Annotated in this window: 54 protein-coding genes, 1 tRNA gene and 1 pseudogene; 44 read left to right on the forward strand and 12 right to left on the reverse strand. The window is 47.4% G+C overall.

Annotated elements, in window-relative coordinates:
• The coding region (locus tag OXH00_08755; protein MCY3741095.1) for a hypothetical protein at nucleotides 1–343 on the forward strand (343 nt) is incomplete at its 5' end.
• Nucleotides 344–459: 116 nt separating this feature from the next.
• Nucleotides 460–1,521 (forward strand): ABC transporter ATP-binding protein, encoded by a 1,062-nt coding sequence (locus OXH00_08760; protein MCY3741096.1) that lies wholly within the window; start codon nucleotides 460–462, stop codon nucleotides 1,519–1,521.
• A gap of 145 nt (nucleotides 1,522–1,666) precedes the next feature.
• Here the strand turns inward: OXH00_08760 and OXH00_08765 are convergent, their stop codons facing one another.
• A complete protein-coding gene (locus OXH00_08765; protein MCY3741097.1) occupies nucleotides 1,667–3,682 on the reverse strand; it encodes a M28 family metallopeptidase in 2,016 nt (671 codons plus the stop codon).
• Nucleotides 3,683–3,967: 285 nt separating this feature from the next.
• On the opposite strand from OXH00_08765, the gene OXH00_08770 reads away from it, so the two are divergent.
• Nucleotides 3,968–4,660 carry a response regulator gene (locus OXH00_08770; protein MCY3741098.1) on the forward strand — a complete coding sequence of 231 codons (693 nt, stop codon included), beginning with the start codon at nucleotides 3,968–3,970 and terminating at the stop codon, nucleotides 4,658–4,660.
• A gap of 197 nt (nucleotides 4,661–4,857) precedes the next feature.
• Here OXH00_08770 and OXH00_08775 read toward each other — a convergent pair whose 3' ends face one another.
• From OXH00_08775 to infA, 7 genes are all read right to left on the reverse strand, one after another.
• Nucleotides 4,858–5,232: a hypothetical protein gene (locus OXH00_08775; GenBank protein MCY3741099.1), complete on the reverse strand. Its 375-nt coding sequence runs from the start codon at nucleotides 5,230–5,232 to the stop codon at nucleotides 4,858–4,860.
• A gap of 788 nt (nucleotides 5,233–6,020) precedes the next feature.
• On the reverse strand, nucleotides 6,021–7,430 hold the full coding sequence (locus OXH00_08780) for an ABC transporter permease subunit (GenBank protein MCY3741100.1): 1,410 nt from the start codon (nucleotides 7,428–7,430) through the stop codon (nucleotides 6,021–6,023).
• A 176-nt stretch (nucleotides 7,431–7,606) separates the two neighbouring features.
• Nucleotides 7,607–9,112 carry an ABC transporter permease subunit gene (locus OXH00_08785; protein MCY3741101.1) on the reverse strand — a complete coding sequence of 502 codons (1,506 nt, stop codon included), beginning with the start codon at nucleotides 9,110–9,112 and terminating at the stop codon, nucleotides 7,607–7,609.
• A 208-nt stretch (nucleotides 9,113–9,320) separates the two neighbouring features.
• Nucleotides 9,321–9,458, reverse strand: a complete 138-nt coding sequence (locus tag OXH00_08790) for a hypothetical protein (GenBank protein MCY3741102.1) — start codon at nucleotides 9,456–9,458, stop codon at nucleotides 9,321–9,323.
• 199 nt (nucleotides 9,459–9,657) lie between these two features.
• The gene (locus tag OXH00_08795; protein MCY3741103.1) at nucleotides 9,658–10,488 is read right to left on the reverse strand and encodes a GNAT family N-acetyltransferase; all 831 of its coding nucleotides are present in this window, start codon (nucleotides 10,486–10,488) and stop codon (nucleotides 9,658–9,660) included.
• Complete coding sequence (rsgA, locus tag OXH00_08800) at nucleotides 10,430–11,419, reverse strand: ribosome small subunit-dependent GTPase A (GenBank protein ID MCY3741104.1); 990 nt, start codon at nucleotides 11,417–11,419, stop codon at nucleotides 10,430–10,432. Before rsgA ends, OXH00_08795 begins: the two co-directional genes overlap by 59 nt.
• 122 nt (nucleotides 11,420–11,541) lie before the next feature.
• Nucleotides 11,542–11,820: a translation initiation factor IF-1 gene (gene infA, locus OXH00_08805; protein MCY3741105.1), complete on the reverse strand. Its 279-nt coding sequence runs from the start codon at nucleotides 11,818–11,820 to the stop codon at nucleotides 11,542–11,544.
• A 169-nt stretch (nucleotides 11,821–11,989) separates the two neighbouring features.
• Here infA and OXH00_08810 point away from each other — a divergent pair, with 169 nt between their 5' ends.
• Nucleotides 11,990–12,793, forward strand: a complete 804-nt coding sequence (locus tag OXH00_08810) for a phytanoyl-CoA dioxygenase family protein (GenBank protein ID MCY3741106.1) — start codon at nucleotides 11,990–11,992, stop codon at nucleotides 12,791–12,793.
• Between the two features lie 44 nt (nucleotides 12,794–12,837).
• Nucleotides 12,838–13,764, forward strand: a complete 927-nt coding sequence (locus OXH00_08815) for a DMT family transporter (GenBank protein ID MCY3741107.1) — start codon at nucleotides 12,838–12,840, stop codon at nucleotides 13,762–13,764.
• 39 nt (nucleotides 13,765–13,803) lie between these two features.
• On the opposite strand, the gene OXH00_08820 is transcribed toward OXH00_08815, so the two are convergent.
• The 4 genes from OXH00_08820 to OXH00_08835 form a co-directional block, all read right to left on the reverse strand.
• Entirely contained in the window at nucleotides 13,804–14,349 is a 546-nt protein-coding gene (locus tag OXH00_08820) for a type II toxin-antitoxin system VapC family toxin (GenBank protein ID MCY3741108.1), read from the reverse strand.
• Complete coding sequence (locus OXH00_08825; GenBank protein MCY3741109.1) at nucleotides 14,321–14,638, reverse strand: hypothetical protein; 318 nt, start codon at nucleotides 14,636–14,638, stop codon at nucleotides 14,321–14,323. The genes OXH00_08820 and OXH00_08825 overlap by 29 nt, the downstream gene beginning before the upstream one ends.
• Before the next feature lie 517 nt (nucleotides 14,639–15,155).
• Complete coding sequence (locus OXH00_08830; GenBank protein ID MCY3741110.1) at nucleotides 15,156–15,779, reverse strand: hypothetical protein; 624 nt, start codon at nucleotides 15,777–15,779, stop codon at nucleotides 15,156–15,158.
• 8 nt (nucleotides 15,780–15,787) lie between these two features.
• The gene (locus tag OXH00_08835; GenBank protein MCY3741111.1) at nucleotides 15,788–16,882 is read right to left on the reverse strand and encodes a hypothetical protein; all 1,095 of its coding nucleotides are present in this window, start codon (nucleotides 16,880–16,882) and stop codon (nucleotides 15,788–15,790) included.
• 117 nt (nucleotides 16,883–16,999) lie between these two features.
• Here OXH00_08835 and OXH00_08840 point away from each other — a divergent pair.
• The 39 genes and pseudogenes from OXH00_08840 to rpsD all read left to right on the forward strand — a co-directional run bounded on the left by OXH00_08840 (nucleotide 17,000) and on the right by rpsD (nucleotide 42,415).
• Nucleotides 17,000–17,073 (forward strand) — tRNA-Arg (locus tag OXH00_08840).
• Nucleotides 17,074–17,358: 285 nt separating this feature from the next.
• A complete protein-coding gene (locus tag OXH00_08845; protein ID MCY3741112.1) occupies nucleotides 17,359–17,784 on the forward strand; it encodes a hypothetical protein in 426 nt (141 codons plus the stop codon).
• A 122-nt stretch (nucleotides 17,785–17,906) separates the two neighbouring features.
• Entirely contained in the window at nucleotides 17,907–18,791 is an 885-nt protein-coding gene (locus OXH00_08850; GenBank protein ID MCY3741113.1) for an SMP-30/gluconolactonase/LRE family protein, read from the forward strand.
• Nucleotides 18,791–19,228: a dUTP diphosphatase gene (dut, locus tag OXH00_08855; GenBank protein ID MCY3741114.1), complete on the forward strand. Its 438-nt coding sequence runs from the start codon at nucleotides 18,791–18,793 to the stop codon at nucleotides 19,226–19,228. The genes OXH00_08850 and dut overlap by 1 nt, the downstream gene beginning before the upstream one ends.
• A gap of 63 nt (nucleotides 19,229–19,291) precedes the next feature.
• Nucleotides 19,292–20,089, forward strand: a complete 798-nt coding sequence (locus OXH00_08860; GenBank protein MCY3741115.1) for a thymidylate synthase — start codon at nucleotides 19,292–19,294, stop codon at nucleotides 20,087–20,089.
• Between the two features lie 13 nt (nucleotides 20,090–20,102).
• Nucleotides 20,103–20,774, forward strand: coding sequence for a hypothetical protein (locus OXH00_08865; protein MCY3741116.1), 672 nt, complete (start codon nucleotides 20,103–20,105; stop codon nucleotides 20,772–20,774).
• 72 nt (nucleotides 20,775–20,846) lie between these two features.
• Entirely contained in the window at nucleotides 20,847–21,350 is a 504-nt protein-coding gene (locus OXH00_08870; protein MCY3741117.1) for a hypothetical protein, read from the forward strand.
• 1 nt (nucleotide 21,351) lies between these two features.
• Nucleotides 21,352–21,846: a dihydrofolate reductase gene (locus OXH00_08875; GenBank protein MCY3741118.1), complete on the forward strand. Its 495-nt coding sequence runs from the start codon at nucleotides 21,352–21,354 to the stop codon at nucleotides 21,844–21,846.
• Nucleotides 21,847–21,860: 14 nt separating this feature from the next.
• Complete coding sequence (locus tag OXH00_08880; protein ID MCY3741119.1) at nucleotides 21,861–22,493, forward strand: ThuA domain-containing protein; 633 nt, start codon at nucleotides 21,861–21,863, stop codon at nucleotides 22,491–22,493.
• A 175-nt stretch (nucleotides 22,494–22,668) separates the two neighbouring features.
• The gene (locus OXH00_08885) at nucleotides 22,669–23,928 is read left to right on the forward strand and encodes an amidohydrolase family protein (protein MCY3741120.1); all 1,260 of its coding nucleotides are present in this window, start codon (nucleotides 22,669–22,671) and stop codon (nucleotides 23,926–23,928) included.
• Nucleotides 23,929–24,176: 248 nt separating this feature from the next.
• The gene (rpsL, locus tag OXH00_08890; GenBank protein MCY3741121.1) at nucleotides 24,177–24,548 is read left to right on the forward strand and encodes a 30S ribosomal protein S12; all 372 of its coding nucleotides are present in this window, start codon (nucleotides 24,177–24,179) and stop codon (nucleotides 24,546–24,548) included.
• Between the two features lie 18 nt (nucleotides 24,549–24,566).
• On the forward strand, nucleotides 24,567–25,037 hold the full coding sequence (gene rpsG, locus OXH00_08895; protein ID MCY3741122.1) for a 30S ribosomal protein S7: 471 nt from the start codon (nucleotides 24,567–24,569) through the stop codon (nucleotides 25,035–25,037).
• A 55-nt stretch (nucleotides 25,038–25,092) separates the two neighbouring features.
• Nucleotides 25,093–27,216 carry an elongation factor G gene (fusA, locus tag OXH00_08900; GenBank protein ID MCY3741123.1) on the forward strand — a complete coding sequence of 708 codons (2,124 nt, stop codon included), beginning with the start codon at nucleotides 25,093–25,095 and terminating at the stop codon, nucleotides 27,214–27,216.
• A gap of 195 nt (nucleotides 27,217–27,411) precedes the next feature.
• Complete coding sequence (gene tuf, locus OXH00_08905) at nucleotides 27,412–28,611, forward strand: elongation factor Tu (protein MCY3741124.1); 1,200 nt, start codon at nucleotides 27,412–27,414, stop codon at nucleotides 28,609–28,611.
• A 120-nt stretch (nucleotides 28,612–28,731) separates the two neighbouring features.
• Nucleotides 28,732–29,043: a 30S ribosomal protein S10 gene (gene rpsJ / locus OXH00_08910; GenBank protein MCY3741125.1), complete on the forward strand. Its 312-nt coding sequence runs from the start codon at nucleotides 28,732–28,734 to the stop codon at nucleotides 29,041–29,043.
• A 184-nt stretch (nucleotides 29,044–29,227) separates the two neighbouring features.
• A complete protein-coding gene (gene rplC / locus OXH00_08915) occupies nucleotides 29,228–29,869 on the forward strand; it encodes a 50S ribosomal protein L3 (GenBank protein MCY3741126.1) in 642 nt (213 codons plus the stop codon).
• 49 nt (nucleotides 29,870–29,918) lie between these two features.
• Nucleotides 29,919–30,572, forward strand: a complete 654-nt coding sequence (gene rplD, locus OXH00_08920) for a 50S ribosomal protein L4 (protein MCY3741127.1) — start codon at nucleotides 29,919–29,921, stop codon at nucleotides 30,570–30,572.
• Nucleotides 30,572–30,871: a 50S ribosomal protein L23 gene (gene rplW, locus OXH00_08925; protein ID MCY3741128.1), complete on the forward strand. Its 300-nt coding sequence runs from the start codon at nucleotides 30,572–30,574 to the stop codon at nucleotides 30,869–30,871. Before rplD ends, rplW begins: the two co-directional genes overlap by 1 nt.
• A 142-nt stretch (nucleotides 30,872–31,013) precedes the next feature.
• Entirely contained in the window at nucleotides 31,014–31,829 is an 816-nt protein-coding gene (gene rplB / locus OXH00_08930; GenBank protein ID MCY3741129.1) for a 50S ribosomal protein L2, read from the forward strand.
• A 65-nt stretch (nucleotides 31,830–31,894) separates the two neighbouring features.
• A complete protein-coding gene (gene rpsS / locus OXH00_08935; GenBank protein ID MCY3741130.1) occupies nucleotides 31,895–32,170 on the forward strand; it encodes a 30S ribosomal protein S19 in 276 nt (91 codons plus the stop codon).
• 119 nt (nucleotides 32,171–32,289) lie between these two features.
• A complete protein-coding gene (gene rplV / locus OXH00_08940) occupies nucleotides 32,290–32,646 on the forward strand; it encodes a 50S ribosomal protein L22 (GenBank protein MCY3741131.1) in 357 nt (118 codons plus the stop codon).
• A 73-nt stretch (nucleotides 32,647–32,719) separates the two neighbouring features.
• Nucleotides 32,720–33,550, forward strand: coding sequence for a 30S ribosomal protein S3 (gene rpsC / locus OXH00_08945; GenBank protein ID MCY3741132.1), 831 nt, complete (start codon nucleotides 32,720–32,722; stop codon nucleotides 33,548–33,550).
• A gap of 36 nt (nucleotides 33,551–33,586) precedes the next feature.
• On the forward strand, nucleotides 33,587–34,000 hold the full coding sequence (gene rplP / locus OXH00_08950; GenBank protein MCY3741133.1) for a 50S ribosomal protein L16: 414 nt from the start codon (nucleotides 33,587–33,589) through the stop codon (nucleotides 33,998–34,000).
• Between the two features lie 85 nt (nucleotides 34,001–34,085).
• Complete coding sequence (gene rpmC / locus OXH00_08955) at nucleotides 34,086–34,274, forward strand: 50S ribosomal protein L29 (protein ID MCY3741134.1); 189 nt, start codon at nucleotides 34,086–34,088, stop codon at nucleotides 34,272–34,274.
• Between the two features lie 97 nt (nucleotides 34,275–34,371).
• Nucleotides 34,372–34,647: a 30S ribosomal protein S17 gene (gene rpsQ / locus OXH00_08960; protein ID MCY3741135.1), complete on the forward strand. Its 276-nt coding sequence runs from the start codon at nucleotides 34,372–34,374 to the stop codon at nucleotides 34,645–34,647.
• A gap of 156 nt (nucleotides 34,648–34,803) precedes the next feature.
• On the forward strand, nucleotides 34,804–35,187 hold the full coding sequence (gene rplN / locus OXH00_08965) for a 50S ribosomal protein L14 (protein MCY3741136.1): 384 nt from the start codon (nucleotides 34,804–34,806) through the stop codon (nucleotides 35,185–35,187).
• A gap of 25 nt (nucleotides 35,188–35,212) precedes the next feature.
• Nucleotides 35,213–35,425 (forward strand): annotated as a pseudogene (locus OXH00_08970) (50S ribosomal protein L24).
• Nucleotides 35,426–35,516: 91 nt separating this feature from the next.
• A complete protein-coding gene (gene rplE / locus OXH00_08975) occupies nucleotides 35,517–36,056 on the forward strand; it encodes a 50S ribosomal protein L5 (GenBank protein MCY3741137.1) in 540 nt (179 codons plus the stop codon).
• A 135-nt stretch (nucleotides 36,057–36,191) separates the two neighbouring features.
• Entirely contained in the window at nucleotides 36,192–36,377 is a 186-nt protein-coding gene (locus OXH00_08980) for a type Z 30S ribosomal protein S14 (GenBank protein ID MCY3741138.1), read from the forward strand.
• A gap of 86 nt (nucleotides 36,378–36,463) precedes the next feature.
• Entirely contained in the window at nucleotides 36,464–36,865 is a 402-nt protein-coding gene (rpsH, locus tag OXH00_08985) for a 30S ribosomal protein S8 (GenBank protein ID MCY3741139.1), read from the forward strand.
• 39 nt (nucleotides 36,866–36,904) lie between these two features.
• On the forward strand, nucleotides 36,905–37,477 hold the full coding sequence (gene rplF, locus OXH00_08990; protein ID MCY3741140.1) for a 50S ribosomal protein L6: 573 nt from the start codon (nucleotides 36,905–36,907) through the stop codon (nucleotides 37,475–37,477).
• A 107-nt stretch (nucleotides 37,478–37,584) separates the two neighbouring features.
• Entirely contained in the window at nucleotides 37,585–37,929 is a 345-nt protein-coding gene (gene rplR, locus OXH00_08995; GenBank protein MCY3741141.1) for a 50S ribosomal protein L18, read from the forward strand.
• Nucleotides 37,930–38,002: 73 nt separating this feature from the next.
• Entirely contained in the window at nucleotides 38,003–38,512 is a 510-nt protein-coding gene (rpsE, locus tag OXH00_09000; protein MCY3741142.1) for a 30S ribosomal protein S5, read from the forward strand.
• 105 nt (nucleotides 38,513–38,617) lie between these two features.
• Entirely contained in the window at nucleotides 38,618–39,094 is a 477-nt protein-coding gene (gene rplO, locus OXH00_09005) for a 50S ribosomal protein L15 (protein ID MCY3741143.1), read from the forward strand.
• Between the two features lie 29 nt (nucleotides 39,095–39,123).
• The gene (gene secY / locus OXH00_09010) at nucleotides 39,124–40,455 is read left to right on the forward strand and encodes a preprotein translocase subunit SecY (protein MCY3741144.1); all 1,332 of its coding nucleotides are present in this window, start codon (nucleotides 39,124–39,126) and stop codon (nucleotides 40,453–40,455) included.
• Nucleotides 40,456–40,479: 24 nt separating this feature from the next.
• Nucleotides 40,480–40,596, forward strand: coding sequence for a 50S ribosomal protein L36 (gene rpmJ, locus OXH00_09015; protein MCY3741145.1), 117 nt, complete (start codon nucleotides 40,480–40,482; stop codon nucleotides 40,594–40,596).
• A gap of 174 nt (nucleotides 40,597–40,770) precedes the next feature.
• On the forward strand, nucleotides 40,771–41,163 hold the full coding sequence (gene rpsM, locus OXH00_09020) for a 30S ribosomal protein S13 (GenBank protein MCY3741146.1): 393 nt from the start codon (nucleotides 40,771–40,773) through the stop codon (nucleotides 41,161–41,163).
• 230 nt (nucleotides 41,164–41,393) lie between these two features.
• Nucleotides 41,394–41,765, forward strand: coding sequence for a 30S ribosomal protein S11 (rpsK, locus tag OXH00_09025; GenBank protein ID MCY3741147.1), 372 nt, complete (start codon nucleotides 41,394–41,396; stop codon nucleotides 41,763–41,765).
• A 17-nt stretch (nucleotides 41,766–41,782) separates the two neighbouring features.
• Entirely contained in the window at nucleotides 41,783–42,415 is a 633-nt protein-coding gene (gene rpsD / locus OXH00_09030) for a 30S ribosomal protein S4 (GenBank protein MCY3741148.1), read from the forward strand.
• The last annotated feature ends 274 nt before the right edge of the window (nucleotides 42,416–42,689 follow it).

Here is a 42,689-nt window from a genome sequence, read left to right on the forward strand (position 1 = left end):
ACCCGATATCAGCGCAGTCGCTTTTATGTCTGGCGGGTTCGCTTTCGTATTCCTTCTTAACTTTCTGCGGACGCGCTTATTATGGTGGACACTTCACCCATCGGGGTATGTACTCTCAGGTGCCTCATGGGGTGGACTTATCTATTTCTGGTTCCCTGTAATGGTGAGTTGGCTCATTAAATTTCTAATCCTCCGCTTTTCAGGCTGGCAGACGTACCGTAAAGCGATACCTTTTTTCCTCGGACTCGTTTTAGGTGATTACATCCCGCGGAGCATCTTGAGTCTCATCAGTTTCGCTTTGAACCTCTATATGCCATCATCTGGCGCGGGACACACACTTTAGGAACCCATAACTGACAATCGAAAACACCTAATTTGACAAAACGGATATTTAATCATATACTTGTAATAATTGAACAGCACCATAGCCATCAACAGCCAAGATAAGACAGAAACCTAATGCCAACGCAACTACTCACGGTAAACACAATTACAAAAGGCTTCACAGCCAACCAAGCCCCTATCGTTAAAAACATTAGTTTCAGCGTCTATCCGGGCGAAATTTTCGCGCTTTTGGGACCCAGTGGTTGTGGAAAGACCACCACCCTGCGTCTCATCGCCGGCTTTGAGAAGGCAGACGCTGGCACAATCGCTATGGAAAAGCGAATCCTCACGAGCAACGAAATCCATCTGCCCCCCGAATCGCGTGGTATCGGGTTCGTTTTTCAAGACTATGCCCTCTTCCCACACAAAAATGTCCTTGAGAACGTCGCCTTCGGCCTCCGAAAAGCCACCAAAAGAGCGAGACGTGAGAGAGCATTAAATGTACTTCGTATGGTCGGTTTGACGCAACTACAGACACGGATGCCACACCACCTCTCCGGTGGTGAGCAGCAGCGCGTCGCACTTGCACGCGCGATTATCGGACGGCCGAAACTCCTCCTTTTAGACGAACCCTTCTCAAGTCTTGACCCAGGATTAAGACAGTCAACCCGTGAAGAAGTCCGTACCCTCCTGAAAGCCGAAGGCATTTCTGCGATACTCGTCACACACGCGCAAGAGGAAGCATTCAGTTTCGCTGAACGGTTGGGCGTGATGAAAGATGGATCGCTTGAACAGATTGACACACCTGAAGCCGTGTATCGTTATCCGAAAACGGCTTACGTCGCTTCTTTTATTGGACAAACGAACTTCATCCACGCACACGTGAAAAACGGAGTTGCCCAAACCCAATTTGGACGCGTAAAGGTGGACGGTGAAGCCGCTGGCGATGTGCTTCTCTCAATCCGCCCGGAGTGCCTAAAGATGATCGCACCTGATGCTTGGCGGAGCGGGGCAAAAAGCGGACGGATCGTGGGGCAGGCGTTTAAAGGACACGATCTCACTTATCGTGTTGAAATAGATGAACAGGATTACTTCGTTCAGACCGATTACAACAGTCCTTTTCAAGTTGGCGATATTGTCATGTTGCAAGCAATATCTGCCGTAGCTGTCACACCCTCAAGCCGCGAGGAACTATAACAGCGCGTCTCATAAATAGTTTGAGCGTATTGTTGGATGAAGATTTCCGATGGAAGAAACCCCCTAAATCCCCCTTATCAGGGGACTTTCAATCTCCTGCGAAACCTTCTTTACTGACGGCTGATGGCTGACGGCTGACGGCTAATCACAACATCTCTCGGATTTCATTAATCCCCTGAATCATCCGGGTGAATGCCGCAACCAACTTATCAATTTCTGCATGTACCGCGGCATCATCTCCCCGCTCGATAGCATCTAAGACCCCAGGGAAAACAACCGCTGCATAACCCGTATTAAAACCCGGGGCATAGATAAGATGTTTAAACCACGGACGCAGGGGTAAACCCGCCTCACTCGTCAAACGCCGCTCTAACTGATACAACCGCAGGTTTATTTCTGCAATCTGAGACAGGTCGTCGGAAGCAAGATAACGCACAAATCCTTGGTTCAACAAACCTGCCACCTGTTGCCATTCTGTGAGGAGATCATCTAAAATTTTAACGTCCTTAGCAATTTTGTTTTCTGAACCGGAATTTTGCAACACTTTCAGGGGGGGCATCAGATCCGTCGCGTAAGTCTCATAGTCAAAGGGCAAAATGTCGGCGTTGGCGAGCTGCAGGGCAAGGATCCCCCAAATTTGCGACATCGCCGCTTGATACTGAAACGTCGGATCACCAAAATGTTCCATCCAGTAAAAGTTATCTTGCATCGCATGATAGACCCCGTAAGCACCACTGAATCCCATACTGACTGCCGGGATCCCTGCATGCCCAACAAATGGCGAATGATCTGAACCACTTCCGAGATTACCGACCTGCGGTACCTCTCTGTCCTGTGCTACTTTCCAACTCTCGTAAACCGATTTCAACGTCCTTGGATCAACGACAGTTCGTGCCACTTCGCGCATCAATTCTCGTAGCGAGGGGATCGCACTCACATAGAACCGTCCACCCGTCGCGGCAATATCCACATTAAGGTAGGCGATAGTCTTCTGCTGCAGGGTCGATTTCAAATCCTCAACCCATTCCGTTGAACCGAGGATGCCAAACTCTTCTGCATCCCATGCCGCGAAAACGATCGTCCGCTTCGGACGTACGCCTTTCTCGGCGAGTTCACCCAAGCATTCCGCAACTTCTAAGAGAGCAGTTGTACCGCTGCCAGGATCCGCTGCACCGTAAACCCAAGCATCGTGATGGTTCCCTAAAATTACCCACTGGTCTGGATATTCCGTTCCCTCCAACGTCGCAATGACGTTGTAAATCGGACGGATGCTGTGTTCGCAACGCACCTTAATGCGACCCTTTGCCGGTCCCGGTCCGATGTGATAAGCAAAAGGCAAACCGCCCTGCCATTCTCGAGGAACATTCGGGCCCGCAAGAGCCTTTAGAAACATCTCAGCATCTCTATAAGCAAGCGGAACTACAGGAATCTTCGGGAGATCTGTCGCTTCATCAATCGAAAGTCTTTCGGCATCTTGAGTCGCTGCCCAGCCGGGTGTTAGCGGATCGCTGGCGTGCTGAAAGATATATTTCACTGTTCCACGCTGTATCGCATCCTCCGAACGCCACGGACCACGCGGGTAGACATCCCCACGCACATATCCATCATCAGCAGGATCTGAATACAGGATTAACCCCACAGCGCCATTATCACCCGCGACTTTCGCTTTCACACCGCGGTAACTTCCACCATATCGGGCAATACAGATTTTCCCTTCCACCGAAACACCGCGTTCCTGGAGAATTTGGTAATCTTCAGGCAAACCTCTGTTGACATAGATCAGTTCCGCTGTTACATCTCCATCAGGTGAATAGGCGTTGTACCCCGGCACTATCTCCGTCTCATAAGAATCTTTATCCCACTCCCAACCCGCTTCTTTGCTAACAGCGAGATGTTGCACAGGCGATACAAGTTCGACATGCACCTCAAGCGGATGCGGAAGATAGACATGATACTCATACACCTGAACCTGTAAACCGTAACTTTCAAATTCCGTGCGAAGGTATTCCGCCACCTTGCGGCTATTCTCTGTCCCAGCAAGGTGTGGCTCTTCAGTTAGGTGCCGTAATCGATGCTTACACCTTTCCGCTGAAACGAGTGCTTTAAAATCAGTCTCATATCGTTTTTGTGTAATAGCATTTTCTGCTGTGAATCCGCGCATACTGAAGCCATCGCGCGAAGAGAAAGTGAATACCGCAAGCAAACAGGCAAAACAAAAATTCAGTCGCCAAGTCAGTCTTGACCAACAAAGCATATCTATTAACGTTTTAATGAATCATCACCGCCTTTTGGTTTTTTATTACATAATAGCATATCTCCTGCTCGTTTTCACCATTTTTTTTTAATCTATCGTTTGGCGGGTAAAACGTCTCTTAAAATTGACATTGTCTGCTTCATTTGTTAAAATATATTGCGCTGTTAAAAATTGACCGCGAGGGGGATTTAAATGGATGCAAAAATTTTAATTGTTGAAGATGAACGTGATATAGCGGATTTATTACGATATAATCTACAAGAAGCGGGTTTTGAAACAGATTACGTCCGGAACGGTGCAGATGCACTGCATCGGGCGGTCGAAAAAACACCGGATCTTATCTTACTCGATTTAATGTTGCCAGAAGTAGATGGTATGATCGTCTGTCGTTTACTAAAGAACGACCCACGGACCAAAAATATTCCTATCGTGATGGTAACAGCGAAAGATGAAGAAAAAGATAGGGTCGCCGGGTTAGAACTCGGGGCAGATGATTACATCACAAAGCCCTTTAGCCCCAGGGAAGTAGTTCTACGAGTATCTGCCGTCCTACGCCGTATCCAAGTCGGCAAACAGACAGAAGATACCAATCAGATCGAAACACACGGGATAACGATTGATCTGGACAAACATCAGGTACTAACCGAGAACGGTCCAATCGACCTGACAGCGACTGAATTTAAACTCATTACGCTATTCGCACGATCCCCCGGACGCGTCTTTACGCGCGATATCCTAATGGACGTGATATGGGGTCAGGATTATTACGGCATCGATCGAACAGTGGATACGCATGTGAGCCGTCTTCGACGCAAACTCGGCGAATTCGGTACGCATATCGAAACGGTGCATGGGGTGGGCTATCGGTTTAAAGAAGCCAGTTAAACACTGAACTCCAAACTATATTTGGAATACTTTTTCGGGTTGGTATGATAACGGTTGAAAACGCCTCGTTTGATGTGCACGCAGCGTTTCCAAATTTGTGGAAGTGATGAAGTGCTTTCAAGCGAGAGGGTGCCTTCAAGGTCTCCTCTCGCATTGAATTGCACTCATAAGATTAATTACAGATTCTACCGTGACACCTATGGAAATTCTATTCCCAGTTTTCGACACACCTTTCGGATTTTGTTAATTGCACCGCCTATCTGCTTTCCATTGCGTGTAACACCAAAAAGATGTTGACTCACAACACGGCGCGAAATGCCGAGGATATTCCCAATCTCTTCCTGCGTTTTACCTTTATAGAAGTAGAGTTGGACGCACTCGGTTTGACGTGTGGTTAACTCCTTCGCGATAATGCGACGAACCTGTTCTAAAACCGCCTGCCGCTTCGCACGACGTGCCTCCGTATATTCGTCATCAGGTGATTGATACCAGAAATAGTCTTCGGTGGTGAACTGGTCAAAAAAATCCGGCGGGACCGGAATCTCCCAAAAATCTGGATTAAATCTTGGCATAGATAGAGCAACTCCCTCAGTATGAGGCGACTGCGCCTATGCCATTTCCATCAATATGTCAATGGACAGAGGCACCATCGCCTTGAACTAAATCTGTTCAAATAAAATGTAGCGTGGCTCGAACTTATTCTTAATAACATGAGTAGGTACCTCCTCCTCCTTCTTATTTATGTCTATGTTTGTAATTTGAAACGGTACAAGAGGGGCAAAACGACCACCTCTCGCAAACGACTCCGAATAGTATACTAAAAAACACAAAAATATGCCATAAAAATCTGGTTTAATGCAAGGGGTATTTAGTTCCCCGATAAACGTAAACGCTAAATCGTCCCATCTCCTTGTAGGAGCGAGCTGTGCTCGCGATCTTCGTAGGAGCGAGCTGTGCTCGCGATCTTCCGATCAAAATCGGGAAGACTAAATGGTCCTGCGTTTAATGCGTGTCGCACATCCTGACCCGAAAATAGCATACTTTGCGAAATATGTCAAAATAGGGGACAGAGGGAGTTCAACCCTCCGTCCCTTTCCAAAGAGTGCGACACTTAGTGTCACACCGCAAGGGCGCAACACTAAGTGTCACACCTCCTCTGGTTTGCTAACATAACAAATTCCTCCTTTTTCTCTCTACCGCGATAAAGCGGTATTAAGATACCATCGCCATTAAAAAATGACAATGATTCGCTTAAACACATTTTCGGATGCACTTTTGCATGTTTTTGGAAAAAAAAACGGAAAAAAGTATGCTTTGGGGTCAAAAAACAACCTAATTTCCAATGTGAGTTCGAGTTGTATTATACCTCAACGCGCACAAACGCGAGATATACTCCCGATAGCAGAACTATAACAAACAGTGTTAACAACAATAAATCAACTGCTGCAGTATTAAAATCTTTACTAAAGTTGAGTGTGTCTTCAAATATGGGAACCGCTTCTGGACTGACAGGCTTCTGCGACATCCCCTCGCGAACCCCAATGACATTGAGGCTTTCCGGATCCGCTTTATCAGTGTCAACAACGAACTCTCGGTATTCACGGGCGTAAACTTTCACATTTTCTAAGAATTGCAGGTGCCGCTCGAAACCCGTTCCAGCAAAGGATTCAAACATATGCTGAACAATTGTGACAGGAGACATTCGGGTGATGGCGCGTGCGCGGATCACTTGTGAAATCTGTTGTTTTAAGCGTGCCTTCTGCAAGTGTTCCTGCTGTTCAGCGTCTTTAGAGACGTACGCACCATCCACCTCTATTTTTTTTCTTGAATCTCCACGCGCTTTCCGCCAACGAGACCTGTATTGATCCCGAAGTTCATTATGCAGTTGCCAAGAACGTTCATAAAATCCGTGAGTCGCCCTGGGCGATGCGGCATCCCCCGCAATCGCAGCGAGCGTACCCGGCATAAAAACGACAAGAGAGACCCAAACCAATAGGAGGATCACCAGACTCACCGCGCTCCGTTGCACACGTGCCGAAACGAGCAGCCCTAACGCCAGAAAAAGACACGTGTAAAGCAGCGCAATAAAAAAGATGATGCCCAACCGTCCCCATGCTTCAGCATTGAGGTGGATATCGCTTGATGTCGAAATCACCAAAAGGTTCATCAATATCGCAAGTGTAAATGGGATGTTAAGACTGATCAATGCGCCCAAAAACTTGCCAATCAGGACGGTGTGACGCGGAATTGCATTTGCCAATATCAACCGCAGGGTGCCACGTTCACGTTCACCAGAGATTGAATCAAAGGTAAACAACAGTGCTATCAGACTCAAAACGTAACCGACGATAAAACTCCAATCCACCAAGGTAACGTCTGGACGTAAATTCCCCAGACTGGTATCAACTGACGGATATGCAAGTATCCAAGAACTTTCTAATCTGTCAGTGCTCCAACGCAAGGTACCCCCTATTGCTTGCCCCGGCAAGTCAGTTTCACTACCTTCTGCACAGAAACGGAGTGCCGACGGCTTTTTGTAAAGATCTCCAGGTCCCTTTTGTGCGAGTCTATACAAACTCTCATCCGCAGAAGCCGCTAAATGATTCTGGTATTCGGTAACCCCATCGCTATATGCCTGTACCCGCTTCGGGTGTTCATAGAGATGCACAACAGCGTTGGTCAGCATCAAGCCGATGAGCAACACGATCGCGAGTGCAAACCGAAGACTGTTGAGATTATCATAGAGTTCACGTTTTGCGATATGCCACATTTTATTATAATTATCGGTTTTCAGTTCTCAGTTTTCAGTTAAGAGGTTATCGTTTAGATTTCAGTTTTCAGTGGAATGGTTTACCGTTACCAGTCATCGGTATCCGTTAGAAGAGAGTTTTGACTTAAGCAAATGTCTTTCAACTGACAACTGACAACTGATAACTGACGACTACTCTACACTTCACTCTTGACGAAAATCAGAAATATTATGATGAACAGGACTCCATTGATCATGAGCAGTAAAGATACATCCGGCAGTGCTCGTTTGGCATTTATATGGGTATCGACTCTTTGAAAAGAGAATTGTGGAAAGCTTCCCCAATCCGGCGCACCCTTGTCCGCAGAAAACCACTCACGAGATCCAAATACATCTTTATCGTAGAGGTAGTTAATCACTTGACGTCTGTATTGTCTCACGGCATCGAAAAAATCTCTGGCACCCAGCATATCCGTGCCTGCCCATGCTTGAGTTGCAGCATCATATAATCCAATAGGCGAGAGTTTCAACCAGGCCCTCTCCACTTTCGCGGGTTTAACAAAAATATCCTCCAATGCAGGCTTTCGGATAAGCCACGTTTGGTCTGCTGTATCCGTAACCAGCCGACCGAGGAAACGGAAATGATGCTGCGCGTGAGGGATCTTGGGTTCATCTTCCCCACCAAGTGTTTCAAAATTCATGACACTTTCATAGGTGTAAAATAGCGTCCGAGGGTCGTCCCAAAGGTAAGCATGGCGGGATCCGCCTCCCCTGAGTTCAAGCCCCCAATCTTCACCTGGGAAAGCGTCAGTGGCAAGGAAGTGTTTCCGTTCTCTGTCAAATTCTTCCCAAATCTGTTCAATTTGGTTGAAGGTGGACGCCGTGCGCGCTTGTGGTGCCTCAAAACGGCGGATCACAGCAAGCGTCACGTTTGGATAGACCAGCACTAAAAACCCCCAGATGAACATAGAGAGCATCAATGCGCTACTTGTTCGACGCATCGCCGCCGAAATCAGCATGCCAATGAGGTAAAACACTGACAGATACGCAACAGATGCGAAAATAATGCCGCCGATGCGCAGGAAATCATGCATATTTAGGGAAATAGCAGCGGAATTCGTTAGTAAAATCACAGCAAGGAGAAGGCTCATCAGCAATGGCACCAGCAGGCAGAGCATCGCACTGATGTATTTCGCAAGCAGGATATGTCCGCGACGAACGGGGTTAGTCAAGACTAAACGTAATGTCCCTCGCTCGTGCTCTCCAGCGAGGGCATCGTAGGCGAAAACCAGTGCCAACAAACTCAACACAACCTCAAAAATAAAGACAATATCCATGGATGTAAAAATGTTCATAAACGGATTATCTGAACCGTGCCTGTCAGCATCCCACAGCGACGGGACATATCCGTGTGTTACCTTAACTTCGTTTCCGGGTCGCTTGTCGAATCCGACATTGAAAATGCTCAAGGGGTTCGGTGGACGGTCAACATACACTTCACCTGCTGAATAGGTATTTGTCTCTTGGAGTTGGCGTTGATGCATTTTAACGGCATCGTTGTAGCCTGCCAAGCGTCGTTCATAGTCCTTAATAAGCACAACGGTATTTGTAACCACAAGCAACAGTGTAATGAAAACGGCTGCAGCGAAGCGAAACGTCATCAGGTTGTCAAGTAGTTCTCTACGGATGAGTGTTGTCAACATCAAGTTTACCCTACTACCAATTCTTCTCTTTTTTAGAAAATGCAAAACGCTTTACTGGCGTAGTCTCAAACCTTGTGAATAAGTCTTACAGTGCCTATGTAACGTTTCATCAGTGAATTTCCAATTTTGCGTCCGCCCTAATAGTGCGGAACAACAGAAACACGTGCCAGAAAAGCATTGGCTTTTTGAGCATCGGTACTCGTAGCGATTAAGGGGACAGATTAAACATCTCAGCGAGTTCTGGTGAATCGTTGTGCATATTAAATGTAGCATCCGCAATCGGTTCCCAATGCGCATGCACCCGCACACTCGATGAACTATTTAACACGTTACAAAAATTTATCACTGTTTTCTCCATTGCCATGGATATTTCGTTTTATTATTAATGCAAGTTATGCAGCCTTACTATTTTACACATTTTTGGATGCACTTTTGGCAGCTAACAGAATTACATCATAGTCATCTAAAAAAAAATCGGGACAGAGAAATATCATCCTCTGTCCCGTTCACCAAATACGCTTTGCCCATCTATAAAAACATGAAAATCATTCCTCAGGATCAAAAAACACTTTGAGTGGAGCACTCAACTGTGGCGCAACATCCTCTTCATCTATGACTTTATCGCCTGCCCACTCGCTGTGCTCAATCCCCATGGTGTAAGTCTGCTGCGTCATGTCGGTGTAACTAAGGTACTGGAAGCCAGCATTCTCAAAACAGGTGAGCGCGGGACCGTTGTCGGGTGACACCTGTAGCGTAACATGCTCAGCGCCGAGCATCTCAAACGCGTATCGGACGGTTTCAATGAGTGTGTCAGTGCCGTACCCGCGAGCGCGATAATCGGGTCGAATGATGACGAATTTGACTGTAACCGTGTCAGCATTACACTCAAGGAGCATAAATCCGATGAGGAGGCGTGTGGTGCAGACTTCAATAGCCAGCGTATATATATCTTTATCTGCCGTCCAACGGTGCCAATCCTCCAGAAATGTCTCAAACGAAACCCGCGCTGTATAAAGAAGATTCCTGATGCCGGGGCGGTTGATCCATCCCCAAATTTGACGAAGCTCATTCTCTGTGGTATTCCGGAGGGAAATACCGCCACTGTAAAGGCGTTCCAGCTGCCGCAATTCGTTACGCAACCCCTCTAATTGGGCAGAGTGCACGCCTATTTGAGCACCCGCAGTCCGAATCTTACGCTGATTCGGTTGATCCATGAATTTCGCCTGTTTTACTCTGTTCTGGAAATATCCAAGTTTCCGTTCGCTCCTTTCAATAATGCGTAACAAGTTGTTAATCGCATCCGCCCACTTCTCAAGGTCAGCGTTTGCGTCGTCTCGGGTTTCGCTCCGCTCTTCTCTTATCTGTGTTTCGTTCATATCTCCCCTCCTTGAATCCAGAGACCCGGAGATAACTCTCATACCGGAGTGGACTAATATTGCCAGTTTCAACCGCCTGTTTAACAGCACATGCGGGTTCATGCTGGTGCGTACATGCCGCAAATTTGCACTCCGGGATATAAGGACGCATCTCAGGAAAATGGATATCTAATCCCTGTTCGTCATCAATCTCAAGCAAACCAAGCGTCCGGATACCGGGGGTATCCGCCACAAATCCGCCAAAAGCAAGCGGCATTAACATGACTTCTGTCGTTGTATGCCGTCCTTTGTGGATACGTTGGTCCACCTCACCCGTGCGCAATTGGAGTCCCGGTTGTAACGCATTCAGGAGAGAAGACTTCCCAACCCCTGACGATCCTACAATCGCTGAAATCTTATCCCGCATCGCTTCGCGCAATTCATCAACACCGAGACCCGTCATGATACTTGTATAAACCACTTTATAACCTAATTCTTCATATAATTTCAATTCGCCCTGTACATTCTCCAATTTTGCCAAATCCATTTTGTTGATACAGATCACCGGTTCCACATCAGATGCCTCAGCTGTAACGAGGAACCGATCCAGCATCCGCAACTTGAGTGTCGGATGCCGAGCAGCAAAGATGATAAGCAGTATCTCTAAATTAGCGACGATCACCTGGCGCCAACCGTCCATACGTGTACGTCCAAATTGGGTTTCGCGAGGGAGACATTCCTCAATGTACCCATTTTCCTCTGTACTCGCAGGAACTGAAATGCGAACTCGATCGCCAACTGCGACCAAATCGACGTACGGCATCTCTTTCGTCTCGGCGAGCCGCTTCTTCTCATCTTCAATGAGGTGGTGACGCACGGCACAAGTATAACACTGTTTGTCTACTTGTACCTCGTACGCACCACCCCTCGCTTTTATGACTATTCCTTCCATAGTTAGGTTCACCTGCAGAAACGTGTAACTACACGCATTGAAAATTAATCTGCATAACAGAAGGCGCGCGATTAGACGCAGCTAACGCTCGCCATGAAACCGCGCACCTCTCAAGGCATTTTCTAATTGCCGGGATTCCGCCAGACAATGCGTCCACGCGTCAGGTCATACGGAGAAAGTTCAACGGTAACCTGATCACCGGGAAGCACCCAGATTTTGTGCTGCATCAACTTACCGGCGAGGTACGCCACAACTTTGTGGTCGTTCTCCTCTAACTTCACATGGAACAGATTACCCGGTAAGGATTCCAGTACAACCCCCAGTACACGGATACCAGTATCTTTAGTATTAACATTTTTTACAGATTCATGAACTTCGGGCGTTACGTTTTCGTTTCTCATTTTTATTTTCTCCTTTTTGTGATAACTATTATTCTTCTTTACACTATATTGGATGCACTTTGTTAACGAATTGTTCAGAAAAAAAGTTGACATCAACGCTCGAAAGTTGTAAAATACACAAGTGGGAGATTCCATGTTCAGTTTATTTTTCTAAAAGGAGAAGCAGATAATGAGCCAAGCCTTACCTCTCGTAGCCTACCCTGATCTCGAAAACCAAGTCAAGGCGATGGAAGAAGACGGGTATGCCTATCTTCCAAAGGTTATTGACGAGGCACAACTCGCGGAACTTCGCGATGCAATGGATCGACTCACCGCGATCCCTGAAAGTTTTGATCGGCACAACCTGCCTGAGAACGGCAGCGGTTTCCTTAACAAACACATCAATAACGCCTTCAATCGCGACCCAGTGTTTCTGCATTACCTCGACAAATCTCCGGTCATTGAATTAGCAGAAGCCGTTCACGGTGACGATTGTCACGTCATCGGCATGACCGCTTGGGTAACAGGTCCAGGGCGCCCCGATCAAGGACTGCATATAGATTGGCTGCCTATCCCGCTGCCAGCAGACCTCTTGGAAGACCCGCGCGTCAAGGTGCCAATTTTCATCACAACCGCTCACTACTATCTCGATGACCTCTACGAAGATCTCGGTCCAACAAAGTTCGTTCCAGGTAGCCATCTTTCCGGACGACGACCCGATGGTGAAGCCGAATGGAAAGGTGCAAAGGAACAGAGTATCCTTTGTAATGGTGGTGATGTCGTGATTTTCCGGAGTGAGGTCTGGCACCGAGGCACTGCGAATCGGAGCGATCAGACCCGATACCTATTACAAGTGCATTACGCGAATCGGATGATCACGCAGAAATTCCCGCCCTACCTGAATCGGTTTCAGTTCAATGATGCGATCTTGGAGCAAGCAACAGACCGTCAACAGCGTTTAATGGGTAACCATCGCCCCGGTGCCTACGATTGATTTAAATTTTCTCAGAGCACAATAATTGCCACCGAGGACAACAGTTGCCTTCAAACAGAAAAGAGACTATCGGGACACCCCCCAAATCCAACGTTATCAGCGAGGAGCCGCACGGGAAAATTATTGCTCTCAGTCTGCTCCTCGCGTTTCTTTGGGGTGGGAATTCGCCCGCAATAAAAGTCGGTTTGCAAGATTTCCCACCGATGGCGTTGGCGTTCTTCCGCTTTGTGATAGGTCTTGTTGTTGTCGGCGGTTGGTCGCTCTTTCGCCGTGTCTCACTCGGTTTGCGCCGTGGCGAATTTCTACGATTGTTGCTACTCACAACGATTTTCATACTTCAAATTATCTGCTTGAATACCGGAACCGAACTCACAACAGCATCTCGCTCTACTATTTTTATTAACGTCTACCCATTTTTCACAGCACTCTTCGCGCATTTCTGGATTCCCGGCGAACGCCTCTCTATTACAAAGACATTAGGGATCATCGTCGCCTTCAGCGGTGTTTTCGTAACCGTCGCCCCGCACCTCGGTGAAGGTGAAACGAGCATCCTCGGCGACATCCTTGTCCTCATCAGCGGATGTTTCTTAGGGTTACGCGTCGTTGTAACAAAACTACTCGTTCAAGCCATTCACCCGTACCGGCTCTTGGTCTGGTATCTAAGTTTGAGTCTACCGTGTTATGCCGCAATGAGTTTCCTACTCGAACGCGGTGAACCGATGCAGCTGACACTTTCAAGTGCTGTTGCGCTTCTTTATCAAGGTGGTGTTATTGCTGGCTACTGTTTCTTGGCGTGGACTGCAATACTTGAGAGATATAGTGCGAGTAAATTGGTGGTACTTTTCTTTGCTACACCGCTTTCGGGTGTTTTGTTCAGCTATCTGGTCTTAGGTGACGAACTCACACTGAGTCTGCTCGTCGGCGCCCTTCTCGTGGCAGGTGGGATCTATCTCGTAAACATGCGGCGTTGATATGCTTAGATCCCCCATCGGGAAAAGAAAATCTGGTTTTTATGGTGGATCAATCAGGACATCTAAGGCGGTTTGACCATCGGTTTCAGGATTGAACGTGAGCAACCCTTCGTTTTGTGCGGCTCGTAGGAGGCGTTTATCGGAACTGACCAGAACCAGATTATCTCCTTCTATCCGTAGTTCATTAGTTCTATCAAGCGCACATTGTAGGAGGATAGCGTCGGTACTGTTGATCGAATGGTTTTCAATAAGATCCCACGAATCGGTTATTTGATCCTCGGTTTGGAATACTTGCTCCACCTCATCGCGATCAACAAATTCAGTTTCAAAGTGCTCTCGGAGCTGATTGAAATGCGTTGTGGTAATTTTACCTTCATTTCTCCGGCGCACGAAGACGAAAATGACCTCGCCTCCACCGTCAAACAAACAGATCATACGTTCTAAAGGAACACGTGTGAAGAGGTAGTTAACCAATTGTGTCCCTTTTTCTTCTACGTACCGTTTGGTTCTTCTACGTACCGTTTGGCGTATGCACTTGCGTCTAACCAGAAGAAATTCACTCTCTTCGTTTCTCCCGTTCTTCAATGATAGCACTACTCAAAAGATTGTCCTCTGGGTCTATGCCCTCCTCTATCGAAAGCTGCTGAAGTTCCTCTGCTGTGAGGGTTTTAGCTTCGGGATCACGTTTTTTGCGTAAAGAACGCCGTCTTTCATTTTGTGCCCAGACTCTTGCAGACCGTGCAGCTAAACGTTCCTCAGGTGTAAGAGACTTCATGAAGGGGGCTTGAAGTTTTTCTAACTCCTTCTTTACCTCTGCTAAATCCCATTCAAGTTGCTCTATTTTTATGAGCAGTTTTGTGATTGGCGGTATCATAAGTTTTCTCCATAACTGTCAATTTTAAAAAAAATAATCGTCTCGGTAACAGGACCGGTAGGTTCGGTTTTGCGGCGTACACGCCCATATGCGACCTGCATCCTAACCGAACCGGGTTTTGCCCGGAAACCCTAAAAACTTCACAAACCTCTTTAGTCCCATAGGGACGCTATGTTTATAGCAGCGGTTCAAACAAGCCGATGAGCCCTGTAAGGGCGGCATGTGTATAAGCACTTGAACACCATGAAAATCGCTAATTTGATGTCATCCTTGTGTGGTTTACAGATTCCGAGAAACCGTGTTGTTCCATCAAGCCTGAGGTGCTTTATGGGTGTTCGGAGCCCCAGTTTATAAATCTCCCTTTCGCTCATTTTCAATAGATCCATTCTCAGTGCACTCCTGTAGCCATGTATGTGGATTTTCGACGCGGGCGCGAAGTTGCGAATGGAAAAGGATGTTGGGTTGCCGTGAGGCAAGGCACAAAAACCTTGCCTCACAGATAGATAGAGGATGAAATTTATTTACTGCCAGACTGCGCTTCCATCGCTGGATAGATTTCTATATCAGAACGCGTGATGAGTACACCGGTATAGAACGTTAGCCAATCCCCGCAAAGTTCGATAGACATAAACTCATCATCTCCGCTCGCGTATTCGTGGAGTTCAACATCGAACCTCTCTTGTCCCTGAGCATCTGTAACGGTAAGGGTTGCAGGCACAATATCCTGTCGGCTGTATTCAAGGGCGATGTCTTCGTCTTCATTATCCGGGTCTGGAAAATAGAGCGTCATGAATTCAGGCAGCGGATCAGCGAGTTCACATTCATCATCAACAATCCATCGGGAAATCTCATACTCGTCCGTGGTTCCTGCAACATGGTCAACGCCGAGTACAACTTCTTCCTCCGCGTCGCGAACATGATACATATAGCGACGCAGACTGGCACCCTCATACTTCTTTCGTGTGACAAGCTTGAAGGCGTGTGAAGTATCTCCAGTCTCCTCATAAGTGATGATGTCGGAGAGTTCAATCATGCTGTCAATCGGAATGTCAACCAACTCATGCCGTTCCGGCTTTTTAGGTTCGGTATCTTTCTTTTTCCCGAATAGGGATCTTCCATTTTTTCTACCAAATAGTGCCATATCACCACCTAAAAATAACCTTTGTTATACATCACCAATACGACTACACCGACAATAAGGAGGCTTCCAAAAATAAGGACGAACCAAGTTGCACCAGATGTCTTTTTCTCTACATAAACAGTCCGCGTGGTCGGTGGTGCCCGCGTTTGGGTTGTTGATGCGCTGGGTGTCGTTACTGTTGGTGTCTCTCCAGCAGCCGCGAGGAGTTCCTGTTTGATTGCCGCCTCATCTGGGAGCTCGTCAACAGTGTAAACCTCTGCACCATCCCCGTAAAATTTATCTGGATTTTCTTCAACATAACTTGCCACATAGTTTTCATCCGCATTCGTCCCCGGATCTACGTAATTCGCGTTCGGTTCAACACCTTGGCTCTCGTAGTAATCCTTATAGTACTCGTACTCCGCCTGTTTTTCGGCACTCCAATGCGACCGATCATAATCTCGATGGTGATAATGCCACAGGTAACTATGACGAATCGCGTGGTTGTAGTAGTCATGGAAATGGATATCGAACATCAGATTGTTAAACGCCATAGATGCGCTCATGCTGTACATCGAATACCCCATCATAGGATAATATCCACCATAGTTGTTGATGTTAATAGTGGAGCGTTGATCCCGGCGTGCGCGGGCAGTCTGACGATTCGCTGTTCTGACTTGGCGTTTCAAAGTGCGGTTTTGTGATTTGAGTTGTCGAACCTGTTTTCGGTTCTGAGCAGTCGTTGCGCGTTGTTGGCTGCGTGTAGCAGTTGTGCTTCGGTTTGTTGCGGTCGTCGCTTTCGCACGGCTCGTTGCCGTCTGCCGCTGACGTGCTGTTGTGCTCGCACGCGTGCTCGTTGATCTTGAGGCACTACTGCTGCTATAGGTACTTCTTGCACTGCGCGTCGTCCGTGTTGATGAACGCGTACTGCTGCGTGTGCTACTCGTGGATCGCTTCGGTGCACTGTAACTCCGCCGGGTTGAGCTGCGACTAAAACTCCGGCTACGACTGAAACTCCGTCCGCCCCCAAAGCCGCGGCGGCTCTCTACTATATCCGGGGCAAAACTGAATAGAAAGACAACCAAGACCGTGAGAATTGAAAATTGTTTGAATTTGCGTTTCACCCTACTACGCCTCCTTAGATCTTTTCTTGCTGAAAAACTTGACAAAAGATATTGAATCTGTTAAAATAATTAGAAATGTCTATAAGTGAGTATCGGTTTCGTTCTTGAAACCTCTATGTGCCTGTAGCTCAGCTGGATAGAGCGTCAGCCTCCGGAGCTGAAGGTCGGGCGTTCGAATCGCCCCAGGCACTTCCTTTACTTTAAATGGATGGTGTGCAAAGCACACGATCACCACGTGAAACCCCATATCTACACTTTAAGAGTATGTTAACATTAAAAAGGATAGTTGTCAAAGATATTTTCAGCGAATATTTAGGTTTCCAACGAGCGTTGACCCTCTTCCGCGAAAACTTACCTGAATAACAGACAAATTGTCCAAACTTTAGTGAATCATTACAGATGCCTGTATATGATTGAATCGGTTGTTTCGCTTAGGTAGCAACTTAGGTTCTTGTTATATATTGAAAGGGAAATAGATGAAAATAGATTCCGCATTCCATTTTTTTGTTCTTTTGATGGCACTCCTAACCTTCGGAATGCCTTTTGTGACGTTAGCTCAACAACTTTCGGTTCAGGCTGAAGCCTTGAACGCTGCCCAAAGAGATGCGGTAGCTCGCACGAATCAGAATATATGGCGTGCTTTCGGCTGTTTTGGCGGTCTTTTCGGAGTCGCTGGAGGCTATCTGTATGAACCCGCTCCACCTGCCAGTGCGCTCCTTGGAAAATCACCTGAATATGTCGCCTTTTACACCGATGCCTACACGTTAAAAGCCAAAAATATTCAGACACGTGGAGCTATCGAGGGGTGTATTGCCGGCACCTGTGTAACTGCTGCATTGTATGGCATTCTCATTATCTCCGTAGCAGAAGAGTCTACATCTTCCAGTTATTACTTTTATTAACGTGAGTTCCTAAGGTTTCCGAGAGGCGGCAATCCGCCCTTGATCTCATTAGGCACTTGCAGTTCCAGCGATTGTCCAAACTTTAGTTAATGTTACAGTGGTATAACATTTGAAAGGGAAATATGGCACTTGACGTACGCAACACACAATTATTAGATTTGGTTGATGCCGGGGCAGACATTGAACAAATAGCAACAGGCTGCCAATTCACCGAGGGACCGCTCTGGCACGCAACTGGACAGTTCCTACTTTTCAGCGACATCCCTGCTAACAAGATGCGGAAATGGGATGACGATGCCGGGATGACGATTTTCCGAGATCCCTCTGGAAAATCAAACGGATTGACCTACGACAAAGGTGGACATCTCATCGCCTGTGAACACGCAAACCGACGAGTATCACTCACAACCGCTGATGGCGATGTTATCACTATTGCCTCGCACTATCAGGGCAAACGCTTGAACAGTCCCAACGATATTGTCGTCAAATCCGATGGAAGTCTCTATTTCACAGACCCACCTTACGGGTTAAGTGCAGCATACGGGGTGGAATCCGAAAAAGAACTCGACTTTCAAGGGGTCTACCGCTTGTCTTCCGACTATGAAACGTTGACACTTCTCGTTGACGACTTTGACAGACCTAACGGCATCTGCTTTTCACCAGACGAATCCATCCTCTATATTAACGATACCGAACGGATGCATGTCCGCGCCTTTGACATACAACCCGACGGCACCCTCACAAACGATCGCGTATTCGGTGAAGAAGAGGGGGATAACGGTAAACCTGACGGCATGAAAGCTGATGTCCAAGGAAATGTCTACCTAACCGGTCCAGACGGGATCTGGGTCTTCGCGCCAGACGGAACGCACCTCGGCATTATTCTTGTCCCTGAGCGCGCGGCGAACTTGGCATGGGGCGGTGATGACTGGAAAACCCTATTTATCACAGCAAGCACCTCAGTTTATCGTATCGAATGCAAAATAGCAGGAGTCCCTGTACCCTAATGTCGATGAAAATTAATATCAAACGCATAGATAAGACACTCCCGTTGCCGAAATATGAAACGTCAGGGTCTGTAGGCTTCGATTTTATCTGCCGAGAATCCGCAGAAATCGCGCCACAATCCATCGTACTCATCCCTGCTAATGTGGTCGTCGAAACCCCGCCCGGTTATATGCTAATGGTTTGTCTACGCAGCAGCACACCGCGCAAATTCGGGCTGCTGATGCCACAAGGGGTCGGCATCGTTGATAACGACTACTGTGGCGAAGAGGATGAACTGAAAATCCAAGTCTATAATTTTACCGACGAGGTTGTGAAGGTCGAAAGAGGCAGTCGGATTGCGCAAGGGATTTTTGTCCGTGTAGATACGGCAGAATGGAATGAGGTTGAACAGATGGCAGCCGCTTCAAGAGGCGGGTTTGGCAGCACAGATCGATAGTCTTGTGCTTATAGAGTGTGTTCATAGGAGGGTGCCAGCCATAAATGCTGGAAATCAGTAGCGATGAAACAATACCTTGAAGGACTGCAACAAGTATTAAACACGGGCGTTGACCGAGAGGGCAGAAATGGGAAAACCCGAGCCATCTTCGGCATGCAAATGCGATATAATCTCGAAGACGGATTTCCTGCCGTAACCACGAAAAAACTCGCATTCCGGTCCGTAAAAGCGGAACTCTTAGGGTTCTTGCGCGGCTATGATCACGCTGAGCAGTTTGAGAAACTCGGGACACAGATATGGAACGCAAACGCTGATGCTTGGGGGCGTGATGGGTACCTTGGACGGATATACGGCGTTCAGTGGCGAAAATGGCAAACTGAAGATGGAACGATTGATCAGTTAGCCAAGGTAATTGAACAAATCCGGACAAATCCGCATAGTCGTAAACATATTGTCACGGCGTGGAACCCGGCGGAATTAGAGGAGATGGCATTGACACCCTGCCACATGTGCTTTCAATTCTTTATCGCAGACGGCAAGCTGTCGCTGCAGATGTATCAGCCGAGTTGTGATATGTTCTTAGGTGTGCCCTTTAATATTGCCTCCTACGCGCTGCTTCTGCACATGGTGGCGCAAGTAACAGATTTAACACCGTATGAATTCGTCCACACTTTAGGGGATGCCCACATCTACCACGCACACTTTGAAGCCGTCGAAATGCAACTCAAACGGGAATCTTACCCACTGCCGAAACTCGTTTTGAATCCGAAAATCAAGTCAATTGATGCTTTCAAGATGCAGCACATTCAGTTAGAGAGCTATCAACACCACGACGCAATTCGCGCACCTATGATTGTCTAAGAGGAGAATCAAGATGCTCAAAATAAAAGGGCTGATGCTGCTCACTATAAGCTTCCTAATATGGCTATCAGGTTGTGGAGATTCCTACGAGCATGCTATTTTCCGCTCCGGGGACATGATTACGATTTATTGGGTTTTGGAGGAAGATAATGCAGAGATTGCCAACTTTGAACTCAAGGACAATATCTTGGAATTCGACATTAATGCTGGAGACTTGCACGAGCAACAGAGGCTTCCTATCAATCTTGCCAAAAGCCATGAAACCCTCGAAATTAAGGGGATGAGCCGACTCAATGAGTTAGCAGTTTTCCATATTGTGGTTAACCCTCTGCGGCAATCATACCACGAATTTCCGGGAATCGAAAAATCTTATATGACATTTCGCGGGCGCGAACACCGTGAGAACACCAAGCCGGGGGACTTTACAAATGCTGAAACCTTCCGAGCTGGCGACAGGATCACAGTGTTTTGGCACAGACCCGAGAAATCTGAAAAAAATTGGCACAACTGGACAAGGGGATCCGGATATAGTAGCACAATGGATAAAGGTGGACTTCCAGATAATTGGGTGGATAGACTTTCTATTAAAGAAATAAAACCGTATGAAAAGGTAACATTAATAGGGGTCGGTATGACTCCTGAGATTTACATTGCATATTTCCACGTTTCCGCTACCGACGAATAGCTGACAATTTGAGTCGCCTAACACCAAAAACTTCACACATCCGAACTCGCTATACCCTATTTTAAGAAAATAATGGAACAAAAAAAGCAAAACCGGAATAACTTCGGTGATCCCGGACAGAATGGCAACCCTCTGGATATCGGTGAATTAACATTATCAGAAGAAGCAGCCTTCCTCATTCAGCTGATTTTTGAGGAGTTTGAGGAACTGCTAAATGACTATCCACACCACGCCGCTTACTGTTTCGCATCAATCATCCATCTGTCGGACACTGCGGAGGACCTCTCGCGTTTCGCACGGCGGTTAGGCATGTGGTTGTGGATTGAAGTACTCTCTTTTCAAACCGAGGAGCCTTTAAGCCTCCGTAAACTCGCTGATCACTTTGAAACTGATGTCAAAACTGTTCAAAAAGGGATTGATGAACTCGTAAAGACAGGCCAATTTGAAATGGAGTGGAAACATCGAAACAAGATTAAACTGGTCCCTCGTATGCTAAAAGAGACGGTCCTCCGTTTTGCTGAACAGGTCGTGACCGGGATAGAAATGGGAGAACGAGAGGAAGGAGCAGCACCCTAAAATGTTAATTTCAATGATCGCCGCAATGGACAGAAACAGGCTGATCGGCAACGGACCAGACATCCCATGGCAGATGCCTGCTGACCAGCGACATTTTCGCGATATGACCCTCGGCAAACCCGTCGTTATGGGACGTAAGACTTTTGAAACCCTCAAAAATCCTTTACCAAAGCGGCTCAACATTATTCTCACGCGAAATACAGATTACAAGGCACCAGAAGGCTGTATTGTCGCACACGCAGTAGACGATATTATCAGCCACTGCAAGAAAGCAGAAACAGAAGAACTCATGATATGCGGTGGTGCCCCTATCTACCAAGCATTTCTTCCGCATGCCGACAGGCTCTATATCACGCAGATTCATGCTACCTTTGAAGGCGATGTCTATTTCCCAGCATTTGATATAACAGCATGGCAGGAAGTGAAACGCATCGACGGTGAACCCGACGAGAAAAACCCTTACGCTTACAGTTTTCTGTTTTTAGAACGAAAATAGAAAGGAACAAATCTGTGCTTAACCTCTGCATGCTCTCAGGTTCTTTTGAATACGACTCCGAAGCATCTTTGCTCACTTTCAAGGCATTTGTTGAAAAACACTATCCAATCAACACAAATCTAATCGTCTACAGATCAGAAGACGACGATCCATCTTTGGCGGCATTGGATGAGGCAGATGCTTTGTTAGTTTTCACGCGGCGTCTCAATACAGACGGAGCATCACTCAGGCAATTTCAAGATTACTCTGAACAAGGTAGACCGCTTGTTGGTGTCAGGACAGCCAGCCACGCGTATCAAAACTATCTTGCGTTTGATAAAGATGTTCTCGGTGGCGACTATCAAGGGCATTACGGTCATGGACCCATTACGCGTGTGGAATTAGTTGAGGCAGAACACCCGATCTTGAAGGGGATTCCAGCGTTTGATAGCTATGGGAGTCTCTACAAAAATCCATCACTTCGTGACGATACATCTTTATTACTGATGGGACACACCGACGAACACGCCGAACCGGTAGCATGGACACGTTTGCATAATGGCGGTCGCGTCTGTTATACCTCACTCGGACATCAACAGGACTTTGAAGTAGAACCCTTTCTACGATTTCTCGCGCAAAGCGTTTTGTGGGTATCTGAACAGATCTAACGAAATAGTGCTTACGCATTTCCTTTTAAAGTCCCTACCCCCCTGATAAGGGGGGATATGCGGGGTGTTTTTGCTGGGATGTTTCTTCTAGGGGATTTAGGGGGTGTTTTTTAAAAATACTGACCCTTACTGCTTTTTGCGTAAGTCCTACGAAATTTAAGGCACACTCGGAGATATGGAAACACTGACAATTCTGAATGGCGATATCTACACCCCAAAACATTACGGACAAGGGAATATCCTCATTCAAGACGACACAATTTCAGAAATAACAAAAGATACGCTTCAACCGCTGGGGAAGGTCATCGACGCATCTAACTGCCTTGTAATTCCGGGGCTGATTGATGGATTAGTACATGGCGGTGGCGGCTATGATACAATGACAGGTGAAGTCGAAGATATAGTAGCAATCGCGCGTGCCCATGCCCGCAGTGGTGTCACCTCATTGGTGTTAGGTATCTCCTCCGGCAGTATGGCACAAATCAACGGTGCCTTAACCGCTATTGCACACGTCGTTGACGAGCCAGTTGCCGATGGTTCACAGATTATCGGTTCGTATGTTGAAGGGAAATTCGGGAGTCTCGCTAAAAACGGTGCCCAGAATGCGAAGTATATTACACCCCCGAACTTTGAAGAATTTCATGCAATGTGGGCAGCCTCCGACGGGACCTTGAAAGTGATTTCTCTTGCCCCGGAAAACGATGAAAACTTCCAATTTATCAAGCACCTCGCAGCCTTTAGGACGGACGCTTACAACGACATCGTCATCGCAATGGGACACACCAATGCCACATACCAACAAGCGATGGCAGCGATTGACGCAGGTATAACGCGTGCGACACATACCTACAACGGTATGAGCGGGATGCATCACCGCACACTCGGTGCAATTGAAGCGGTACTTTCCCACCCAAATATCCACGCAGAACTCATCATCGACGAACACCATGTCCACCCCTTTTGGGGGCATCACCTGATTCAGCAGAAAGGAATTGACGCAGTCGGGTTGATTACGGACTGTACAGAACTCGCTGGGGTCCCTACTGAAGAATGGCAGGCCTCAGCCACTTATGTGCCTCAATTTGATGCCTATCGCCTCAATGAAGATGCGATCTCCGAACGCGATACAGCTTTTGAAACCGGCACCACCGAGAAGTACGTCCGCAACGGCGCGATGTGGCTCGATGTCGGCAAACCGACCGAACGCCTCGCAGGTGCGAATATAACGCTTATCGATGGGATTCGCAATGTCATCAATTGGGGAAATTCACTCGAAGATGCATTAACAATGGCAACATCAACACCGGCAGAAAATTTAGGGGTCGCGGCAGCCGTAGGTTCAATTGCGACAGGTAAAATAGCAGATATTGTCATTGTCGACCAAAATTTAAGTGTCCAGACGGTTATTTTACGTGGAAAATCGCTAAAAAACTAAGAAATTCATAGAGTTTCCGTGTTTTTTACTTTTTTTTTCAAAAAAATTTGACAAACGATTTTTCAGCGGGTATAATATTTACTTTGGAAACCCTATTAAATCTTTTTGGGAGAAAGGGGCAATTATCCGGAAACATACTAACGTCGTACCCAAATTCCACGTTAATTTGTTCTGTTGAAGTTGTGATGCCCCGCGCGGGCTTTTTTTAATGCCAGAAGCCCCCACAGATTTTATCTCGGAGGTATGAAATGCCAACGATTAACCAGTTAATTAAAAAACCGCGTAAGAAGTCCCGGAAGAAAACGAAATCGCCGGTGCTTGAGCAATGTCCCCAGCGGCGCGGTATCTGTCTACAGGTGAAAACAATAACGCCGAAAAAACCGAATTCGGCACTGCGTAAAGTAGCCCGGGTGCGTTTCACCACCGGTTACGAAGCCACCTGTTATATTCCGGGGATCGATCACAATTTGCAAGAACACTCAGTCGTTTTGGTTCGGGGTGGGCGAGTGAAAGACCTTTCTAACGTGCGTTACCACATCGTCCGTGGGCAGTTGGATACCGCTGGTGTCGAAAATCGTCGCCAGGGACGTTCAAAGTACGGTGCTCGGAAACCCGACTAAACAACGGAGGAATATTAGATGCCGAGACGTGGAAATATCAGTAAACGCGATGTCAGTCCTGACTCAATCTATAACAGTAAGCTCGTATCAAAGTTTATTAATAGTCTCATGTTGGACGGGAAGAAAAGCACTGCCCAATCAATCCTATATGAGAGTTTCAAAATTATCGAAGAGCGGACAAATGAAGAAGGCTTCGCTGTGTTCCGTCAAGCGATCAATAACGTCAAGCCGGTCCTCGAAATTCGGCCCCGCCGTGTAGGCAGCCAAACCTACCAGGTCCCGGTTGATGTCAAAGCTGAGCGCAAACAACGATTGGCTTTCAGTTGGATTATCCAATCTGCTCGCGCCCGTGGCGAAAGACGCATGGCAGAACGTCTCGCTGGTGAAATACTTGAAGCGTCGCAGAACGAAGGCGGCGCAATCCGTAGGAAACAGGATCAGCATCGAATGGCAGAAGCCAACCGAGCTTTCGCACATTATCGATGGTAGAGATGTTAGCACGGCTTATAGCCGAAATGGAAAATATAAAAGGAGTGGCGCAACCGTGGCAGATACAAAAAATAGCACTCCACAGCGCTTAGAATTACCTCACATGCGGAATATCGGCATCATGGCACACATTGATGCTGGCAAAACTACCGTAACCGAACGTATCCTATATTATACCGGTAGAGTCTATCGAATCGGTGATGTCGACGATGGTACCACTGCTATGGACTGGATGGTCCAAGAGCAAGAACGCGGTATCACGATTACTGCCGCCGCAACGACCTGCCACTGGAAAAAACACCATATTAATATTATTGATACACCCGGGCATATTGACTTTACTGTTGAAGTCGAACGTTCACTTCGCGTACTCGACGGGGCAGTTGCGGTTTTCTGCGCAGTCGGTGGTGTTGAACCACAATCCGAAACTGTTTGGAGACAAGCCGATAAATATAATATACCCCGAATCGCATTCGTCAACAAAATGGATCGCACCGGTGCTGATTTCTTCCGCACCGTTGAGATGATGGAAGAACGTCTCGGTGCCACGGCAATTCCGGTGCAACTGCCTATCGGTTCAGCAGAACAATATACAGGCATCGTTGATCTCATCTCCATGAAAGGTCAGATTTGGAACGTCGGGACAGATGCCGGTAACGACGGTACCGTTATTCAAGAAACAGACATCCCCAAAGAAATGGAAGAGATGGCAAACGAATATCGCGATCGGATGTTAGAGGCTATCGCCGATTGCGATGAAGAACTCCTCCACAAATACTTAGACGGTATCGAAATTTCACCTGAAGAAATTAAAGCCGGGATCCGTAACGCTGTAATCGCTGGCAAAATTGTCCCTGTCCTTTGCGGAACCGCTCTAAAAAATAAAGGTGTACAGCCGCTCTTAGACGCAATCGTCTCTTACTTACCAGCACCAACTGACGTGCCACCGATAGTAGGCTTTGATCCGAAAACCGAAGAAGATGAGACACGGCACCCGAAGAACGATGAACCGTTCTGTGGGCTGGCATTCAAAATTATGACTGACCCGCACGTTGGCAAACTCACGTATCTACGTGTCTACTCTGGTGTCCTTAAAAAAGGTGATACGCTTTATAACAGTAAGACCAGAAAACACGAACGGATTGGACGGTTGATGCAGATGCATGCCAACAAACGGGAAGAGTTGCAGGCGGTTTACGCAGGCGACATCGCCGCAGCAATCGGCTTAAAGGACCTTTCAACAGGGGACACACTTTGTGATCCGAAAGCACATATCACCTTAGAAACTATGGTGTTCCCGCTCCCGGTAATGTCCATCGCAGTTGAACCTCGCACACAATCTGATATTGACAAACTCAACCTCGCCCTCTCTAAACTCGCTGAAGAAGACCCCACCTTTAAAGTCCATCAAGATTCAGAAACTGGACAGACACTCTTGTCTGGTATGGGTGAACTTCACCTCGAAATCATTGTTGATAGGCTCGTCCGAGAGTTTAACGTCTCAGCGAATGTTGGTAACCCAGAAGTCGCCTATCGCGAAACGATCCGCAAGGCGGTCAAGTCTGAGGGTAGATTTGTACGCCAATCCGGGGGTAGAGGTCAATTCGGTCATGTCGTCATTGAAGTTGAGCCTCTCGCAAAAGGCACCGGTTTTGAATTCATTGACGAGACCAAAGGCGGCGTTATTCCACAGGAATACATTCCAGCTGTCCAGAAAGGCATTGAGAACGCCATGAATACGGGTGTTCTTGCTGGCTATCCAGTTGTTGATGTATCCGTAAAACTCATTGATGGTTATCACCACGCGGTAGATTCATCAGAAATGGCGTTCTCTATTGCGGGTTCAATGGCGTTTAAAGATGCCTTGAAGCGTGGAACTCCAACACTCCTTGAACCAATCATGGATGTTGAGGTCATCGCACCAGACGAATATCTCGGAAAAGTTATAGGCGATTTGAACGCACGTCGTGCACAGATACGCGAGACGGAACTGCAATCGAAATCCCGTATCCAAGTTATCAAGGTTGATGTCCCCCTCTCAGAAATGTTTGGGTACGTCAAAACCCTCAGGTCACTCACACAAGGTAGAGCTAACTACTCTATGGAATTTGCACACTATAACGAAGTTCCGACAAGTGTGATGGAGGACCTAGTTTCATCAACGAATCGTGATTCGTAATTGTTAAATAGTTGTGAAGTGTCCGAACTATAGGAGTTTCTCGCTTCCTATAAGCGGACATAAGATTTAGTTAAACGGTGTTCCCACACGACAACAAAGCGTTTGGACACCCCATAGAAACGGGACTGCGCAGTTTTGTGGAAACAGCGCTTACAACACCCGCAACAATAAACTTTTAGTGGAGCTTGGACAAAAATGGCTAAGGAAACGTTTGAAAGGAATAAACCACACGTTAATATTGGAACAATCGGTCACGTTGACCACGGTAAAACGACGCTGACAGCAGCGATTACCATGGTCCTCTCGAAACTTGCCGATGCAGATTACGTCCAGAAGTATGAAGATATTGACAAGGCACCGGAAGAAAAAGAGCGTGGCATTACGATTAATACAGCACATGTTGAATATGAGACCGAGAATCGGCACTATGCCCACGTCGATTGCCCCGGACACGCCGACTATATCAAGAATATGATTACCGGCGCAGCACAGATGGACGGCGCGATCCTTGTGGTATCCGCCGCTGATGGTCCCATGCCCCAGACGCGCGAGCACGTACTTCTCGCACGGCAGGTGAATGTGCCTTCTCTCGTCGTCTTCCTTAACAAGGCAGACATGGTCGATGACGAAGAATTGCTTGAACTCGTTGAACTGGAAGTCCGAGAATTGCTCAGTGATTACGACTTCCCCGGTGATGATATTCCCATCGTCACAGGTTCTGCTCTTGAAGCTATGGAATCCGACGGAGACCCATCAAACGACTCGTGTAAACCGATTCTGGAACTTATGGAAGCCGTTGATAGTTACATTCCAGAACCCGTCCGTGATACCGACAAACCGTTCCTGATGTCAATCGAAGATACTTTCACCATCAGTGGACGCGGTACCGTTGTTACCGGACGCGTTGAACGCGGCGTTATTGAAATCGGAAACCCAGTCGAAATCGTTGGACTCCGAGAAACACAAGACACCGTTATCACAGGCGTTGAGATGTTTAACAAGAGCCTTGACGAAGGTCGTGCAGGTGATAATCTCGGCGCGCTGCTACGCGGTGTTGAGCGAGATGCCGTTGAACGCGGACAAGTTTTGGCAGTCCCCGGAACCGTTACACCGCATACCAAATTTGAAGCCGAAGCCTACATTCTCACAAAAGATGAGGGTGGACGCTGGAACCCCTTCTTTACCGGATACAGACCACAGTTCTATTTCAGAACAACCGACGTAACCGGAAAGATGGATCTTCCTGAAGGCATCGAAATGATTATGCCCGGTGATAACGCAAAAATTACCGTTGAATTGTCCAAACCCATCGCGATGGAAGAACAACTTCGATTCGCAATTCGTGAAGGTGGACAAACAATTGGTGCTGGTGTTGTCTCGAAGATTCTTGAATAAGAAATTAGGCGGAGCAAACGCTCCGCCTTTTTAAGGACATCAATACAGAGGATTGCCGACTCCTACTTCAAGATGTTAATCGCTGGCATTCCTCTTGTTTGATGAAGGCGATACGAAAAGATGGACAATCAAAAAATTCGCATCCGGCTTAAGGCATTTGACTATCGGTTGTTAGACCTGTCGTCAAAGCAGATAGCAGATACTGCAAAACGCACAGGTGCAGCTGTCTCGGGTCCGATTCCATTGCCGACGAAAAAGCATATCTATACCGTCCAACGTTCAACGTTTACAGACAAAAAGTCGCGTGAACAATTTGAGATGCGGATTCATAAACGTCTGCTGGATATCTTAGAGACTACACCGAAAACCGTTGATGCTTTAATGCGGCTGGACCTGCCCGCAGGTGTCGACGTCAAAATTACGCTTCTCTAACTATCGGAATCTGGTCACTGCTCCACTACGCTTCTTGCACTTTCCGAGTAACGGGCGGGGACCCTGGTTTTCGGTGGATTCTAACTCGCTATAGATGCTAAAAGGCTTCTGACTTCGCAGGATACCCTCGTGAAACGAAGCGCAACGATGCAGAGATTCAATCATTTAAAAAAGGCGAAAGAAGATGGTTAATGGTATTATCGGCCGCAAAGTCGGCATGACACAAATCTTTGAAGATTCTGGAACAGCAGTGCCTGTTACTGTTATCCAAGCGGGTCCTTGTCCAATTGTTCAACTCAAAACGCAAGAGAAAGACGGCTATCAAGCAGTTCAGTTGGGGTTTGGAGAACAGAAAGAAAACCGCACGAATAGTCCGAAACGTGGACATTTAGCAAAAGCCGGTGTTGATTCAGCACAGGTGCTTCGCGAATTTCGGGTACAGAGTCTTGATGATGTGTCTGTAGGAAACATTGTTGATGCAAGTGTCTTTTCCGAAGGTGAACTTGTTGATGTGACAGGCACCTCAAAAGGGCGCGGTTTCACTGGGGTAGTGAAACGTTGGAAATTCGCTGGTGGTAAGAAAAGCCACGGCGGTGAGCAAGACCTCCGCCGTCCGGGTTCCATCGGTGCCAGCGCAACACCTTCTCGAGTGTTTAAAGGAAAACGGATGGCTGGCCGCCACGGTGCCAAACGGCATACCGTTCAAAATCTCCCTGTGATCCAAGCCGATCCCGAGCGTAACTTACTGGTGGTCAAAGGCGCAGTCCCTGGCCCCCCCAACGGTTTGCTTCTGATTAGGAAAGCATCTAAAACACTGAGTGCATAGGCAGGCAGTCGTAACCGAACGAGTGCCAAAATAAAACGAGCATACAAATATGTCAACTTTAGACGTACACAACAAGTCCGGAGATGTCCTGCACGAAAAGGTATTAGCCGACGCATTCACTGAGGCTGAGGTGAATGGTCATGTCATTCACCAGTGCGTTACTGCCTACCTTGCCAATCAGCGGCAAGGTACTGCATCAACGAAGAGTCGGAGTGAAGTGAGAGGCAGTGGGAAAAAACTCTACCGTCAAAAAGGAACTGGCAGAGCGCGGGTCGGAGACGCTAAGGCACCACACCGAGTCCACGGTGGTGTAGCCTTCGGACCGAAACCCCGGAGTTATCGGCAGTACACCCCGAAACGCGTCCGACGCCTCGGCTTACATAGCGCACTCGCAGACCGGTTCCAGAATCAGCAGTGCATTCTCGTTGAAGATTTTACGCTTGAACAACCGCGAACCAAAGACATGGTTAACATCTTAAAAGCACTGAACGCTGACGGAAAGGTACTGCTCATTCTTGATGAACACAGCCCGAATATCCACCTCTCCGTGAGGAACATTCCGAAAGTTCACAGCTGCACATGGAATACGCTCAACGTTTATCAAGTCATGTGGCACGATACGTTGATAATCACCGAGAAAGCCGCTGAGAAACTCGAATCCAAGTTCGTAAACACCGGTTCAGATGCGGAAGGACAAGACTGATGAAGGATGCATATCAGATTATATTGCAACCGCTGATTACAGAGAAAAGCACAATTCTCCGCGAAGATAATAAGTACGCATTTGTTGTTGATCGCAATGCCACGAAACCTCAGATTCGCCGCGCTGCTGAAGAGTTGTTTGACCTCCAAGGGGACATCCTTAAAGTGCGGACAATGCACGTTCGCGGTAAGCCGAAAGGTAAAATGTTGCGCTATCAACGTGGTAGGAAACCGCATTGGAAAAAAGCGATTCTTACCCTAAGAGAAGGTGTGACGATCCAAGCGTTTGAAACTATATAGGAACAGCAATCAGCAAAAATAGCAATCAGCCGTCAGTTAAGAGAATTTTAGATAAACCGAACATCTCTTTTCTGACAACTGACAGGTTTTTCGGAGAAAAACCACCCTGACTGCTGATCGCTACTAAAAAAAGGAAATCAGAGTGCCTAAAACGTATTCACCTATAACCCCAAGTCGTCGGTTTATGACAGGGTACACCTTTGAAGAGCTTACGCGGAGCAAACCGGAAAAATCGCTCGTTAAAGGGAGTAAGCAGAAAGCCGGCCGGAATTCCAACGGACGCTTGACAGTGAGGCGCCGCGGTGGTGGACACAAACGCCGATACAGGGTCATCGACTTCAAACGTGATAAGTTTGGCATCCCTGCCAAAGTTGCTGCAATTGAATATGATCCGAATCGGTCTGCACACATCGCCCTGCTCCACTATGCTGACGGGGAAAAACGCTATATTCTTGCCCCGGTCGGTATCCAAGTAGGGGACACGCTTACTTCGGGCGAAGACGCGGAAATTCGGGTCGGAAACGCTCTGCCGCTGGAAAAAATCCCACTCGGCTCCTCCATCCACAATATAGAGATGAAGCCCGGCAAAGGTGGGCAACTTGTGCGTAGTGCCGGTGGTACCGCTCAGTTAGTTGACAGAGAGGGAAAATACGCCCGTATCCGACTGCCATCAGGCGAAATTCGGCTCATTCCAGTCCAAGCGATGGCAACACTCGGTCAAGTTGGCAACGTCAGTAAGATCGTCATCGGTAAAGCGGGACGTTCACGATGGCTCGGCAAACGTCCGAAAGTCAGAGGGGTCGCGATGAACCCGATTGACCATCCACATGGCGGTGGTGAAGGAAAAAGTTCCGGGGGTAGGCATCCAGTCACACCTTGGGGCGTTCCAACCAAAGGGTATAAGACCCGAAACCCGAAGAAAAAATCGAGCCGCTATATTGTCGGAAAACGAAAATAACCCTTTTCATAGATGCCTTGCTCGCTATGCAAGCGAATACTGTTAAAAGGTAAAGGAGACACATAATGGCGCGTTCTATTAAAAAGGGCCCCTACATAGACCCGAAACTCGCCAAGAAGGTAGCCGCTATGGAACGCTCTGGCACCAAACGCGTGATTCGCACTTGGTCCCGACGTTCGACGATTACCCCTGAATTGGTAGGACACACCTTGGCAATTTACAACGGGAAAAAGTTTTTTCCGGTGTATATCACAGAGAACATGGTAGGCCATAAACTTGGTGAATTCTCACCAACCCGTACCTTCCGTTCTCACGCCAGTGGCGGTGGCGAAAGAAGATAATGTTTGCGATAACCTTCATCGCAAATTGGCAGTGTATTCATCTCTTTTTTCAGAAGATACGTTCACTGTTTTGGCAATGATAGCGGTGAACCAGCAACTTGCTTTTATTGGAGACACTGATGGAAGCCAGATCTAAAATTAGGAACGCATCGGTTGCCCCGCGGAAAGCCCGCTTGGTGGCTGATCTCGTCCGTAATCAATATGTTGAAGATGCGTTAAGTCAACTGAGCTTTACGCACAAAGCCGCGTCCCCTATCATCTACAAGCTGATTCAGTCAGCAGCCGCGAACGCACAATATCAAGACCCAAGTATTGATATTGCGGGCTTATACGTCAAAGAAATTCGTGTCGATGAAGGGATTACGCGGAAATGGATACGCCCGCGGGCACGGGGTATGGCAAATAGGATACTAAAACGCAGTAGCCATATTACCGTTGTCGTTGACGAAGAGAGTACCGAAGATGTTGAGTCATAACGCGCACTTACAAAAGACTACAGCACATCCCGGACTCTACTTACAAGCGGGAAAAGTCTAATAGGAGGTTTGCGTGGGACAAAAAACTCACCCGCGTGGATTACGCTTAGGAATCATCGAGACGTGGGATTCAAAGTGGTATAGCGAACGGGATTACGCCAAATGGCTCCATGAAGATTTTAAGATTCAGAAGTTCGTCAAGGAGCAACTAGCACGTGCCGGGATTTCGCGCGTCGAAGTAGAACGCGTCGCTGACCGTTGCAGCATCAACATCCATACAGCACGTCCAGGTATTGTCATTGGCCGCCGCGGTGCTGAAGCTGAAAAGTTACAAGCATTAATCGAGAAAGAGGTCGGCTGCCCCGTCCGGATTAATGTCTCGGAAATTAGAGTCGCTGAAATGGATGCCCAACTTGTATCTGAAGCTGTTGCAACGCAAATAGAACGCCGTGCCGGTTTTAAACACGCAATGCGCCGGAGTATCTCCAGTTCAATGCAAGCAGGGGCCTTAGGCGTTAAAATTATGGTGAGCGGTAGATTAGACGGTAAGGAAATCGCCCGCGCTGAATCCAGCATTGAGGGACGCGTGCCGCTTCATACCCTCCGAGCTGATGTCGACTACGGGTTTACTGAGGCAAATACAACCTACGGTAAAATCGGAGTTAAAACTTGGATTTTCAAGGGCGAAATTATCGGGGTTCCCGATAAATTAAAGGGCGAAACATCTGAGCGCCGTCAACCTGGACGACGCGAAGATACTGGTTCGCAACGTTCTGAACGTCGACGGGGCGACAGACGTTCCGGCTCTCAAGACGGACGATCTCGACAATCCGGAAGACAAGACAGAGGCAGAAATCGACGCAGACCCCGTCAAGGCAATCAGGGTTCCAAGGGCGATTCATAACTGTACCAATAGATTTATTTTAAGGAGGCATCTAAGGTGTTAATGCCGAAACGCGTGATGCGCCGCTATGTGCATCGCGGGAAACGCCGTGGCAAACCGCTCCGTGGCTCACAAATCAACTTCGGTGAATATGGTTTGCAAGCAATGGAAGCTGGCTGGATTACAAATAACCAGATTGAATCTGCGCGTATCGCTATCACGCGGTATGTACGCCGCGGTGGAAAACTTTGGATCAAGATTTTCCCGCACAAACCACTCAGTAAACAACCCGCTGAAACCCGCATGGGTAAGGGCAAAAAAGGCCCACCCGAATACTGGGTCGCTGTGGTCAAACCCGGCAGAGTCCTTTTTGAATTAAGCGGCGTTTCGGTTGAAGATGCAAAAGGGGCGATGAAACGAGCCGCCCACAAATTGCCAATCAAAACTAAGTTCGTTGCACGGAATGCGTAATTTTGTCTACGACTCCGGCGTTGAAAAAAATATGCGCCCCAACGCAGTATCATGCTTTTGACAACACCTAAGGAGGCACGGAAATATGAAAGCGGATGAACTACGAGCAAAAACAACCGAAGAGTTGGAAAGTGAACTGAAAACGCTAAAGGAGAGCCTGTTTAACCAGAGATTTAGAAGTATCTTAGGACAACAAGAAGACACAACACGTATCGGTAAGATCCGCAAGGACATCGCACGTGTGAAAACTCTCTTGCACGGGCGTTCACAGTAAACAGAACACAGACACGACGGTTCACCAATTTCAAGGCACGGACTGTGTATTCCACAGTACATACGTTAACAGGTTTTGGCTGGTTTGGAGGATAAAGTTGAACGAGGAAAGAAGAAGGCATCGTAAATTTCGGACAGGTCTTGTTACGAGCAACAGTATGGATAAAACTGTCTCAGTGTCAATTGTGCGTCGCTATCAACACCCGCTTTACAAGAAAGTTGTCCGGAAAACGAAGAAAATTCTCGCTCATGATGAACAGAATAGTTGTAACGTCGGTGACGTGGTGCAGGTTGTTGAGACCCGTCCCCTGAGTCGTCAGAAACGGTGGCGGGTCCAAGCAGTAGTAAGCACAGTACAGCCCGCAAACGATTAAGAAGTGCTATCACCGGAACCTTTACGGCTTGTCTCTATACGAGGCGAAAGACGCAGCAAACGGTGTATACATGGCACTGCAAAAGAAAGGTTTCTCATCCACACTCTGACGTTTCCAAAACACACCGTTTTGAAAACGGTAGAGGAGGATACAAAAATGGTTCAATCATACTCTCGATTAACCTGTGCTGATAATACTGGCGCAAGGAAATTAATGTGCATTAGTGTATTAGGCGGCACGCGTCGACGCTATGCCCGCGTAGGCGACGTGATTGTAGCAAGCATCAAAGAAGCAACACCTAATACACAAGTTAAAACCGGTGAAGTCGTTCGCGCAGTTGTCGTCCGTACGACTAAAGAATATCGACGCGTAGACGGCTCCTATATTAAATTTGACCAGAATGCTGCTGTTCTCGTCGATCCACCGGATCGAGAAGGGAACCAACTTCCACGCGGCACCCGAATTTTCGGGCCCGTTGCGCGAGAACTCAGAGAAAAGGGGTTCACCCGAATTATCTCGCTCGCCCCTGAGGTTATTTAGGAGGACAACAGTGACACGACAAAAACTGCATATTAAGAAAAATGACACGGTCATCGTCCTCAGCGGACAAGACCGGGGCAAGGAAGGTGTGGTTTTGGAGGTCTTCCCAAAGAAACAGCGCGCAATCGTTGAAGGCGTTCATATCGTTAAACGCCACCTCCGACCAAACCAAATGGGACAAGGCGGTATTGTTGAACGCGAAGGCACCATTCACGTTTCTAATCTCAAAAAGATTGATGCTTAACGAAAAACAAAGCCTCGATACCGTAGACGAGAAGCGTTGCCAAGACAAACTTCACTCTATAAGTGATTTATAGGATACAAGGCTCATGAGCCCATTCAAAGAATTTTATCAAACGGAAATCATGTCCGCATTACAGAGCCATTTTAACTATGGAAATGTGATGGAGATTCCGAAACTGGACAAGATTACACTCAATATCGGGGTCGGCGAAGCACTTCAGAACCCGAAAGCACTTGAGGATGCTGTCGAAGAACTCACACTTATTGCAGGACAACGCGCAATCATTACGCATGCCAAAAAATCCGTCTCTGCTTTTAAGGTCAGAGAAGGTATGGCAATTGGATGTAAAGTTACACTAAGACAGCAGCGGATGTATGAGTTTTATAACCGACTGGTAAACATCGTTCTCCCGCAAATTCGGGACTTTCGGGGTGTATCGCCGGACGCGTTCGATGGTCGTGGTAATTACTCCCTCGGCCTCACCGAACAGTTAATATTCCCGGAAATTAATTATGATAACGTCAACGATATCCGCGGGCTGAACGTAACAATCGTTACGACCGCCCCGACAGACGAAGAAGGCCGAGAGTTACTAAGGCTGCTGGGAATGCCGTTCCAAAAATAGACGGATTCGGTAGCGGACGGTTTCGCCGTCAAATAACTACACAAATTACCTCGCATCTTCAGACGCAGCTAACTTTCAACATCCGGACTTACTGAAAGCACACGTCACGGATAAACAAGAAAAGGAGCATCTAGCTTGGCAAGTAAAGCATGGATTGCCAAACAGAAACGAACCCCGCGGTTCCAAACCCGGAAATACAACCGCTGCAAAAGTTGCGGACGGTCGCGTGGGTATCTGCGCAAGTTTGAATTGTGTCGTATCTGTTTTCGTCTCTTCGCCCGTGCCGGTAAAATCCCCGGTGTCCGAAAGGCGAGCTGGTAGAAAATTGAAACCTGTCTGTCCGTAAACAAAAGTATGACAGGCACATCGACTCTTCAAAAACGAAAACGAAATAAGGAGAATCTTTCATGTCGATGACCGATCCGATTGCTGATATGTTAACACGTATCCGCAATGCCAATATGGCAGGACATGAACGCGTTGAAATACCCTCTTCAAAGGTCAAAGCGGAAATCGCACGCATCTTGGCAGAAGAAGGTTTTGTCCGAAACTATCGCTTGCTTGAAGACGGAAATCAGGGGATTTTAAGAATCTATTTGAAATACGGAAACACTAAAAAAGAGAAGGTCATCACAAACCTTAGACGCATCAGCAAACCCGGTAGACGGATTTACGCCAAAGCTGATAGCCTACCACGTGTTTACGGCGGACTTGGTGTTGCTATTCTATCAACATCTAATGGGTTAAAAACCACACCACAATGCCGCAGGGAGAAGATCGGCGGCGAAGTTTTGTGTTACGTCTGGTAAGATTTTGCAGATGGCTCGCAACGAACTGGGAGAAAAAGAATGTCACGTATTGGACTACAACCGATTCCATTACCCGACAAAGTAGAAGTCGCCTTAAATAAAAGCGATGTACACGTCGAGGGACCCAAAGGAAGCCTGAATTGGCAACTTCCAGACGGAATCGATGTGACGCTTGAGGAAAACGTCCTAACCGTCCAAAGAATCAGTGAGATCAAACAGCACAAAGCCTTGCACGGATTGGCGCGCAGCCTCATCGCCAACATGGTTACTGGCGTTTCAGAGGGGTTTGAGAAAAAATTGCGAGTCGTGGGCACCGGCTACCGGGCGGAAGTCAACCGTGAGAACAATTTGGTTCTTGATGTCGGGTATTCACACTCCGTCACTTACACACCGCCTGAGGGAATCACACTTAGTGTTGAAGCCTCTGAGACAATAGATGGGCAAGCACACACACCTGTTATTATCAGCGGTATTGATAAACAACTCGTTGGACAGGTAGCAGCGACTATTCGTCAAATTCGGAAACCCGATACTTATAAACCTTGTAAAGGTATCCGCTACGATGGCGAGCGCGTCCGTGATAAAGAAGGTAAAGCTGCTGCTGTCGCCTAATGCTATAATATTTCGCGCGCAATAGGACACAATTTGAACTTCCTATGAAATAGACGGCGCGCCTATGGTAATAAGGAGACACCTTGACACTCATAAGAAAGAAACGGATGAGCCATCTACGCCGCCGGAAACGGGTCCGTCAAAAGATTACCGGAACCGGTAGCAGACCTCGGCTCGCCGTTTTCAGAAGTTTAAAACATATCTATGCGCAACTCATCAACGATGAACTTGGTGTGACGGTCGTCGAAGCCTCTACTTTGTCCCCAGAACTGAAAGAGACGCTTTCAAACGGTGGAAACATAGCGGCAGCGGAACGTGTTGGGGCACTTATCGCCCAAAAAGCCAAGCAGCGGGAAATTCAGGGAGTCGTCTTCGATCGGGGCGGGCATCTCTACCATGGTCGCATAAAAGCCCTTGCTGAAGCTGCAAGGGAAGAGGGACTTAAGTTCTAAATGCCCGCATACCGGTTCCTGTGCCCCTACATACACGGTCAACAGGATTTCTGCCGGATAGGAGATTTTTTTGCTGAAAGATAGAATTAACCCTGATGATTTTGAATTTGAGGAACGCATGATTACAATTAACCGCGTGATGCGAGTCGGTAAGGGACGACGCACGCCGAGTTTTAACTCCCTCACAGTGGTTGGCAATCGTGATGGTATTGTCGGTATCGGATTTGGCAGCGCCAGCGAAGTGGCTGGCGCGCTCCGCAAAAGTTTCGCCGATGCTCGTAAAAACCTAATTCGGGTACCCATCACCAACGGCACGCTCCCGCATGAAATTACCTGCGAATTCAAATCCGCCAAAGTTTTGTTGAAACCGGCAAGTCCCGGAACTGGCATTATTGCAGGGCACGCAACGCGTGCTATTCTCGAATTTGCAGGGGTTCGAGACGCACTGACCAAATGCCTCTCCTCTCGGAACGTGAAAAATATTGCTGAAGCTACAATGCTTGGGCTGAAGAACCTCAAAGATGTCAACGAAGTTGCACGGCTACGAGACCTATCCGTTGAAGAGTTACTCAAGAAACGATAAAAGGTAATAAAGACTGACGCACTTCTGAATGTTTTGTCAGCGTATATCAAATGCTTGGTTCTAAGCCGCGCTGACAATCTACGGTTAAGGAATGGAGTAATCCTGATGAAATTGAATGAACTTAAACCCGCCCCTGGCTCAAAACGCTCCAGAAAACGTGTGGGCAGAGGGAACGCTTCAGGTTGGGGGAAAACCTGTGGACGCGGCCACAAGGGACAAAAGTCTCGATCCGGTGGCTCAATTCCAGCATGGTTTGAAGGTGGGCAGATGCCCCTCGTGCGACGCTTACCCAAGCGAGGACCACAACGAACCGCACACAAACGATTTGAGTATGATATTATCAATGTTGAAACGCTCAACCTTTTTGACGATGCAGCGGTCGTCAGTCCGAAATCCCTTCGCGAAGCAGGCCTAGTTAAACGAAAGAACGCACTGATAAAAATACTTGGCGATGGCGAACTCGAAAAACAGTTGACAATCCAAGCGCACCGTTTCTCAAAATCAGCGATCGAAAAAATTGAATCCAAAGGCGGTACAGCCGAAGTGCTCGGACTGCACGCTAATCCCGACAACGCTGCTTGAAAGTGTGCAGGCGAGGAGGAAAAAAATAAGTGATTAAGGCATTCCAAAACGCTTTTAAAATCCCTGAACTGCGGAAACGTATCATTTTTACAGGGCTGCTCTTGATTGTTTACCGCCTTGGCGCGCACATTACGCTTCCCGGTATTGATGACGTAGCACTTGAGGCATTTTTTCAACAACTCATGGAGCGTGGGGGCAATGTCATTGGGTTCATCGATCTGTTTTCCGGGGGCGCATTTAGTCAAATGACGATCTTCGCACTCGGTATACAACCCTATATTAGTGCCTCAATCATTATGCAGCTGCTCGGGGTCATCGTGCCCTCTTTGGAAAAACTCTCCAAAGAACCCGATGGCAGAAAGAAAATGACGCAGTACACCCGATACGGGACTGTTATACTCAGTATCATTCAAGGTATAACAATCAGTATCGTTTTGCGGAATCCAGAGAACATTACCGGACAAGCCGGTGAGATCGTTAGAGATCCTAACTTATGGTGGCATTTCCTTGTAGTCTTGACGCTCACAGCAGGTACCTCCTTCGTTATGTGGCTTGGTGAGCAAATCACCGAGCGCGGTATTGGGCAAGGTATCTCCCTAATCATTACGGTGGGGATCATTGCTGGTTTACCTGGTGGCGTTACTACTGTTTTAAACAATTTAGTGACAAGACCAGAATTCGGAATTCTACAACTCGTGCTCCTCGTCGGACTCATTGTTATAGCCGTAATGGGAACCGTTTTCATCACGCTTTCCGTCCGTAAGATACCCGTCCAATACGGTAGACAGATTCGCGGACGTAGGGTGATTGGCGGGCAATCAACGCATCTGCCGCTGAGAGTTAACGCCGCTGGCATGATTCCTATCATCTTTGCCATTACACTTATTCAGTTCCCGCCAACGGCCCTTGGTTTTCTCCCACGAGACTGGGGATGGGTGACAGGCGCGCAAGCACTGATTGATACAGGAACACCTTTGTGGCTTACCTTTTATGCGTTGTTAATCATCGGCTTCACCTATTTTTACACAGCCGTGCAAATCAACCCGATCCAAATGGCAGAGGATTTACAGAAATATGGCGGTTTCATCCCCGGTATCCGTGCCGGAAAACAGACTGCTGATTATATCAATACGACGCTCACACGGATCACGCTACCGGGCGCAGTCTTTCTCGCCGCTATCGCTGTGATTCCGATTATGATTACAGGTTATCTCCAAATCGGTAGTATGGTCGACGGTGCCTCTATTTTGATTGTGGTCGGTGTCGTATTAGATACAATGTCACAAATTGAATCCTATTTGACCGTCCGACACTACGAAGGATTCCTAAAAGATCGGAAACTTAAAGGCAGGCGGCGTTAAGTGCTTTCGTCTGAAAGGGATATTATGAAAGTCAGACCTTCTGTTAAAAAAATGTGTAACCAGTGTAAAATTATTAAGCGAAAAGGCGTTGTCCGAGTGATTTGTCCTTCAAATCCGAAGCACAAACAGCGACAGGGCTAACCCTTTTATAGTTGTCAATCATCAGTTAACTTCGGAGGGTTCCAAGTTTTCTGGTAACGATCCTTACCCAAACCGGTTATAACAGTTACCAAAGAACGTTATTGTTTCCCAAACCTCTTAACTGATAACTCTCACTGCGAGGCAACCGATAACTATTAAAAAAGGAGGATATACATGGCAAGGATTGCTGGGGTTGATTTACCCCGAGAAAAACGGATAGACATCGCACTAACAGCTATTTACGGCATTGGTCGCTATACCGCATCGCGAATTGTTACCGACCTTGAGATTGACCCGGGTAAAAAAGTTGACACGCTCGCTGAAAATGAGATTAGTCAACTCCGAGACAAAATTCAAGACTATAAAATCGAGGGTGACTTGCGACGCGAAATCGATCAGAATATTAAACGCCTGATGGACATCAACAGCTATCGAGGCTTACGGCATCGTCGGCAATTGCCTGTCCGCGGGCAGCGCACAAATACAAATGCTCGTACCCGTAAGGGAAAAGCGCGAACTATCTCTGTCGGCAGAAAAGCCAAAGAGGCAGCACGCAAGGGCGGCTAATGTTAAAAGCCATCAGTTAGAGGAAGGTAACAGTTTTCAGTACGATTTTTCTCCGAAAAAATCTTTCAGTTTTGACCAACAACTCGCGCCTTAGGAAAAGTATCTGTAGTGTTTTTGCTTGGGTGTTTCTTCTAAGTTGTTGGTCAAGGTTAAGAGACTTTGGAACTATCGAAAACCTCTTGTAACTGACAACTGACAACTGACAACTATTAACCGAAAGGAGAACCGTTTTGCGTGGAAGAAGAAGAGAACGCAAAAATGTACCCGAAGGGATAGCACATATCCAAGCTACCTTCAATAATACAATTATTACCATCACAGACTTAAACGGAAACACCGTTGCTTGGGCAAACGCTGGGATGACTTTCACAGGTTCACGGAAGTCAACGCCTTTTGCTGCACAACAGACAGCAGAAGCATGCGCACGCCGGGCAATGGATCACGGCATGAAACGCGTGGAGGTTAGAGTCAAAGGGCCCGGATCCGGCAGAGAGTCTTCTATACGGGCACTCGCCGCAGCTGGACTCGAAATTAGCTTGATGAAAGACGTGACTCCGATCCCACACAATGGATGTCGTCCCCCTAAGAGACGACGGGTTTGAGGTATTGAGGAAAACGAATGAGCAGATATTTAGACGCAGTCTGTAAATTATGCCGACGGGAAGGCGAAAAACTCTTTCTCAAAGGGCGACGTTGCAACGGCCCCAAATGTGCTTTTGAACGCCGGAGCTACCCACCTGGAGAACACGGACAAACACCGCCTCGCCGAGGTCGAGACAACTTCCGGCGACAGCTACGCGCGAAACAGAAAGTCAAACGGACCTATGGGGTTTTTGAAAAACAATTTCGGAATTATTATTTCAAAGCCGCCCGTCAGTCAGGTATTGCTGGTGAGAATTTGATTAGTTTCCTTGAACGCCGATTAGACAATGTCGTTTACCGACTCGGGTTCGCGACTTCTCGAAATCAGGCACGTCAACTCGTGAAACATAATCATTTCACCGTCAACGGCAAGCGTGTTAACATTCCTTCCTATATCGTGCAGATCGGTGATGTTATCACACCACGTGAACGGAGCCGAAACCTCGCTATCATTCAGGAAGCACTTGAGTATTCGCAACAACGCGGGGCACCTGAATGGCTCGAAATTGACCCCGATAAAGCAGAAGGACGTGTTCAGGGAGCTCCCGTGGTAGAACAGATCGCCGTGGACCTTGAAACGCAACTCATCATTGAACTTTACTCCCGATAGGCACATATTTTTAATTAGTGGGTTTCTGCTCCGATTTTGACAACGGAAAAATCGGATTTCTGTTAAGCGGATACCTGCTTGCAACAAGGGCAGCAAGCAGAGGAGAAATCCATGACTAAAAAATCGTGGAAATCAGGGGATGTCCAATAATATGACGCTAACATAGAATTAAGTGGCAATGTGGGATTTTACAAAGCCGTGCCCTTAGTTCCTATGTGTTCTAATATTCAGTTTAATCCCATAGGAGGAAATCGATGATAAGGTCCGAGCTAGA

The organism is Candidatus Poribacteria bacterium, from assembly GCA_026706025.1.
In the GTDB taxonomy this organism is placed as follows: Bacteria; Poribacteria; WGA-4E; order WGA-4E; family WGA-3G; genus WGA-3G.

What these genes read in the sequence shown, in the direction of transcription:
- rplD (MCY3741127.1), top strand. Translation starts at nt 29,919, where the DNA reads ATGTCAACTTTAGACGTACACAACAAGTCCGGAGATGTCCTGCACGAA.
- OXH00_08810 (MCY3741106.1), top strand. Translation starts at nt 11,990, where the DNA reads ATGAGCCAAGCCTTACCTCTCGTAGCCTACCCTGATCTCGAAAACCAA.
- rpsS (MCY3741130.1), top strand. Translation starts at nt 31,895, where the DNA reads ATGGCGCGTTCTATTAAAAAGGGCCCCTACATAGACCCGAAACTCGCC.
- rplN (MCY3741136.1), top strand. Translation starts at nt 34,804, where the DNA reads ATGGTTCAATCATACTCTCGATTAACCTGTGCTGATAATACTGGCGCA.
- OXH00_08865 (MCY3741116.1), top strand. Translation starts at nt 20,103, where the DNA reads ATGCTCAAAATAAAAGGGCTGATGCTGCTCACTATAAGCTTCCTAATA.
- rpsH (MCY3741139.1), top strand. Translation starts at nt 36,464, where the DNA reads ATGTCGATGACCGATCCGATTGCTGATATGTTAACACGTATCCGCAAT.
- rplV (MCY3741131.1), top strand. Translation starts at nt 32,290, where the DNA reads ATGGAAGCCAGATCTAAAATTAGGAACGCATCGGTTGCCCCGCGGAAA.
- rpsD (MCY3741148.1), top strand. Translation starts at nt 41,783, where the DNA reads ATGAGCAGATATTTAGACGCAGTCTGTAAATTATGCCGACGGGAAGGC.
- rpsL (MCY3741121.1), top strand. Translation starts at nt 24,177, where the DNA reads ATGCCAACGATTAACCAGTTAATTAAAAAACCGCGTAAGAAGTCCCGG.
- OXH00_08760 (MCY3741096.1), top strand. Translation starts at nt 460, where the DNA reads ATGCCAACGCAACTACTCACGGTAAACACAATTACAAAAGGCTTCACA.
- OXH00_08775 (MCY3741099.1), bottom strand. Translation starts at nt 5,232, where the DNA reads ATGCCAAGATTTAATCCAGATTTTTGGGAGATTCCGGTCCCGCCGGAT.
- rplC (MCY3741126.1), top strand. Translation starts at nt 29,228, where the DNA reads ATGGTTAATGGTATTATCGGCCGCAAAGTCGGCATGACACAAATCTTT.
- rplO (MCY3741143.1), top strand. Translation starts at nt 38,618, where the DNA reads ATGAAATTGAATGAACTTAAACCCGCCCCTGGCTCAAAACGCTCCAGA.
- rsgA (MCY3741104.1), bottom strand. Translation starts at nt 11,419, where the DNA reads ATGGAAGGAATAGTCATAAAAGCGAGGGGTGGTGCGTACGAGGTACAA.
- tuf (MCY3741124.1), top strand. Translation starts at nt 27,412, where the DNA reads ATGGCTAAGGAAACGTTTGAAAGGAATAAACCACACGTTAATATTGGA.
- rpmJ (MCY3741145.1), top strand. Translation starts at nt 40,480, where the DNA reads ATGAAAGTCAGACCTTCTGTTAAAAAAATGTGTAACCAGTGTAAAATT.
- OXH00_08765 (MCY3741097.1), bottom strand. Translation starts at nt 3,682, where the DNA reads ATGCGCGGATTCACAGCAGAAAATGCTATTACACAAAAACGATATGAG.
- OXH00_08785 (MCY3741101.1), bottom strand. Translation starts at nt 9,112, where the DNA reads ATGTTGACAACACTCATCCGTAGAGAACTACTTGACAACCTGATGACG.
- rpsM (MCY3741146.1), top strand. Translation starts at nt 40,771, where the DNA reads ATGGCAAGGATTGCTGGGGTTGATTTACCCCGAGAAAAACGGATAGAC.
- dut (MCY3741114.1), top strand. Translation starts at nt 18,791, where the DNA reads ATGTCGATGAAAATTAATATCAAACGCATAGATAAGACACTCCCGTTG.
- OXH00_08780 (MCY3741100.1), bottom strand. Translation starts at nt 7,430, where the DNA reads ATGTGGCATATCGCAAAACGTGAACTCTATGATAATCTCAACAGTCTT.
- OXH00_08795 (MCY3741103.1), bottom strand. Translation starts at nt 10,488, where the DNA reads ATGAACGAAACACAGATAAGAGAAGAGCGGAGCGAAACCCGAGACGAC.
- rplE (MCY3741137.1), top strand. Translation starts at nt 35,517, where the DNA reads ATGAGCCCATTCAAAGAATTTTATCAAACGGAAATCATGTCCGCATTA.
- rpmC (MCY3741134.1), top strand. Translation starts at nt 34,086, where the DNA reads ATGAAAGCGGATGAACTACGAGCAAAAACAACCGAAGAGTTGGAAAGT.
- OXH00_08845 (MCY3741112.1), top strand. Translation starts at nt 17,359, where the DNA reads ATGAAAATAGATTCCGCATTCCATTTTTTTGTTCTTTTGATGGCACTC.
- infA (MCY3741105.1), bottom strand. Translation starts at nt 11,820, where the DNA reads ATGAGAAACGAAAACGTAACGCCCGAAGTTCATGAATCTGTAAAAAAT.
- OXH00_08850 (MCY3741113.1), top strand. Translation starts at nt 17,907, where the DNA reads ATGGCACTTGACGTACGCAACACACAATTATTAGATTTGGTTGATGCC.
- rplR (MCY3741141.1), top strand. Translation starts at nt 37,585, where the DNA reads ATGAGCCATCTACGCCGCCGGAAACGGGTCCGTCAAAAGATTACCGGA.
- rplF (MCY3741140.1), top strand. Translation starts at nt 36,905, where the DNA reads ATGTCACGTATTGGACTACAACCGATTCCATTACCCGACAAAGTAGAA.
- OXH00_08825 (MCY3741109.1), bottom strand. Translation starts at nt 14,638, where the DNA reads ATGATACCGCCAATCACAAAACTGCTCATAAAAATAGAGCAACTTGAA.
- OXH00_08875 (MCY3741118.1), top strand. Translation starts at nt 21,352, where the DNA reads ATGTTAATTTCAATGATCGCCGCAATGGACAGAAACAGGCTGATCGGC.
- rpsG (MCY3741122.1), top strand. Translation starts at nt 24,567, where the DNA reads ATGCCGAGACGTGGAAATATCAGTAAACGCGATGTCAGTCCTGACTCA.
- OXH00_08830 (MCY3741110.1), bottom strand. Translation starts at nt 15,779, where the DNA reads ATGGCACTATTTGGTAGAAAAAATGGAAGATCCCTATTCGGGAAAAAG.
- OXH00_08885 (MCY3741120.1), top strand. Translation starts at nt 22,669, where the DNA reads ATGGAAACACTGACAATTCTGAATGGCGATATCTACACCCCAAAACAT.
- rpsJ (MCY3741125.1), top strand. Translation starts at nt 28,732, where the DNA reads ATGGACAATCAAAAAATTCGCATCCGGCTTAAGGCATTTGACTATCGG.
- OXH00_08770 (MCY3741098.1), top strand. Translation starts at nt 3,968, where the DNA reads ATGGATGCAAAAATTTTAATTGTTGAAGATGAACGTGATATAGCGGAT.
- rplW (MCY3741128.1), top strand. Translation starts at nt 30,572, where the DNA reads ATGAAGGATGCATATCAGATTATATTGCAACCGCTGATTACAGAGAAA.
- OXH00_08860 (MCY3741115.1), top strand. Translation starts at nt 19,292, where the DNA reads ATGAAACAATACCTTGAAGGACTGCAACAAGTATTAAACACGGGCGTT.
- OXH00_08870 (MCY3741117.1), top strand. Translation starts at nt 20,847, where the DNA reads ATGGAACAAAAAAAGCAAAACCGGAATAACTTCGGTGATCCCGGACAG.